We start from the raw sequence: 53,302 nt of genomic DNA on the forward strand, positions 1-53,302 counted from the left end.
CGGGGATTTGACGCAACGACCATTCGGGACATCGCGGATGCGGCGGGGGTCCGCATGGGCACGCTCTACCGGAGAATAGAGTCCAAGGATGCCATCTTCGCCGAGATCGTCGACAACTATGACCGCCAGCTCGACACGGTGCTGCGCGCCGCTCTGACGACACCGGCGGAGTCGGAAGCGGAGACCCTGGATGCGCTGGCCTTCGGCATCGTGCACGAGGCGCGCAGATTCCCGGACGAGACCCGCATGATGTCCCTGATCTGGAACCGCCAGCAGGAAGTACAGGCCCAGGTTCGCAGATACACCACCCATACCAATGAACGCCTGGCCCTGCTGACCGGTGTGTTGGAGAACGGCCAGGCGGCGGGGCGCATCCGTCCGGTGGCATCTGCGGAAGTGCTGGCCGGCTACGTACGCAGTGTCCTGTGGATAGGGTCGGGGCGACCGGGTCGGGCCAGCGGCCGTCGCATCCGCAGGTTCCTGCGGGAACACCTGCTCCGGGGAGCGCTCACGGAGCGCTGACGCCCCCCGGAACCAAGCGTTCCTTAAGCGTAAGGAGCCAGCTCGGCCTCGAAGGCTTCGGGCTGCAGGCGTGTCCGGACGAGACTGAGGAAGCGGCCTGCATCGGCTCCGTCTATGAGCCGATGGTCATACGTCAGCGGCAGCGAACAGACGGAGCGGATTTCGACTGACTCACCGCCGCCGGACCCTTCAACCACCCTCGGACGCTGGACGATCGCCCCCGTCCCGAGGATGGCCACCTCCGGATAATTGATGATCGGCGTGTCACTGAGCGAACCCGCGCTGCCGATGTTCGTCAGCGTGATGGTGCTCCCGGTGACCTCATCCGGACTGATGCCGCCTTCCCGAACCCGTGCAGCGAGTTCCGCTATGCCCAGCGCGGTCTCCCGCAGGGTCAGGGTGTGGGCGTCCCGGAGCACGGGGACGACCAGCCCGCGGGCAGTCTCTACCGCGATGCCAAGGTGAACGGCGTCGTGATAGGTGACGTGCGTGCCCGCTTCATCAAGGGAAGCGTTGAACTGCGGATAGGCCTGGGCCGCCTCCACAAGTGCCCTGGCGAAGAAGGGAAGATAGGAGAGAGAGACCCCTTCGGCGGCGGAAAACGGCGCTTTGGCTGCCTCCCGCAGCCGGCGGATGCCGGTGACGTCGGCCTCCTGGACGGCGGTCAGCTGCGCTGCCAGGCGCAGTGATTCGGTCATCCGGGACGCGATGGTCCTGCGCATGCGCGGAAGCCGGACCGTGGTCCCGGCCACCGGAGCGGCCGGTGACCCGGCAACCTGCTGTCCCATCTGCTACTCGATCTCCGCGACGAGGGTGCCAACCGGATAGCTGGCGCCCTCCGCCGCCTTGATCCGCAGGATCCCGTCGGTGGGGGATTCGATATCGCTGGAGGTCTTGTCGCTTTCGAGCAGGTAGAGGGGGTCACCCGCTTTGACCGCGGCCCCCTCCTCCACGAACCATTCGGCGATTTCGCCCTCCTGCATGGTGACTCCCAACTGGGGAATCCGTACTTCGGTTGTCATAGGGTTCCTTCTTCCGTAACCGGGACCAACGCGGCGGCGCAGCGTCAGTCGAAGAGGGGGGCGAGAGGCAGCGGATACCGGCTGGTAACCGCCAGCAGCAGCGATTGGTCGCCTTCCGCCGGGTAGGACATCAGCTGTTCCCGGGAACGTCGCACCCCAAGCAGTCGAAAGAGCTCCCAGTCGCTGGGCAGCTCAGCCCGGCACCCGATCTCCGGGCCGCCGAACAGCGCCTGAGAGGTGGGTGTCGTGAGGAGGAGGCCAGGCTCGCCAACCAGGCCCAGGTACCGGACCCAGGCGACCATGGCAGACAGCGCCTCCTCCAGTCCTGCCGCGTGGTCCTGGTACTCAGGGCCCAGCGCAGCCCGCACATCGTGCTCGTGCGTGACGACGTCCACCACCAGGGGCCCGGAGGGCCGGCCGGCGAACATGGCCGCCAGCGGATCAAGCAGTGCCTCCCATTCGGCCGTGATCCGGTCCACCGTGTGGTCGGCGCGGGCGGCCACCTCGCGGTCGATTGTGGCCTGGACGTCGTCACCCCATCCCAGCCGGTTTACGGAGATGTGGGCGACGCTGGTCAGGTGGGCCACGACATTCCGAACGGTCCAAGCCGGGCTGGCCGGGACGACGACGTCGGCCCCCTCCTCCCCCGCCTTGCGGGCCACGGCGATGAGCCGGGCTGCGCCGTCGAGGTAGGCCTGGAGCATGGCCTCGTCGGTGGGTGCCTTGTCGAGTACGGGGTCGGGAAGTTGAACGTTCATTTTGTGCCTTCCAATCCGGATCAATGGTCAGAACAGTGACCGGACGGCCTGTTCGATGCGGCCTGCATGCGGCAGGTACTCCGCCTCCAGGTTGCGGGCGTAGGGAACCGGGGTTTCGACGCCGGCCACGCGCCGCACCGGCCCGGCCAGCTCGCCGAAGAGCTCCTCGGCAATCGTCGATGCGAGCTCGGCGCCGTAGCCTCCGCGGCGGACGGCCTCGTGTACGATCACCGCCCGCTTGGTGCCCGCGACGGCGTTGAGCAGGCCGTCCCGGTCCAGCGGCACCAGCGTGCGCAGGTCGAGGACTTCGGCGTTGATGCCCTCTCCCGCCAGCTTCTCGGCCACGCCGAGGCAGTCATGCACCTGCCGGCCCCAGCTGACCAGGGTGACATCGGTCCCCTCCCGTGCGGTGCGCAGTTTCCCCAGCGGAACCCGGTAGTCACCCGGCGGGACATGCCCCTTCTGGGTGTAGTAGAGCATGAACATTTCAACGAACACGACCGGGTCGTCGTCGAAAATCGAGGACAGGAGCAGCCCCTTGGCGTCGGCCGCCGTGGAGGGAACCACCACCTTCAGCCCGGGCGTGTGGGTGAGCTGCGCCTCGAGCATGTCCGAGTGCTGGGCACCGAAGCCGCCGCCGGCACCGGTGGTGGTACGCACCACCAGGGGAACCTTGGTCTGGCCCCCCGACATGTAGCGCAGCTTGGCCGCATGATTGATCAGCTGGTCGGCGGCGACGGCCAGGAAGTTCATCAGCATGATCTCCGCCACGGGACGCATTCCGGTGATGGCGGCGCCGACGGCGGTTCCCATGATGGCCTGTTCCGAGATCGGCGTGGGACGCACACGGTCCAGGCCGAATTTGGTGGACAGGCCCTTGTGGATCTTGAAGCCTCCACCGGCCGGATCCTGGATGTCCTCCCCGAGCTCAAAGACCGTATCATCGATGGTCAATGCCACATCGAGTGCCTCGTTGATGGCCTGGACCATGCCGAGGATCCGTTCCTGCGGGGTGTCGTCTGCGGTGACGGTAGCGTCAGTTTGCGTGGTCATGTCAAGCCTCTCAGGCGAGGTCGGTGTAAAGCTCGGACAGGTCGGGCTGCGGGCTGGCTTCGGCGAATGCGAACGCGTCGTCGATCTCCGCCCGGTGCGCATTCTCCAGGGCCGCCAGTTCGTCCTCCGTGGCGATGCCCTCCGCCAGCAGGCGTGCCCGCAGGGCGGGGACGGGGTCCGCGGCCTCGGCCACGGCGAATTCGTCCCGCGGCATGTACTCCATGGGATCCTGCGGGGTGTGCCCGCGGAACCGGTAGGTCATGGCCTCGATGAGGGTCGGCCCGCCGCCGTTCCGTGCGGCGTCCACCGCCTGCCGGGCGGCTTCGTACATTTCCACCGGGTCATTGCCGTTGACGTGGTAGGAGCGCATGGAGTATCCGAGCGCACGGTCGGTGATGCGGCCGGCCGAGGTGCCCGCCGCGTAGGAGGTGTATTCGGCGTAGCGGTTGTTCTGGCAGAGGAAGACCACCGGGAGGTTCCAGACCGAGGCGAGGTTCATCGCCTCGTGGAAGGCTCCGATGTTGGTGGCGCCGTCGCCGAAGTTGACCACAGTCACCTGCCTGGTGCCGCGCAGCTGGGCGGAGAGGGCGACGCCGTTGGCGATCGGCAGGCCGGAGCCGACGACGCCGGTGGTGACGATCAGGCCCGAGTCCGGATGGGTGACGTGCATGGGCCCTCCCTTGCCCTTGCAGGTGCCGTCGGCCCGACCGTAGAACTCTGCCGTGAGTTCCCGCAGCGGCACGCCCTTGGCGATGTGGTCGTGAATGCCGCGGTAGATGGTCAGCACGTAGTCATCCTGCGCGAGGACCTGGGCCATGGCGGAGGGAATGATTTCCTGGCCCCGGGGCGAGTAGTACATTCCGGTCGCCTTGCCGGTCTTGAGCTTTGATACGTACGTGTCGTCGTACATCTTGATCTTCGCGGCAAGCGAATAAATCGCCAGGAGGATCGGGGGCTCGATCTCGGTGGCGGGATCCACCTCAAGGGTTGCAGTCATGTGGTCATACTCCTGTCGAGTTCTGCGCGGGGGCTTCTTTGCACCCGATAATCCGGAGTGCTTTGCACTTAAGTGGAACAAGTATTTGGTCTCTGGAACCTAGTTCAGGGCTGTAGGCGTGTCAAGCATCACACCGGGTGCCAGCCGCGGTGAGCGGCCCCCAGGGCGTTCACACGGCTATGCCGACGAGCTTCGTATCCAGATACTCGTCGATGCCCTCCTGTCCCCCCTCCCGTCCCAGGCCGCTGGCCCCGACACCCCCGAACGGGGCCGAAGCCGAGGTCGGGTTGATGTCGTTCACCCCGACCATGCCGACCCGCAGCTTCTCGGTCGCCCGGACCGCCGTGGACAGGTCGTTGGTGTACACGTACGCGGCGAGCCCGTATTCCGTGTCGTTGGCCTTGGCTAGCACTTCGTCTTCGGTATCGAAGGGCATAACCGCGGCGATCGGCCCGAAGGTCTCCTCATGGGCAATAAGCATTTCGGCGGTTACGTCCGCGAGGATCGTGGGCTCGAAGAAGGTCTTGCCGTTCAGCCCTTCAACCTGGACCCGCGTCCCGCCGGCGACGAGGCGTGCACCCTTGTCGAGGGCGTCGGAGACCTGCTGTTCCATCTTGAGGACTGCGCGCTCGTCGATCAGCGGCCCGACCGAGACACCCGGCGCATCGCCGGCTCCGACCTTCAGTGCGGCAACACGCTCCCCCAGTGTTTCGATGAACGCCTCGTAACGGGACCTGTGAACGTACATCCGGTTCGGGCTGATGCACGCCTGCCCGGCATTCAGGAACTTGACCAGAGCGGCCCCCTTCGCAGCCCTTACCGGGTCTGCATCCGGGAAGACAATAAACGGGGCATGTCCGCCCAGCTCGACCGAGACCCGCTTGAGGCCCTCCGTCGCCCGACCGGCCAGTTTCCTGCCTACGGCCGTGGATCCGGTGAAGGTGAGCTTCCGCACCAGGGGCGAGTCCAGCAGGACGTCGCCGATGTCGGCACCCCGCGTGCTGGTGACCATATTGACCACGCCGGCCGGCACGCCGGCCTCAAGCAGCAGCTCCAGCGTTGCGACGGCGCACAGCGGCGTCTGCTGCGCCGGTTTGAGGACCGAAGTGCAGCCGGCCGCCAGCGCAGGGCCAAGTTTCCTGGTCAGCATTGATATCGGATAGTTCCACGGCGTGATGGCGGCCACGATCCCCACCGGCTGGCGCATGGTCATGAACCGCTGATCGGCGCGTGCGGAAGGAATGGTAACTCCGCCTATGCGCTTGGCTTCCTCGGCGAACCACGCCAGGAAGTCCGCGGCGTAGGCCACCTCGTTCATAGAGGCCTTGAGCGGCTTGCCCTGTTCCCTGGTCATCAGGGCGGCAAGTTCCTTCTGCCGCGCCCGCATCAGGGAATCTGCGGCGGAGAGCACGGCTGAGCGCCGGTGCGCCGTGGTACCGGCCCAGGCGTCCGCGGCGGCATCAGCCGCAGCTATGGCCGCTGCGGCGTCGTCCGCTCCGCCGTCGGAGGCCCAGCCGATGATTTCCGCGGTCGCGGGGTCGCTTACAGGGAAGGCAGACCCACTGAGTGCTTCACGCCACTCACCGTCAATCAATATCGTCGCTGCGCTGTTCGCTGTCATCTGGAACCGGTCCTTTCGAAAGATGCGGGGGCATCGGCGTCATTCGCCGTGCCCTGGACAAGGCAAAGTGCGTCGACGGCGGCAAAGCCGTCGCCCGTCACCACGAGCGGGTTGATGTCGAGCGACTCAAGCCAGCCGCTGCCGGCGGCGGCAAGTTCGCCGGCGCGCACCAGGAGATCGGCGAGCGCCTCGAGGTTCCAGCCGGGCTTGCCGCGAAAACCGTGCATGACCTTCACGTCTTCGAACTCTGCGATGAGGCTGCGGGCTTCGGAGTGTGAAAAAGGCGCCATCCGGCCCCCGACCCGCTGGAGGACCTCGACCATGACCCCGCCGAGGCCGAAGACGACCATCGGCCCGAGCTCGCTGTTCTGGAGGCCGATGAACGCCTCGCCCTCGGCCCGGATCTGGGGCTGCACGGCAACGAGCCCGGGCAGGCCGTCGCGGCGGGCAATGTCCCGCATACGGGCCACGGCGGCTTCCAGATCCGCAGCTGCTACGCCCAGCTCGACCGCTCCGTGTTCCGTGCGGTGGCCGACGTCGGCCAGCTTCACCACGTAGGGGCCGGAGAAGTCCGGCACCGCCGGTTTGGCATCTTCCGCCACCAGCTGGTACGGGGCGATCGGAATGCCGTGGGAGCGAAGCAGCTCCATGCCCGCCGCGAACGGGAGCATATCGCCCTCCGGGGTGCTGACAGGCTGCGCGGCGGGTGCCGGAACGGGGACGATTCCGTCCCCGGCATCCTCCACCGCCGACCGGGCACGTGAGAACGCCGTCAATGTCTGGAGCCCGCGCAGGGTGGCGCGAATGCCGTGCCCGGCAGCGACGGCGCCGGACGCGGAAACGATGTCCATTGCCCAGCCGCCGAGCGGCCCCGAGCAGTTGGACAGCAGGAAGGGTTTGCCGTGCTTTTCGGCAGCGTCAGCGTACTTCCGCAGGAAAGGGACGGAGTGCTCGCTGGCGTCCTCATCAGCGAGCGGATGGGCATGCAGCACGGCGTCAACCTCATCTGAGGAGGCGTACCTGTCCAGGATCTCGTCCCAGTTGGCCATTCCCATCGGCGTCATATCGAGGGGATTCGGTACGTGCACGCCCGGGATCAATTCCTCCACCCATCCGCGGAGACCAGTCAGGGCCGGGACGGCCACCTGCTCGTCAAGGGCAAGGTCCATGGCCAAAGACGCATACCCGCCGGTGGAGGTGATGATCGCCAGCTTGTTGCCGGTTGGGTGGTACCGGCCGTCCAGCTGTTCAATCACCGCAAGCCGGTCAATCAGCTCCTCCGGATCCCGGGCGAGGCCGATCCCGAGCTGCCGGAAGGCGACGTCGTAGACCCAGGCGTCACCGGTCAGCGCACCGGTGTGGGACGCCGCCATCTCCCGGGTCCGCGAGCTGCGTGCCAGCTTCAGGGCGACGATCGGCTTGCCCGCCTGCAGGGCGCGCCGGGCCGCAGCGAAGAAGGCCGCTGGTCGGCGGATCTTCTCGATCACCAATCCGATGGCGGTGGTTCCCGGGTCGTCCACCAGGTAATCGACGTAGTCCGCCAGGTCGGTGACCGCTTCGTTGCCGGCCGAGATCACCAGATTGAGGCCAATCTGCGGACGCTCCCAGGCGGCCATGACCGCGCCGCTGAGGAGTGCCCCGCTCTGGGACACGACGGAAATGCCGCCCGTCCGGCGCTTGTGGTTCGCGGCGATGGTGAGGTTGAGGCCCCGGGACACATTGGAGTAGCCGAGCCCGTTGGGACCGACAACCGCCATGCCGGAACTACGTGCGGCCGCGGCAAGGCGCTGCTGCAGTGCGGTTCCGGTCTCATCGCCCATCTCCGCGTAGCCGCTGGAGACCAGGACGACGCCCCCGACGTCCAAGGCTGCCGCCTGCTCGACGACCTCCACGGCCACTGGAGCGCTCGTGACGCAGTAGACGGCGTCAATGGGACCCTCGATGTCGGCCAGGGAGCTGACCGTAGGCTGCCCCATCACTGTGGCGTGTTTGGGGTTGACGTAGCGCACAGCTGCATCGCTGCCGAGTGTCGGGGAAAAGGAGCTTACGAAAGGCGACCCGTCACGCAGTCCGACGACCGCTACGGTCCGCGGATCGAGGACGCGGCGCAGCGCCGCACTCTGGCCGCTCACCGTGCCCCACCGCTGCGGCCTGCGTCACGCGGACCCCCCGGCACATCCCAGGTGGTCCAGCGAAACAGTGCACCGTGGGTGGTGGCAGGGTCGGTCACCATGGTGCTCCCGTCCCGCTCCAGGATCCTGATGCCCTTGGTCTCGAAGTAGGCTGCCGTCGCATCAAGGTCCTGAACCCGGAATGCTGCGGCGTGGTGGATTTCGCCGTTTTTTTCGAGGTCGGCGGCAGCGAGGGTACCGTCCCGGTTTGGCGTCGAGAGCTGGACCACGGTGTCCCCCATCTGCACGTACGCGTCATCTGTGCCGGTCAGGGCGGAGGAGTCCTTGTGCAGCAGGCTTCCGCCCAGGACGCCGGAAAAGATCCCGGTCGCCTTCTCCAGGTCCTTCGTGAGGATTGTGGTGTAGGCGAGTCCGGGGGTCTGGACCGGATGGTTGCGGATCCACCACTCGGAGTCAAAGCCGCTTCCGTTGATCCGCGGGTCCCTGGCCCCGACCTGGCTGCCGTCGGGGTTGAAAAACTCCAGCTGGGCAATGGTGTCTTTTGGATGCGTCATGATGGCCGAGTTCGGACCGGGACGTTCCGCGGTGGGCCGGCCTCCTTCGACGAACACCCTGACCCCGGCGTCGGTGCAGCGCTGCCACAGGTCGCCGGCGTCGTCCGTGTACCAGGCAATTGAATGCCAGTGCGGTCCAAACCGGTTAAAGAAGCGTCCGAGCGGCATGCTGTCCCAGCCCTCGACGCGGAACGCCGGTGCCAGCGGCTCGATGACGGCATCGCCGAGCAGCACAAGGGAGGCATCCCGTTTCTCGCCGGGCATGTAATTGTGGTCCAGGAATCCCCGCTGCACCCCGAAGACGTCGTCGTACCACGCCTCCAGCGCGGGGAGGTCATCAGTCATGTGAATGATGTGGAAAATGCGGCCGATGGCCATGAAGCCATCCCCTTTCTGACGGCGGGAGCACCCGACGCGGAGTCGCCCCGATCCTCTCCGAAACAAATATTCGTTCCGCTATTGAAGAAACCTGCCCTGATCGGAGACAGTTGTCAAGCACCCCGGAAGGTCCGGGACTGTTTCGAACAGAGGAATCAGGTTCATGAGTTCACTGATCACAGCCGAGATGCAGGAGGCGGTCGGGACCCGTATGGGCAGCCAGGTTTCGTATCCGGTTTCCGCATCCGACATCCGGCGCTGGGCATTGGCCATCTACTGGCCCCGCCGGCCGCCGGCCCGGTTCCTTGCGGACGAGGACTCGGGGCTTGTCGCCCCCGAGGATATGAACCCGTTCGCCTGGGCCGCCCGGTCGACGGCAGCGCCCGAGCAGAACGAACCCGCCCAGGGCCACGACCCGGACCGGACCGAAAAAACCATCGGCATCACGGGTCCAGGGCTCCGAAGGCAGCTGAACGCCGGGGTAAAGATCACCTACGGCGTGCCCATGCGGGTCGGCGACACGATCACGTCGGTCCGAACCCTCGCGGGCTACGCCGAGCGGGAAGGAAAGCTGGGCAGGATGCTGTTCACCACGACCTCCGACCTCTGGACCAACCAGCACGGCGAACACGTAAAGCGCACCGAACTGACCCTGATCCGCTACTGAGCACCCGGAAAGAGGAGCCATGACCGCCAGCACACCCGAGGCCACCACCGTCGACCTCGCCGAAGGATCGACCCTGCCCGAATGGACCCGCGAAACCGGCCTGGAGACCTGGAACAGATTTGCCGCCGTCAACAATGAGTTTGTGTCCATCCACATGGACGATGAAGCCGGCCGCGCAGCCGGCATGCCGGGCGCCTTCGGCCAGGGAAACCTCCTGGTCTCCTACCTGCACGCGGCGGTGCGGGACTGGATCGGCGACCACGGGCGCATCCTGGAGCTCGCAGCACAGTTCCGCAAGCCCAACCTGAGGGGGAGAATCATTGTCGGCGGCGCCGTCACGGCAGTCAGCTCCGGCCACGACGGCCGGGAGGCCCAGCTGGAACTGTGGCTGAAGGATGCGGACGGCGCAGTGCTGACACCGGGAACGGCCCGGGTCCTTCTGCCCTGAGTATTGGCGTGCATTCCGGTGCACCGCTCGCCAAAAGACGGCCGGCAGAGTTGCTCTGCCGGCCGTCCCTGCTCCCGGCTTCAATCAGGAATCATGGCGAGCCGGGTCCAGCGTCGCTGGGCCCAGTGCGGCTCCCCGTCAACATAGATCCTTTTGACCTGCCCCGGACCGAACCCCCGGAACCCCGGCTCCACCGAGACCCAGCCCCCGGTCTCAAGCGGTTCGACCTCGAGCTGGAATCCATTCCTGTCGTCGTCTGTGGTCACTGTCACGACACGCATCGATCTCCTCGTCCTTTCCTTATGCTCTAGCCCTTCGAAGTGTTATGCCCCGGGGAGGCGCTCACCCTGGAACACCGACTGGCGGACGGTGACGTCGCCGGTGAACTCAATCTGGCAGGCGAGGCGGATACCCTCGGCGTCATTGCCGTAGGAGCGCTGGGCCACGCGCCTGATCACGCGTTCCTCTGCGAGGTTCGGAACGGCCGGCGCGACCTGGTCATGCCCCTCCAGGATCCGCACGTGGCAGCGGGAGCAGGTCCCCTGGCCGGCGCAGACCGTAGGCCAGTCGTAGCCCTCCCGGTAGGCCGCATCGAAGAGCGTCTCATTCTCGCGGACTTCGATCACCACCCCTGCCGGCACGACGGCGACCTGGGGGTAAGGGCTGCCCTGCCGTGCGGTCACCATCGACCGTGCCGGATCCCCTTCCACGCCAAACTCACACATACTTGGCGAGTTCGCGATCCAGCGCCTGGTGCCAGTTCACGATCAGCCGCTCGACGTCGACGCCCAGTCGGATGTGCTCCAGCTCGGAGGAACGCAGTCCGGTCTGCATGCGCTCGATATTGCTGGCATCCTGCTGAACGAACCACAGCTCATCCCACGTGGGGGCATCGTCAGCGCCGATCTGGGGCTTCTTCACCGGCGTTCCCGTCGGCGGGATCTCCAGCGCGAAGAAGTCATAGATGCACTTGTTGGGATCAGTCGGGTGGGGGCGGGAGCGGTAGACCAGCCCGCATCCCAGCATGGCGACGCCGGTGAAGTTGGGGAACATCGCCCAGTGTCCGGTGGTGTCCGGGTGCATCGGAGTGAGTTCCACCCCGCGGCGGGCCGCATCGATGTATGCACGATTGAAGAACTCGGCGAAGAATTCCCCCGCATCCGTCATCTCCAGCAGATCCTCCATGATGGCGATGTAGTGCGCGTTCGTCTGGGACTGGGATCCTTCCCACATCACCTTCGCGCTCATGTAGAACTTCACCGCCGGGGTCATCTTCTCGGGGTCTGTAAAAAGCCTGTCGTCCTGACCCGGCAGCTGCAGAATCCGCGGTGCCCGGGAATCGGTCCAGCCGTGGCCCTGGGGGTCGGTGCGGTAGTGAGCGTAGGCAAGGGCGTTGTAGTCCTCGTCCCGCAGGAAGCCGGCCATCTCGGGGTGCGCCTGCATCACGTGGTAGGCCTCGAAGAACGCCTCCTGGGCGACCTTCCAGTTGGCTTCGAATTCGATCTGATGCCACCAGGTGATGTGGGCCTTTTCGAAGCCGTTGCCGTCGAGCGGGCCGGCGATTCCGCGGATGGACTCTTCGAAGGGGGGCGCCTCGAGGTCCAGGTTGATCCAGACAAAGCCCCAGCGCAGTGCCACCTGGACCTCGGGCAGGTCAACGTCCTCCTGCTTGACGGTCCTGGGCTCGAAACCATCCTTGGCGTAGATGTAGGTGTTCTTGCCCTCAAGGTTCCAGCGCCATCCGTGGAAGGGGCAGACCACCTGATCGGCACGGAAGGTGCCCGACCCGCAGGCGATCGCCGTACCGCGGTGCCGGCAGGCGTTATGGAAGGCCTTGACGCTGCCATCCTTCTGCCGGATAAGCATGATCGACTGGTCGAGGATCTTGTATTCGGTGAAGTCTCCCGGCCGCGGAATTTCGGTCTCATGGCAGGCGTGCTGCCAGGCATGCTTCCAGAGATTCTTCTCAAGCTCGAAGAACTCCTGGCTGTGGTAGCGGGCGGCCGGAATCAGCAGCTCATCCACCACATGGTGGGGCACCTTGGACGTATCGACCGCCGGACTGGTGGCGGGTTCGTTTTGAACACTTGTCATTGCTGCGTCTCCCTGTCTCTTTCCCGGCGTGGCGCACCGGTTCGTAGCCTGGTTTCCTGCGGCCGCCGCCGGCCGGCAGCGTCGCCTTGACGTGAAGTGGAGGTGCGGCTCCCGAGGGGGCCGTTCCAGCACCGACCCTACGTGTGCCGGGCGTCACATGGAATAGTTTCGGGCCAAATATTTGTTCCGACCTGGATGCAAAAAAAGAGACCCTCACTCCGGCAGTTCGGGTTCGTCGCCCCACATCTTGGCGGGCGGCACTTCGTCCACATCCACGACTGTGACCGGGCGGGAATACTGCCGGTCCGGACCGTCGATGTCAAAGCTCCGGAAAACCAGGCGATCACCGACCAGCGTCCCGACATAGGTCCCGTCGGCCACCGCAAAAACACGGTCGCCGGCAATCCTTCCCACCACGGTGCCGGACGGAACCATGACGGTGTTGCCCTCGTTCAGCAGCGGCCGGCCGTTCTTGGTCCAAAGTTTTCGAATCAATTTCTCCCCCTCGTGAGTGATTGAAGTTTGAATTGTGCCCTCGGGCCGTGGACCGGTCAACAGGTTCATGGAAGCATCTGCCCCATGGACAGGGCCGCTGGCGAAGACGACCGGGCAACCTCGGATTACCCCCCGGGCGGCAGCGGCCTGCCCCCCGAGCCTGAGTGGTCAGACCCGCTGGCTGCCCTGGCCGTCCTGGGGCTGAGCGAGCCACGCCTTTCAGGGCGGATGGTCCGCAGCAGGTTCGGAACCTCCATGGATGTCACCCTGGAGTTCGGCGACGCCGTCGACAGCTCGGCCCTTCCGTTCGTCATGGTCAGGACATGTCCGTCCGTCCGACGCGCCGGATCCCGTGCCGCTCGGCTGGATCTGGCCCTGCTGACGGGCCAAAGGCGCCTGCGTCGCCTGCCCGAACACCCGGCCCCTCCCGAAGACATCCGGCCCTCCTCCCCCGTGCAGCACCGCACCCTGCTTGTCGCCGGCATCCCGGTCCCGGGTATCTACCGAAGCCTGGAGGGCCTCTGGGCCTTTGAAGCGCATCTGTCAGCCCAGGTCCTGCCTCCCGGCCCGAACTCCCCCGGGACCCTCGTGACCGTGGTCGCACGGGGAGTCGATCCGGCGCAGGTGCAGCTGGATCCCGTGAACGACCTGGAACCGTTCAGGGCTGCCGCCCACCGTGCCCGAACCACTGCCTCCGGCCTCAAGCCTGCATCCGCCGCGGACGCGTCCTACAAGGCGCTGGAGGAACTTGTCCTGGCCGCGCTCCGGGGCGGCCCCGACCCCGACCGGTACGACGAACTCAGCGAATGGATGATCGAGCTGCGGGGGTTTTGGTCCGCTGCGCACCGCGCCCAGATGCATTTCGCCGGCCAGGACGCAGCGGCTGCTGCCGCGGCCCTGAACCGTCTCACCGAGCAGATGCGCACGCTCTCCAGGGAAGTCCGGTGGTGGGACGACGATGGAAGCGATGCCGTGGCCGAGAGCATCCGGTATACCGTGTTCGGCAGCCCTGTTGCCAGCCGGGCCGCCCAGGAGCAGTGGGAGCGGGGAATCGCCGATCCCACTGCCCGCGAACGGTGGCTGCAGGCGTGGCACCACTGGCATTCCCTCCGCGGCCGCCCCCGTCGCCCGGCGGAGGTGCCCGGCCGCTGAGGCTGAAGGGCATCTCCGCCGCGAGGAAGCGGATACTCGGGACTGAACCGCCCGAGCTACTGGGCCGTGCTTCCGGCTGGCTGCTTTGCAGCAGCATGGGCGCCGGCCCGCCGGCCGCTGAAGAGGCAGTCGGCCAGGGCCAGGCCGCTGATGTAGCTGTTGGAACAGACGCCGACCGCGTTCCGCCCGGCAGCGTAAAGCCCCTGGATCAACGAACCGTCCTTGCGCTTCACAAGCCCGGTCTCGCCGTCGACCATGAGCCCCCCGAGGGTAAGGCCAGGCACCGGGAGCAGCGGAGAGGAATCGACGGAGATCTCATACGCGTAGAAGGGGCCCTTGCTGACCGGCATGCAGAGCTCCGGGTCCTTGTGTGCCGGGTCCCCCGTGCCGTCCGCGATCCCGCGGTTGTAAGCCTCCACCGTGCTCCGGAGGCCGGACGCGTCGACTCCCATTTTCGCGGCCAGCTCATCGAGGGTCCGGGCCTTCTGATGCCCGGTCGCAAAGATGTAGATTGCCTGTGCCTTTTGGAAGATCTGCGTCTGGCGCCAGAACTGCCCCCGCGCCTTTTTCCAGCTCGCGGAGTCGAAGACCGCCCACCCCTTCCCCCCGAACTCGCGCATCAGGACATTGCCGTGGGTGGCCCCGTACAGGTCTTCGTTGGCGATCCGCTTTCCATCCAGGCCGACGGTCACACCCTCAACAAAGCCGCTCGGCGGAGAGAGGAAGCGCCAGGCTGTCACGTTGCCCATCTTGCCGACGGCGCCTCCCGCGCTCATGCCAAGCCGGATTCCGGTACCGTCGTCGGCGGGTGTGCCGAGCGGGGATACCTTGGTGAACTCCGGCGCGTATTTCCGGACCCATTCCTTGTTGTAGATGAACCCGCCGGCGGAGAGGATGACAGCCCCGGCCCGGGCCTCCTTGGTCACGGCACCTTCCTCCCACAGCGCCTGGGTCTTGGCCGTGGCGCCCTTCACGAGCTTAGGGGCGAAATTGCCAAGCTTCCCGGTGCGCTTGGTCAGCGCTGCGTGCTGTTGGGCATTCGGATGGCCGCTGTCGAGGACGCGGTAGCGAACGCCGACAACAGCGCCGTCTTCGATGATGAGTTCATCAACCCTGGCCAGTGGAACAAATGTGACACCCTTGCGCGCGGCTGCGGAGGACAGGTGCCCCCACAGCACCTTGCCGGAAGCAAGCCCCTTGGCAAGGGTGCGGTGCCCACGGGGGGCGGGTTCAGCGTTGAGGACATAGGGATGGGCCTTCTCATTGCCGGAGTAGTACAGGTAGTAGTCATCCGTGGGATAGGAGGTCTTGTAGGGCGCAACGCTGGAGGCAAAGCGGGCCCCCTGCTTTTCAAGCCACTCGATGGTCCCGGGGCTTTGTTCGCAGAAGCGGCGGAGCGTGGCGTCGTCGACGGCGTCCCCCACCTCCTGCACCAAGTAGTTGTAGAGGTTCTCCACCGTGTCCCGGTAACCCGCCTCGAGCTGCTGCCTGGTGCCGCCGCCCGCATAGACGACGCCGCCGGAAAGTGCACTGGCGCCGCCTCCATGGCTGCGGTCCAGCACCAGGACCCTGGCGCCGTGATCCGCCGCCTCTATAGCCGCTGCGGCACCGGCGTCGCCGTATCCGACCACGATGACATCGAATTCCTGCTTCTGGGCCATCCGACCCTCCTTTTCTCACAACGTTGTGATGGAATTCACACTCGGAATATCGGCAGGGTATGCCGTAAATGACGAGGGGGCAACCAATGAGGGTTTGCGCATGAGCACACAACGTCGAGGAAGACCGCCGCTCGCCGACCCGGCGCAGCTGCGTGCCCAGGTAGTCCAGGTCCTGAACAGGGAAGGCTGGAAAACGTCAGCATGCGCGAAATCGCGGACCAGGTGGGCGTCAGCGTACGGACGCTGCACCGCTACTTCCCAACCAAGGCCGACATCGTATGGGGCGACGTCGACGACTCCTTCGACACGCTTCGAGCCGCTTTGGCCGCGGCATCCGACGACCTCTCGATCATTGAGACCGTCATCGAGGTTGTCGTCGAAGCCCTGGGCCCCCTGGACGAGAGGCCCGGATGGGAACGCGACAGAATTCGAATGATCGCGACCAATCCGGATCTGCAGGTGATCCACTCCCACAGCTTCCTCCGGTGGCGCCGGGAGCTGGCCGCTTTCATTGCGCGGCGCATGGGTGAGCCCGAGGGGAGTCTCGTTGCGGCAACCTCCGGCGCCGCAATGCAGGCAGTCATGATGCATTCGCTGGCGTGGTGGGCCACGCACCCCGACAGCTGCACACCGGCAGGCGCCATGACTGAGGCACTGCGGGGGCTGGCCCGAACGTCCTCGATGCATTAGGAGCGGAAAGCACGAAAGGCCACCCTGATCGGATCAGGATGGCCTTTCCCTGTGCGTGGGCGATACTGGGTTCGAACCAGTGACCTCTTCGGTGTGAACGAAGCGCGCTACCACTGCGCCAATCGCCCGTCTGCGCTGATACTTTCCAGCGCCGCGGTGCGTAGAAGACTCTAGCCCACATCCGCCCCAAGTTCCAAACCGACCCAAAACCTGTTCCGTTCGCGCACTCCTCGCGCGCGATCAACTCCTGCAGGATGATCTGCTTCCGGCCCGGGCCAAAGCGGGTGCCGCGCCGGCCCGGGGCGGCGCAGCGGCGCACCCCACGGCGGCGGGCGGCCCGCCGATTGGACGAACCGAAAATCCTCCTATAGAGTCTTTCTTCGTTGGAAAGCAGCGAGGACCACTCCCGGAGAGATGATCGGGGAGCGGGAATCTCTGCTGGAATCAACATGCGGACGTAGCTCAGCTGGCTAGAGCACCACCTTGCCAAGGTGGATGTCGCGGGTTCGAATCCCGTCGTCCGCTCGCAAGTCACTGTAGAGACCGGCTATCCCAAGCCGGTTGACCTATGCTTAGGCAGAGGTCACGGTGGGGTGGCCGAGAGGCGAGGCAGCGGCCTGCAAAGCCGTATACGCGGGTTCGAATCCCGTCCCCACCTCCACGGTGATACTTGCACAGCCCACATGGGCGCGATTGGCGCAGCGGTAGCGCGCTTCCCTGACACGGAAGAGGTCACTGGTTCGATCCCAGTATCGCGCACGAACAGTCTCGACTGTTTCTTTTTGCGGACGTAGCTCAGCTGGCTAGAGCACCACCTTGCCAAGGTGGATGTCGCGGGTTCGAATCCCGTCGTCCGCTCTCCTGATCCTGGGGTTCCGGTTGTGGATTCTCAGGTCCAGGCGCGATTGGCGCAGCGGTAGCGCGCTTCCCTGACACGGAAGAGGTCACTGGTTCGATCCCAGTATCGCGCACGAACAGTCTCGACTGTTTCATTGTGCGGACGTAGCTCAGCTGGCTAGAGCACCACCTTGCCAAGGTGGATGTCGCGGGTTCGAATCCCGTCGTCCGCTCCATGTCTCCGATGGGACCGGGATACCCCGGTCCCATCGGTGTTTAACGTCGCTTCGCCCCCCCTCCCCCTCCCCCCCTACGCGGGTGCACACCGTTCCCCGGCCGGCAGCGGGCCGTTTTCAGCTCTGGACTGAAGCCCTTGGCTGCCCCTCGGCACCGACCTACCATGGAAGCGAACGGGAAACGAACGGGTTTCCCCGGCGAAGGGAGGTGATCCGTGTCTATATTTGACGAGCTCAAGGGCAGGACCGGAGAGCTGAAGGACAAGGCGGCGGGGCTGGTCAGCCAGAACTCCGGCCGCATCAAGGACGGCATTGGTCACGCCGGCAGCTTCGTCGACCAGAAGACGGGCGGCAAGTACACCGACAAGATCGAGGGCGTCCGCCACAAGGCCTCCGGCATGGTCGACCGCGTTGAACGCGATCGCCGCGGAGACCAGGACGGCGGTCCTTCACAGACACCTCCGGCCAGATAGTCCCGGAGCCCGACAAAGAGGCCCCTGCCCCGCCATCGGCGGGTCAGGGGCCTTTGTCATGCCACCGGGCGCTAGGAGGCTTCTCCGGTCTGGCCTTCCCGGGCCAGGGCGGTCAGGCGGGAGACCGCGCGGAAGTACTTCTTCATGTAGCCGCCGGCCATCATGTCCTTGGTGAACAGGCTGTCGAACGGCACGCCGCTGGCCAGGATGGGCACGTCCTTGTCGTAGAGCCGGTCCGCGAGGACCACGAAACGCAGGGCCACGGACTGCTCGGTGATCGTCTCCACATTGCGCCACACCACGGCATCGATGCCGTCGATCAGCTGCCGGTAGCGGCTGGGGTGCACGTCCGCCAGATGCGCGACCAGCTCGGAGAATTCGTCCATCGCCACGGTGCGGCCGGAGAACTCCGCCTCCATGCGCTGCTCCAGCTCGTCGTCGGGCAGCGGGTCCGGTGACTGCGGCAGCCCGCGGTGCCGGTAGTCCTCGCCGTCGATGCGGATGACGTCGAACTGATCCGCCAGGACCTGGATCTCCCGTTGGAAGTCGACCGCGGCGAAGCGCCCCTCACCCAGGGAGCCGGGCAGCGTGTTGGAGGTCGCGGCCAGCTTGACCCCGGCGTCGGCCAGTTCCCGCATGAGCCGGGACATCAGCACGGTGTCCCCCGGGTCATCCAGCTCGAACTCGTCGATGCAGACCAGCTTGTAGGTGCTCAGCGCCTCCACCGTCTTGCGGAAGGACAGCGCACCCACGAGGTTCGTGTATTCCACGAAGGTGCCGAACGCCTTCTGACCGTCAACCGAGTGCCAGAGCGAGGCCAGCAGGTGCGTCTTGCCGACGCCGAAGCCGCCGTCCAGGTACAGGCCGGCCTTGGTCTCGGCCCGCTTTCCGCCGCCGAACAGCCGGCGCAGGCCGGAGGCCGCCGGGCGCCCTGCGGCCTCGCCGAAGCCGCGCATCGCCTCCACGGCCTGCGCCTGCGACGGCTGGGCGGGATCCGGACGGTAGCTGTCGAAGGAGACCTCACCGAAGCGCGGGGAAGGGTGGAACCCCTTCAGCAGTTCATCGACCGATACCTGGGGAGTCCGCTCTGCAAGGTGCTCCACTTGTGCCACAGCTAAATACCCGTCCATCCGTTAGCAGTAATCCTGTGCGGCCGGCCGGTTGTCCCCGGCACAAACGCCACCGGCCCACAATACGCCAACCAGCCCGCCCCGGCGCGTTCATGAAAAGGCGGCGGAGCGGGCCGGGCGGCACGGAGGCGCTAATCCCGCAGCGGAATGCCCCTGGCGTCCCGGCGGAATGACTCAGCCCCGCAAAGGATCATGATGCCCTCCACGAAACCCCAGATGGCGATGCCGAAGCTGGCCAGGCCCAGGGTCAGGATCCCGCCGACCAGGCTGCCCAGCAGCTGGACCAGGCCGATGTTGGTGTGGCCCAGGTAGAAGCGGTGGATGCCGAGCCCGCCGAGGAAGATGCCGAGCAGACCGGCGAGGATTTTGGACTTCTGTTCCCCGTAGGCGGGGTAATAGCCGCCGGCGTACGGGTTCGGCGGGACCTGCTGCCCGTAGGGGGCCTGCCCGTAGGGGTTCGGCGGCGCCTGCCAGCCCTGCCCTGCCTGCCCGTAGGCGCCCGGGGGCATCTGCTGTCCGTTTCCCCAGCCCGGCTGACCGTACGGATTCGGCGGAGCCTGCCGGTCGTATCCATGCTGCCCGGGGACCTCCCCGCCGTAGGGCCCGGGAGCGGCCTGCTGCCGTTCACCGTCCGCGGTGAAGGGGTCGGCGGTGAAGGAATCGTCCCCCGACGCCGGAGCCGGCGCGTCGAACGCGTACGGATCCCGGCCCTGGCCCCCTGGCCCTTGGGGAAGCCCCGCCTCCCGGCCGGGACCGTGCGGCTCGGCGTCCCCTGCTCCGGGCTGGCTGGTCGGCTTTTCGGATGACATGCGGTCCCCTCGGGTGTGGATCGGCGGAGCGCCCCGGCGGCTTGCCGGGCGCACGGCGAGTATATCGGGACGGCGGCCTGCGCTTAGGGGAAGTTTCCTGCGGCGGGCTTCGTTAGGCTTAGTAAAGATCCGTCCGCTTTATCACCCTGCAGGAAAGAGGCACCGCACCATGGCTGCAGCCGCAGATCCCCACCCCAAGTTCGCCGGCTACGCGCATCCGGACCGGCTGGTTTCCACCCAGTGGCTGGCCGACCATGCCGATGAAGCGGGCCTGGTGGTGCTGGAGTCCAACGAGGACATCCTCCTCTACGAAACCGGGCACATTCCCGGGGCGCTGAAGATCGACTGGCACACCGACCTCAACGATCCGCTGACCCGTGACTTCGTCGACGGCCCGGCCTTCGCGGAGCTGATGTCCCGGCTGGGCATCAGCCGCGACACCACCGTGGTCATCTACGGCGACAAGAGCAACTGGTGGGCGGCCTACGCCCTGTGGGTCTTTACCCTGTTCGGCCACGAGGACGTCCGGCTGCTGGACGGCGGCCGGGACAAGTGGATCGCCGAGGGCCGGGAACTGAGCACGGAGCGGCCCGCCCCGGCCCGCTCCGACTACCCCGTCGTCGAGCGGAACGACGCCGCGGTCCGCGCGTTCCTGCCCGACGTCCTCGACCATCTGGGCAAGGGCCCGCTGGTGGACGTGCGCTCCCCCGCTGAGTACACCGGCGAACGCACCCATATGCCGGACTACATGGATGAGGGCGCAATGAAGGGCGGCCACATCCCCACCGCGGTTTCCGTACCCTGGGGCAAGGCCGCCGCCGAGGACGGCACCTTCCGCCCGCGTGAGGAACTGGAGGCGCTCTACCGCCAGGAAGCCGGACTGCAGGAGGGCGACGACGTCGTGGCCTACTGCCGCATCGGCGAGCGTTCCAGCCATACCTGGTTTGTGCTGAAGCACCTGCTGGGCTTCGAGAACGTCCGGAACTACGACGGCTCCTGGACCGAGTGGGGCAACGCTGTGCGCGTGCCGATCGCGTCCGGAAGCGAGCCGGGCCAGGCACCGGAACGCCGCTGAGGCGGGCTGATCCGCAGCATTGACGACAAGAGCAAAGGCGAAGCATTGAGTACCACCGACACCTCCGGCAGCACCCTTCCGGCACAGCTGGCCGACATCATCGAGGACTTCCAGGCGATGAGCGAGCAGGAACGGCTGGAACTGCTGCTTGAGTTCTCCCGTTCGTTGCCTGATCCGCCCGCGGCCGTGGCGGACCGCCCGGAGCTGATGGAGCAGGTGGTGGAGTGCCAGTCGCCGGTGTTCCTCAGCCTGGACGTGGCCGATGACCCCGAGCAGACGGTGCAGCTGTACTTCTCCGCCCCGCCGGAGGCACCGACCACCCGCGGGTTCGCCGGGGTGCTGCATGAGGGCCTCAACGGCCTGCCCGCGGCGCAGATCCTCGCCGTACCCGCCGATGTGCCGGACCGCCTCGGCCTGACCCGGGCCATCACCCCGCTCCGGATGCGCGGAATGGCCGCCATGCTGGGGCGGATCAAGCGCCGGCTGGCGCAGGATCCGCGGGTGGCGGCGGAGGGCTGAGCCGGTGGCCCGGAAACAGCAGGGCAGCGCGACGCCGGCCACCCGGGCCCTCGACGCGGCGGGGGTCCCCTACAGCACGTCTTCCTACGGCCACGACGCCTCCGCCGCCTCCTACGGCCTGGAGGCCGCGGAGAAGCTGGGGCTGCCGCCGGAACAGGTCTACAAGACGCTGATGGTCTCCGTCGACGGCCAGCTGGCCGTGGCGATGATCCCGGTCGCTGCCACCCTGGACCTGAAACGGTTCGCGGCCCTGATGGGCGGCCGGCGCGCCGCCATGGCCGCCGCCGCGGACGCCGAGCGGCGCACCGGCTATGTGGTGGGCGGGATCTCTCCTCTCGGGCAGAAGCACGCGTCTCCGGCCGGCCTGCATGCCGCCGCCCTGGAGCTGGAGAGCATCAACGTCTCCGGCGGCCGGCGGGGTTTCGAGATTACCCTGGCGCCTGCCGACCTGATCAGGCTGACCGGCGCCCGGACCGGGGACATCGCCGTCGAGCGCTGACCGGCGGCGCCGTTCCGGGCCAGGGAACCTGGTTTGGCCGGTCCGGGACTGCCGCGTATGAGACGCCCGTCCCGGCCGGATCACCGGTCGGGACGGCGCGATTCACGACGTCGGGGACGGCGCCGGCTGTTCCGCTCCGCTGCGGCGCCCTGCCCGCCCCATCGCGGACAGCCCGCCGGCCAGGCACAGTCCGGCCGCCAGCCCGGCCAGCAGGACCGGCGGCAACTGGTCCCGGGCCACGCCGAAGCCCGCGGAACCGAGCGCCTGCCCCACCGCCAGCGCAATGAAGAGGATGGAGGTGCCCGCTCCCGGATTGTTCCGGCGGACCTGGCGGGCCCACAGGATCAGCACCGCGGACAGGCCCATGTAGCCGGCGCCGAACACCGCCATCGCCGCGTAGGCGGCCCAGGCGTTCCCGGCGGACACGGCCACCGCCAGGGCCGCGTTGGCTGCGGCCAGCGCGGCGGCGCAGATGAGCCAGCCGGCGCGGCGTCCGGTCCGTCGGACGAGCGTGCCCGCCAGGGCGCCGAGGAAACCGCCGGCGCCCAGTGCTATCCAGAGCCAGCCGGTCCGCTCGGCAGTCACCGCGCCCGCCTCGGTGACCACCAGGGGGCCGAAAGTCCAGATCAGCGCCGAGCCGATGCCACCGACGACGGCGGCGATCCCCGGCTGCACCAGTGCCTTCCATCCCTCCGGGGAGGAGGACGGCGCGCCGTGCCCGGAGGCCGGGTTCGGCCTGCGGGCCAGGTCCGCGTGGCGTACCGGATACCAGGCGGCAGCGGTGGTGGCCGCGCAGACCAGCGCCATCACCGCCCAGGCCGGGCCGATAGAGGCCGCGGCGAAGGCGGTCAGCCCCGCGCCGATGACCCCCACCGCCGTGCCGGCGTTCACCACCGACTGCGCCGTGGCCGAAGCTGCGGGGGCCACAACCGCGTCGATGATCGGGACCAGCGCCGGTGAGGCGAACCCGCCGCCCATGCCGCCCACCAGGACCGCGATCACGAAGGTGACCGGGTCCGCGGCCAGCGCCACGCCCACGCACCCGGCGGTGGCCGTCAGCCCGGCCAGCAGCAGGCCGGTGCGCGGATGCCGGTCCACCAGCCGGGCGGCCACGGCGGCGGCGACGCAGTAGGCGGAGAACTGTGCCGCGGCGGCCCATCCCAGTACCCCGGCGAGCTGCGGCCGCTCCGAGGCCAGCAGCGGCGCGAACAGGCCGACGCCGAAGCGGGCCATGCCGTAGGTGGCGGCGATCAACGCCATACCGGCCAGCGCGGGGGCCAGGCCGCTGCCGGCCCGCAGATGGGACACCTTCATGCGGCACCTCCTCAGTTAAACGATCGTTTCACTGTAACGGTCGTTACACTAGTGCCATGGCCAATCCGCAGCAAACCCGCAGCCGCCTGCTCGACGCCGCCGAGCAGCTCTTCTTCCAGGAGGGCATCGCCGTTACCGGCGTGGACCGGGTGGCCGCCCTGGCCGGGACCAGCGTGGTCACGCTCTACAAGCACTTCGGGTCGAAGGAGAACCTGCTCCGGGACGTCCTGGCCCGTCGGCTGGCTGCCTGGACGAAGCATTGGGACGCGGCGCTGGCCCGCGCGGCCTCGCCGCAGGAACGCCTGCTGGCGGTGTTCGACGCGGTGGAGAGCTTCCGCGCCGAAGCCGGGGCAACCCAGTGGTGCTGCTTCCTGGCGACCGCGTCGGAACGGCCTCCCGCCGCCCCCGGCGCGCAGGACCCGGTGGCCGAGCTGCTGCTCGAGGACACCCGGATGGTCAGCGACCGTCTCGTCGAGCTCGCCAGGCAGGCGCAGAATCCGGACCCGGAGGCTCTCGCATCAGCCCTGCTGCTGCTCTACAACGGGGTGCTGAGCAGCCTGCTGCGCGGCACCCCGTCGAATCCGGCCCGCCTGGCCCGGGCGACGGCCCAGCCGCTCATCGCGGCCTGAGGCCGGCGGCGCGTCTCAGGCGCGGTGCTCAGCGGGGTGCCTGGTCCGGCCGAGGGTCTGCTCCAGCCAGGCCAGCACGGTCCGCTCCCACCGCTGCGGGTCCACGTTGTACTCCTTGGTGTGCCGGGCGCGGGTGAACCGTTCCAGCGTGACCACCTCCGGGTTTTTCCGCGCCAGCTCGGCGGACGGGCCGACTGGAACGAAGTCGTCGTCCTCGCTGTGCAGGATCAGGGTGGGGGTGCGCACCTCTTCGGCCCGGGCCGTCCAGTCCATGCTCTTGAGGTCCAGCGGCGCCGCCAGCCCGGTGAGGGTGCGCCCGGCCTGGTTGGAGATCAGCCACTGTCCCAGCCGCCCGGCCTGCACCGGGACCTTGTTGAGGCGGGCCTGGTAGGCCAGCACGTCGACCCAGTTGACCACCGGCCCGTCCAGCACCATCGCTCGGACATACCGGCCCAGCGCGGACCGGTCCGCCGCCTGCAGGCAGATGGCTCCGCCCATGGACCAGCCAAAGAGCACGACGTCGCGTGCGCCGTGCTCGAGGGCGTAGCGGATCGCTGCCTCGACATCCCGCCATTCGGTCAGGCCGAGCCCGTACCGCCCGTCGGCGGCACCGGGGGCCTCGCCGTCGTTGCGGTAGGAGATGAGCAGGCTGGTCAGCCCGGCTGCCTGTGCCGAGCCCACCGCACGGATGCACTCAGCCCGGGTGGCGCCGCGGCCGTGCACCATCACCGCCCAGGTTCCGGTTCCGGGCCCGTCGGCACTGTCGGCCGGCACCAGCCACGCCGGCGCCTCGCCGCCCTCCACAGGAATCAGGACGTCCTGCTGCCCGAATCCGGCGGACGCGGGGGTGGGATGGATGGAGCCGCTCCACCAGCCGCGCACGGCCTTGGCCAGGTCGCCGCTGTAGACCTCCTCGACGTCGCGCTGGACGGTGCCTTCGCGCGGCACGTAGGAGCGGATCGCCCCGATCCGGGCATGTCCGGATCCGCCGTCGAAGTAGAGGCTGTAGGTGCCGTCCACCGTGGTGTCCGCGTTGGCCGGCAGGATCACCTGGCGCCCGTGCGCCGCGGAGGTGGTAACGGCCAGGATCTCCAGGTTCTCGTCGCGGACATGCCGCGGGGTGACTACCTGGCGCGCGAAGTAGACCCCCAGGCCACTGGCTGCGGCCAGGACCGCCGTAGAGGCTGCCACTCCGACGCCGGCGCCGAAGGCGGTCCAGCGCATCCAGGGGGCGGTCTTCGTGAGGGCGCCGTCCTCGGCCTGCAGGCCGCCGGCGGAAGCAGTGTTAACCATGCTCCATTTGTACCCTCGATCGGCCGTCGGTTCCCATTTCGGCATGCCGGACGGCCGGCACCGGGGAACCGGCCGGACCGGAGGGCTGCCGGGTGCCGCCCTCAGGGCCCTTGGTAGGGGGCGGTATTAGGCTGTGCGCATGAGCGGAACGATCCTTGTGCTGACCGAAGAGGCCCTGAACTCCGTGGACGTCGCCAACCTGGCGTCCCTGGCCGAGGTGGAACCGGCCACCTTCGAACTCCTGGTGCCCGCCGAAACCGGCGGCAACCTGCTGGTGGAGTTCCTCGACAGGCTGAGCCTGCTGGAATTCGCCGAGGCCTTCCGGAACCTTGCCGGCGACCGTCCCGGGCCCGCGGAGCAGCAGCGCGAGGCAGGCCTGGACCTGGCTGCCAGCCTGCGCCTGCTGCACGAGGCCGGGCTGGACGCCCGCGGTGCCGTGGTGGACGGCGACCCGGTGACCGCCGTCGTCGACGCCGCCCGCCGCACCGCAGCCAGGCAGGCGGTGGTGATTACGACGCCGCACGCGGTGGAGGACACCCTGCGCACCGACTGGGCGAACGAGGCCCAGGAACGGCTGCAGATTCCGGTGCTTCACCTGTATTCCGGATCGGGATTTATTGGCGACGCTTAAGCGTTGTCGCTGTCATGACCACACCCGAGACCTCCCCCCAGGACACCGCCGGCGCCACCGGTGCCGTGCGGAAGACCGATGAGCAGTGGCGGGCCGAACTCAGCCCGCAGGAATACCAGGTGCTCCGGCAGGCCGGCACCGAGCGGCCCTACACGGGCGAATACTGGGACACCAAGACCGCCGGCGTCTATCAGTGCCGGGCCTGCGGCGCCGACCTCTTCACCAGCACGGAGAAGTTCGATTCGCACTGCGGGTGGCCTTCCTTCTTCGCGCCCCTCGCCGAGGACCGTGTTCGCTACCTGCACGACCGGTCGATGGGCATGGACCGTATCGAGGTCCGCTGCGCCGCCTGCGACTCGCACCTCGGCCACGTCTTCGAGGGCGAGGGCTTCCCTACGCCCACCGACCAGCGCTACTGCATCAACTCCGTATCGCTGAAGCTCGTTCCGCGCGGCGACGCCTCCGACGCCCCGGCCTGAACTTCCTGCCCGAGCCCCGGCGGCCTTCCGGCTGCCGGGGCTCCGCTGTGCCACGGGGAATCGGACGCGGACCGCTGCCGCAGCCGGACGGGCGCGTGGCCGGGCCCGGCGTCGGCCGGAATGGTCAGGACCCATTGTGTGCCCCGAGGCGCGAAACGTACGCTCGATGAGTTACTGATCTGCACCGCCGGGGCCCTGCTCCAAGCGGCCCGGCGGCCTTTCAAGGGAGCCGTCATGGGCACCGAGCAGTATCACGAACCGCCGGAGGAGCTGCCGGCAGAAACCAGGACCTTCGCCAGGATGTGTGCCTCGCTGGCCGAGGAGGCCGAGGCGATCGGCTGGTACGTGCAGCGGATGGCTGTGGAGCCGGACGCGGAATCCCGGGCCATCATGCATGACTCCCTGGGCGAGGAATACAAGCACTTCTGCATGGAGCTGGAGTTCCTGCTCCGGCGCACCCCGTTGTGGCGCGACATCGCCCGGGGCATCCTGCTGGTGGACGGCGACATCGTCCGCAACGGCGAAGCCGCCGAAGCCCGGGCGACGGGCGACTGACCCGATGGCCAGGCGCAGCCTGCTGGACCGCTTCCGGCCCGTCGGCGCCCCGGGGCCGGCAGGGCCCGCCGCCGTTCCCGCCGAGGACCGCCCGGGGCCGGAGGCGGAGCTCGGGCCGGTGTTCGCCGCCCTGCAGCCGGACGTCGACGCCGCTGCGGGGCGGATCGAGGAGGCACGCCGCGCCGCCGGGCAGCACCTTGCGGCCGCCCGCACCCAGGCGGCCGGGATCATCGAAGACTCCCGCCAGGCCGCTGCGGCAGCCCGGGCCGCGGCCGCAGCGGAAGCGGCCGACGCCGTCGAGGCGGCGGACACGCGGCGGCTTGCCGAGGCGCGCCGCCGGGCCGAACAGCTGCGGAACCGGGGCCGCACCCGGCTCGGGCCCACCGCCGCCGCGCTCCTGGATCGGATGGTGGCGCAGATGCAGGCAGGAATGCCGCAGGACGAACCGGCCGGGGACGGAAGAACGTGAATTCGGACTGGGTGGCCGCCACCGTTCGGGCCCGCTCCATGGCCCGGCGCCGTGCCGGCAGCGGGCTGATCGGCCGGGTGGCCCGATCCGGCAGCCTCACCGCGGCGCTGGACCTGCTCCGGGACACCGGATACGCTGCCCGGCTGGCATCCGCCGACACCCTGCTTGCCGCCCAGCGTGCCACCCGGGACGCGGTGCTCTGGGAAGTACGGGTGCTGGCAGGCTGGGTGCCGCCGGGCGGCACGGCGCTGCTGCGCGCCGTCGCGTCCGCCTACGAAGCGGACAACATCGTTCAGCTGGCCCGGCGGCTGGCCGCCCCGCCTTCCGTGCCGGCCGGCCGGACCGCCCTGAACGGGCAGGACGAAGCGGCGCCGTTCGAGCTCGGGAGCCTCGCCACCGCCTGGTCCCGGATCTCAGTGGCGGATTCGCCCGCCGAGCTGGCCGACCTGCTGCGCCGCTCGCCCTGGGGCGACCCGGACTCGGACCTGCCCGCGGTGCTCACCGCGGTTCGCCTGCGCCGCCTCGGCGCGGCGGCCCCGGAAGCCGCCGACAGCACCGCCCGGGCCGCTGCCCTGCTCGCCGCCCGGGTGCGGCTGACGGGCGGCACCCCGCCGGCCGCCCGCCTGGTGTCCCTGCTGCGGCCGCTCCTCGGCATCGACTGGACCGAGGCGCGGAGCCTGCCCGAGCTGCGCGAGGCCCTGCCCGCACGGCTGCAGCCGCTGCTCGCGGACCTGTCCAGCCCTGCGGACCTGTGGCGGGCCGAGTCCACCCTGCCGGTAGTGGAGGAGGCGGAGGGTTTTCGCCTGCTGCGCTCCGGGGTGCCCGGCCCGGAGGTGGTGTTCGGCGCCGTGCAGGTACTGACGGCCGACGCGTGGCGTCTGCGGGCCGCGCTGGCGGCCGCCGCGGGCGAGTCCGGACCCAGCGAGGTGCTCAATGCCGTGGCGTGAGGAGCTCTCCCCGGTGCGCATGGAGCGCGTATCGCTGGTCTGCCCGCTGGAACGTCGGCGCGAGGCGCTCACCGAGGTCGCCCGGCACGGGACCCTGGAACTGGACCTGCCCTACGAGCCCGGCACCGACGCCGGGGAGCTGGACCGGGCGGAGGCGGCCGCCGTCGTGCACGGCCCGGTCGCCGCGTGGGCGGGCTGGTCCCCCGCCCACGATGTGCCGGCCCTCGCCGGTGCGCTGGCACCACGCGGCGCCGGCCTGGTTCCGCTGAAGAAGCCGCGGGGGGTGGACCCGCCGACCCTGCTGGCCGGCGGTGCCTCGAAGCAGGCCTCTCCCCGGCCCTCGCGGCTGCTCGTGGACACCTACACCACGGTTCCCTACGGCGGAGTGGACCCGGCGATGCTGGCTGCCCTGGCCTACGTGATCATGTTCGGAATGATGTTCGGCGACGCCGGGCAGGGCCTGCTGCTGGTGGCGGCGGGCCTGATGCTGCGCAGCGGGCGGGTGGCCCGGCTGCGCCGCTGGCGGGGCGCCTGGCTGTTCGTCACCGGAGCGGGCCTGGCCGCCGTCGTGTTCGGGGTGCTGTACGGCGAGTTCTTCGGCCCCACCGGCGTGCTGCCGGTGCTCTGGCTCGATCCGCTCGAGGAGCCCATACCGCTGCTCATCGCCGCCGTGCTCTTCGGCGCCGTACTGCTGGCCGGCGCCTACGCCCTCGGCACGATCAACCGGGTCCGTGAGGGCGGATGGGGTTACGCGCTCTACGCCCGCTCCGGGCTGGCCGGGTCCGCGCTGTTCCTGGCCGTGGGCCTCCTGGCCTGGGGCCTCGTCGCCGGCGCGGGGCCCCTGGTCCTCGCCGCGGCGATCCTGGGCGTGCTGGCCCTGGGCTTCATCTTCGTCGGTCTCTTCACCGAATCCGGCGGCGGAGCAGGCGGCGGCCTGCAGGCGTCTGTGGAGCTGGTGGACACCGTGGTGCAGCTCGGCTCCAATCTGGTCTCCTTCGCCCGGCTGGCCGCCTTCGGGCTCACCCATGCCGCACTGATGGGCGTCGTGTGGGACGGCACCACCGCGCTCTGGGCCCCTGACTGGCGGGCCGTAGCCGCGGTGCTGGTGTTCCTTGTCGGCAATGCCGTCACCTTTGCCCTCGAGGGCCTGGTGGCGGGCATCCAGGCGCTGCGCCTGGAGTACTACGAACTGTTCTCCCGCGTCTTCCAGGCCGAGGGGCGGCGCTTCCGGCCCTGGGCGCCGGACCTGGACGGCGCCCCAGGCCCGGACGCCCCCGCCGTCGCCGGCGCCGGCGCCCCCGCCCCCGCGGGCGCTCCGGCCGGCGCCCCCGCCGTCGCCGCGGAAACCGCCACCGGGGATCCCCGGTCCAGTGAAAGGCACCAGCCGTGAATCCCTGGCTTACCGCACTTCCCGCCGCCCTGCTCCTGGGCGCCCTGTTCGTCGCGAGCGCGGCGATGCTCCGGCGGCACCGCAGCGCCGGGCTCCGGCTGCTTGTCGGCACCAACGCGGCGCTCATGCTTGGCGCCCTGGTGCTGCTCGCGACAGCACTGACCGCATCCGAAGCCGCCGCCGACCCGGTGGCCGCCCAGAGTGCGGCGGACACGGCGTTGCCCATGCAGACCGAGTCCGACGGCGGCCGCGGCGCCGCCCTGATCGCGGCGGCCATCGCCGTCGCCGGGTCCTCCATCGGCGCCGCCATCGCCGTGGCCTACACGGGCTCCGCCGCTCTGGCGGCGATGAGCGAACGGCCCGAAATCTTCGGGCGCGCCATGGTGGTGCTCGGGCTGGCCGAGGGCATCGCCATTTACGGGCTGATCATCTCCATCATCCTGATCGGCCAGGCATGAGCGGGCGCGGGCAGGACGGCCGGGTGGCCGCCATCGGCGAGGACTACCGGATCGCCGGCTACGCGCTGGCCGGGGTGCAGCTTCATCCGGCCGCAGATGCCGCAGCCGCCCGGCGGGCCTGGGCCGGGCTGGAGGCCGACGTCGTGCTGGTGCTCCTGACGCGGGCCGCTGCGGCCGCGCTCGCGGATGACGCCGCGGCCGGCCCGTCCGTCCCGCTGACGGCGGTCCTGCCGTGACGGGGCTGCCCCGGGAAGCCGGTCCGGCCCTGGACCCGGTGCGTGCGGCGCTCGCGGATGACGCCGGCGCCCAGGCCCGGCGGATCACCATCGCGGCAGGGGAAGAGGCCGGGCGCATTCTCGACGGCGCCCGGCGCCGGGCCGGGGAGACGGTGCGGCAGGCCCGGGAGGAAGGAGCCGAGGCCGGGCGCGCGGACGCCGCCCTGCGTTCGGCGCGGGCCCGGCGGGAGGCCGGCGCCCTGGTGCTCACCGAACAGGAGCGCCTGCGCTCCGCCCTTCAGGAGGAACTGCGCGCCCAGGCCGCGGCCCTGCGCAGCGACCCGCGCTATCCCCCGCTGCTCCAGGCGCTTCGGCGCCGTGCCGTGGCCCTGCTGGGTCCGGAGGCTGAGATCAGCGAGGCTCCCGAGGGCGGGCTGCACGCCCGCGCCGGGACCCGCACCCTGGACCTGTCCCTGCCGGCGCTGGTGCGCCAGGAACTGGCAGCCGATCCCGTGGAGGTGAGCCGGCTGTGGGCGGCATGAGTCAGGACCAGACGGGCCGCGTGACCCGGATCAACGGCCCGCTGGTGGAGGTGCAGGGACTGCCGGGGCTGTCCATGCTGGAGGTGCTTGCCCTGGGCAAGGAGCGGATCGCCGCCCAGGCCGTCTCCATCAGCGGCAGCCGCGCGACCCTCCAGGCCTACGAATACACCGGCGGACTGCGCGCCGGCGATGTCGCCGAGCCCACCGGACGCCAGCTGTCCGCGCTGCTGGGCCCGGGGCTCCTCGGCCGGGTCTTCGACGGGCTGCTGCGTCCGCTCTCCACCGCCCCGCTGTGGCTTTCGGCGGACCGGCAGTCCGCCACCGATGACCCTGCCGTGCTGGACGAGCGCTGGCTGTTCCGGCCCACCGCCCGGCTGGGCGACGACGTCGGGCCCGGTGACGTGCTCGGCGTGGTGGCCGGCGCCGGGGCCGTCGAGTTCCGGGTCCTGGTGCCGCCGCATCTGAGCGGTACGGTGCACTGGCTGGCTGAGGGCAGCGTGCGGGCCGCCGATCCCGCCGCCCGGGTCGGAGACACGGACATCCCGCTGGCCCAGCCGTGGCCCGTGCACCGGCCGCGTCCGTTCCGGGAGCGGCTGGCCGGAGCGGTGCCGCTGCACACGGGCCAGCGCGTGCTGGACCTGCTGTTCCCGCTGCCGCGCGGCTCCGCGGCAGCCGTGCCCGGCGGCTTCGGCACCGGCAAGACCCTGCTGCTGCAGCAGATCGCCAAGTACTCCGATGCCGACGTCATCATCTACGTGGGCTGCGGCGAGCGCGGCAACGAGATGTCCGACGTCCTGGACGGGCTTTCCCGGCTGGAGGACGAACGTACGGGCGGCAGGCTGATCGACCGGACGGTGATTATCGCGAACACGTCCAACATGCCGATGATGGCCCGCGAAGTGTGCATCGACACCGGGGTCACCGTTGCCGAGTTCTTCCGCGACATGGGTCACGACGCCGTGGTGATCGCTGACTCCACCTCCCGGTGGGCCGAGGCGCTGCGCGAGTTCGCCAACCGGAACGGAGACCTGCCCGCCGAGGAGGGCTACCCGGCGAACCTCGCCAGCGAGCTGGCGTCGTTCTACGAGCGGGCCGGGCGGGTCCGCACGCTGGGCGGGACGACGGCGTCGGTCACTGTGATCGGCGCCGTCTCGCCCCCGGGCGGGGACATGAGTGAACCGGTCACTACCGACACGCAGCGGTTCGTCCGCTCGCTGTGGCTGCTGGACCGGGAGCTGGCCTATTCACGGCACTATCCCGCCGTCAGTTGGCGGGGCTCCTTCGCGCGCGACGCCGAGGAGCTGGGACGCTGGCACGCGGACCAGGGCGACCCCGGTTGGACGGGGCGCCGGGCCCGGGCCCAGCTGCTGCTGGCCGACGCGGACCGGGTGGCTGCGCTGGCGGAGATCATCGGCGCCGGGTCCCTGCCCGGCCATGAACAGATGGTGCTGCTCGGCGCCCGGCTGCTGCGGGACGGGGTGCTGGTGCAGAATGCGCTGAGCCGCAACGACGGCTACTGCTCCGCCGCCAAGGGGGCGGCGCTGCTGCAGGCCGTGCTGGACACGGTGCAGGCCTGCCAGGACCTGGTCGGACGCGGGGTGCCGCCGTCGCGCATCGAGGAAGTGGACTTCACCCCGCTGCTGCGGCTGCGCGAGGACACTGGCCCCGAGGACGCCGACGGCGCGGCCCGGGGCGGAGCGGACTTCCTCCGGACCCTGCAGGAGCTGGCATGAGCAGCGCCGCCGGACGGCCCGGACCGGACCCGCGCGGCCGCGAAAGCGCCGGTCCCGCCGGCGCGGATCCCGCGCTGGCGGCCGCGCGGCGCCTCGTGGGCTATACCGACGTCCGGGAACTGCGCGGCCCGCTGCTGGTGATGGGCGGGGTGGAGGGCGTGGGCTGGGACGAGTTCGCCGTCGTCGAGGTCGACGGCGCCCCGGACCGCCATGCGCTGGTGCTGGAGGTCGCCGGCTCCGACGCGGTGCTGCAGGTGCTGGAGGGCACCGGCGGGCTGGCGCCGGGCGGGCTGCAGGTCCGTTTCGAGGGCCGGCCGCTGCATGTGGCGGTGGGCACCGGCTGGCTGGGGCGGGTCTGCAACGGCCGCGGCGAGCCGCTGGACGGCGGGCCGCCGGTGGCCGCGGAGGATGCGGCGCCGGTGAGCGGCTGGCCGCTCAACCCGGTGTACCGGGAGCCGCCGCGGGATCCGGTGCTGACCGGCGTGTCGGTGATCGACGCGCTGACCACCCTGGTGCGCGGGCAGAAGCTGCCGATCTTCTCGGTGGCCGGGCTGCCGCATCTGGACCTGGCCACCCAGCTGGCGGCGCAGGCCACCACCGCCGGCCGGCCGTTCCGGGTGGTGTTCGCGGCCATGGGGATGACGCACTCCGATATCGCCTACATCCGGGACCGGTTGGAGGAGCGGTCCGCCGCCGGGGAACTGGTTCTGCTGCTGAACGCCGCGGACGATCCGGTGATCGAACGGATCCTCACGCCCCGCATCGCCCTGACCATCGCCGAGTACCTGGCATATGAGAATGGCGACGACGTCCTCGTCGTGATGAGCGACATGACCAGCTACGCCGAAGCCGTCCGTGAGGTGTCTGCCGCCCGCCGCGAAATCCCCGCCCGGCGCGGTTATCCGGGCAACCTCTACAGCGACCTTGCCACCCTGTACGAGCGGTGCGGGCGGGTGCGTGGACGTGAGGGATCGGTGACGATCGTCCCGGTGCTGACCATGCCCGGCGGGGACATGACCCACCCGGTGCCGGACCTCACCGGCTACATCACCGAGGGCCAGGTCGTCCTGTCGCCGGACCTGGATGCCCGCGGCATCTATCCCCCGGTGGACGTGCTTTCCTCGCTGTCGCGGCTGATGCGCAGCGGTGCCGGTGCCGGGCGGACCCGGGAGGACCACCTCGACGTATCAGCGCAGATCCTCTCAGCCATGGCGCGCGCCCGGCAGGCCGCCGAACTCGCCGAACTGGTCGGCACCGCCGCGCTCAGCGACACCGACCGGGCGTACATCGAGTTCCGTACCGCCGTCGAGCAGGAGCTGTTCAACCAGGGCCGCAGCGAGGCGCGCACCCTGGACCAGACGTTCGACCTGGCCTGGCGGGCCCTTTCCGTGCTGCCCAGGCGGGAACTGATCATGCTCAGCCCGGAGCTGATCGACCGGTACCTGCCGGCGCCCGACGCCGACGGCGTGGCGGAGGGCGGCGTCGACGTCCCAGGAGCCGGGAACCCGGAGGACGACGGCGGCGCCCCCGGGCGGGCGGCATGAGCCCGGCCGCCGGGCGGGCCGGGCGGGCCGAGGCGGAGCGCCGGCTGGAGACGGCACGGCGGGGCGCGGAGCTGCTCGAGCGCAAGCAGCGGATCCTGGAGCACACGGTCTCCCTGCTGCGGGGCCGCGCCGCACAGGCGCAGCAGGCCTGGGAGGAAACCGCCCGTGGCGCCGCGGTGTGGCTGCAGCGGTCCGCGGCGCTGGACGGCATGGAGCGTATCCGGGAAGCCGCGCCGCCGGCCTCGGCCCGGGTCCACGTTCAGCTGGCCGTTGCCATGGGGATCGAGTATCCGGAATCCGCCGGCTGCGAGCTTCCTGCCTTCGCTGTCCAGGCGGGCTCCTCCGCGCTGGTCTTCGCCGCCCAGTCCCACGGCGAGGCGCTGCGGACCGCCGCGGCGTTCGCAGCGGCACGGCGGTCCCTGGAGCTCGTCGAAGCGGATCTGGAGGGAACCCGCGCGCGGCAGCGGGCCGTGGAGAACCGGTGGATTCCGCGGCTGGAGCGCTCACTGGAGCAGATCGTGCGGCGCATTGAGGAGCAGGAGATGGAGGAAACCCTGCGGCTGCGCTGGGCCGCGGACCGATCCTGAGCCGGCCCCGCCGGCCAACGGAGCGGACCGGCGGTGTCGGGTGCCGTCAGGGGCTGAAGGCGGCCGCCCGGACCGGGGAGCCGTCGACCCCGTCCAGCCGCAGCGGCAGCACGGAGACCAGCGGATCGGGCCAGGTGACCTTGGCGAGGTTGGCGAGGTTTTCGATGATCGCCCCGCCGGCCCCCAGGAACACGTCGTGGAAAGGCAGCGCGGACGCGCCGTCGGGCGGGGCGGGAGCCGGGTTCGACGGATCCGGCGTCGGATCCGGGTTCAGGGTGTCGAAGCCGACCACCTGCACCCCGGCGGCGACCAGGATCCGGGCGATGTCGGCATCGAACACCGGATGGGCCAGATAGCGCCCGGTGCCGAACCACAGGGAGAACCCGGTCTCGAAGAGCACGATGGTCCCCGGCGCCAGCTCCGTCAGCTGGTCCGCAACCTGGGACCAGCCGACGAGCGAGTGCGGCGCCGCCTCGGGAAGCCGCACGATCCGGGCCGGCCCGATCAGCCGGTCCAGCGGCAGCTCATCGATGGCCGCACCGCCGTCAACGGTGTGCCGGGGCGCGTCGAGGTGGGTGCCGCTGTGGCTGCCCAGATGCAGCTCGGCAACCTCGAAGCCGTCCGCCGAGACCGTTGCCGCCTGCTGCACACGGACCTGCGGGTCTCCCGGAAAGACCTGCATGCCGGTGCGGACCGGGTGGCTGAGGTCAACGACCCGCATGTGTCGCCGCTTCCGGTTCCTTACCTGCGCTGTCACCCTCACACAGGTGCCGTGATGCCGGCCGGCCGCGCACGACCTTCCCGGCCGCGGCGCACCAGCCCAGGTACAGGACGAAGGTGAGGGCGAACGTTGGAATGGTGGCGCCCACGGGGCTGGGCAGGACGTAGGTCAGCAGCAGGGAGGCCGCCGCGCCGACGAGCCAGGCCAGCAGTGCGGCCGGGTTGATGCCGCCGCGGTACCAGTAGCGGCCGCCGCGGCCGAGCAGGATGTCCCTGGTGTAGGAGCCCTTGCTGACCAGGTAGTAGTCGGCGATCATCACCGCGAAGACGGGAATGAAGAGCGCCCCGATCACGGTCAGGAAGGAGGTGAAGCTGTCCAGCAGGCCCAGCCAGGTGGACCCGAGGATGGACACCGCGCCGAGCACGAGGGCGGTCGGCAGGAAGCGGACCCGCCGGGAGGGCACCATGTTCACCACGGACGAGACCATGCCGTAGACCACCATGGTGTTCGTGGCCATTACGGACAGGAAGATCACCACGGCCAGCGGCGCGCCGAAGACCCCCACGATCAGGGCCGGGTCGAAGCCGACCGCTTCGCCGCCGTCGAGCACCACGTAGCCGATGGCGGTGGCGCCCAGGGCCATGGCGAGGACGGTGGAGAGGGTGTAACCCACCGCCGAGCCGACGGTGCCGGCCGCCTGGCTGCGGGCCAGGCGGTTGAACTCCGCCGAGAGCACGGTCCAGGAAATGGCGGTGGAGATGACGATGTCGAGCACGATGACGCCGGTCAGCCCGGCGTCGGGATCAACCGGGATGGCGGCGAAGTCCGCCGCCGGGAACTCGGTGAAGGCCACGGTGAAGATCCAGCCCATGATGGCCAGGATCACCAGGGCCAGCCACGGCTCGACGCGGGCGATGCCCTTGTGCCCGAAGATGGCCAGCGCCACCACGAGCAGCTGGCACAGCACCGAGAACAGGATGGGGCTGGAGAACCCGGTGGCGCGTTCGACCAGGAAGTTGACGGTGACGCCGGCGAGCATGGCCTGGACCCAGCTCCATCCCATCAGGATGACGACGTTGGCCGCCACGGCCAGGAACGAGCCGCGCAGGCCGAAGGCGCCCTTGGTCAGGGACATGGTCGGCAGGCCGGTGCGGGTGCCCATGTTGCCCACCAGCACCAGCACGGCGCCGCCGATCACCGTGCCGAGGACGATCATGCCAAGGGCGAGGGGCCAGCTGACACCCGGAACGAACAGGGTGCCGGTCAGCAGCGTGGTGACCACCAGGTTGGCGGCCAGCCAGATCATGCCGATGCGGCCGGTGCCGAGGGTGCCGCGGAGCGGACCGTAGCCTTCGGAATCTTCATCCAGGCGGCGGGAGAGCCGCGACCAGGCGGAGGGTTGGGTAGACATGGGGCCTCGAATCTAGGCGTCGGCGCCGGCGGACGGCCGGGCGGAAGCGGGCAGGGCGGAGAGGTGCTCGTGGACGGCGAGCAGGCGGCCGTCACGGCGGGCAAACACGATGGTTTCGCGTTCGCTGGTGGTCTCCGGGGTAGCGGCGGGGCCGGCCGTGGTGCACACCGTGTGGCTGAACACCGCGGCTTCGCCCAGGACCTGGACCAGGATGTCGCTGCTCCGGCACGCGGTGACGGACCACCCGTCGGCGAGCCAGGAGTTCCACAGCGCTTCGTATTCGGCCCGGCTTTCCAGCCGACGGTCTTCGGTGTGGAACACGAACGTCGCATCGGGGGCGAAGGCCGCGAAATACTCATCGGTGCGGGTGGCGCCGAAGGCCTCAACGAGGGCCGCGGCCGCGGCAAGGACTTCGTCTTCGGTCAGGGGTGCGGGGCTGGAAGGCATGGCCGGCTTTCGGACGGGGCGCCGCGTGCCTGCGCCGGTGACGGCCATCGGCTGAGGTAAACACGCGATGCATATTTGAAAACTGTCACCTCAGTTTTGGGTGGCCCGCGTCACCTGTCAAACATCGCCGGAATATGACGCGGGCGACGATCATCGCTCAGCGGTTCATGATCCCGGGCCGCGGCCGTGCGGCCTTAACGCGTCAGGGCCGGGGGTGCGGCGTGCGCTCCGCCCCCCCCGGCCCTGCGATGTGGACCTCCCGGTCAATCCGATTCGGCCTTTACAGCCGGAAGCCCTCGTCGAGGCGCTCGATGATGGTGACGTTCGCCTGCCCGCCGCCCTCGCACATGGTCTGCAGGCCGTAGCGGCCGCCGGTGCGCTCGAGCTCGTGCAGCAGGGTGGTCATGATCCGCGCACCGGTGGCGCCGATGGGGTGGCCGAGGGAGATGCCGCCGCCGTTGACGTTGACCTTGGCCATGTCGGCACCGACCTCCCGCTGCCAGGCCAGGACCACGGAGGCGAAGGCTTCGTTGATCTCCAGCAGGTCGATCTCGTCCAGGCTCATCCCGGTGCGCTTGAGCGCGTGTCGGGTCGCCTCGATGGGGGCACTGAGCATCATGATGGGGTCGTCGCCGCGGGCCGTGATGGAGTGGATCCGCGCCCGGGGCTTCAGCCCGTACCGGCGCACCGCTGCCTCCGAAGCGAGCAGCAGCACCGCCGCGGCGTCGGAGATCTGGGACGACGTCGCGGCCGTCAGCGAGCCGCCTTCCGCCAGGGGTGCCAGGGTCGCGATCTTCGCGCGGTCCGGGTCCCGCGGGCCCTCATCCGCGGTGACGCCGTTCATCGGCAGGATCTCCCGCTCGAACCGGCCCTCGGCCTGCGCGGCGATGGCCCTGACATGGGACTCGACGGCGAACTCCTCCATCTCCTCCCGGGTCAGCCCCCACTGGCGCACCATCATCTCGGCGCCGATGAACTGGGACACCTGCTGGTCCCCGTAGCGCTTTTCCCAGCCCACCGAACCGGCAAACGGGTTGGGAAAACCCAGTTCCCGGGCGGCCGTGTTCGCGAAGGACAGCGGCACCGAGGACATGCTCTGCACGCCGCCTGCAATGACCAGGTCACTGGTGCCGCTCATGACCGCCTGCGCGGCATAGGAGATCGCCTGCTGGCCGGACCCGCACTGGCGCTCGACCGTGGTGCCGGGAACACGTTCCGAGAGCCCGGCGGCCAGCCAGGAGGTACGGGCGATGTCCATGGCCTGGGGCCCGACCTGGTCAATGGCACCCAGGATCACCTCGTCGTATTCCTCGGAGTCGATGCCCGCCCGGCGGACCGTCTCGGCAATGACGTGCGCGGCAAGGTCCGCAGGGTGGATGCCGCTCAATCCGCCCTTCCGCTTGCCGACGGGGGTACGAACGGCGTCGATGATGAACGCTTCAGGCATTGCTGTGAACCTTTCGTTGAGCCGGCCGCCCGGAGGGCTGCCGGAGTATCCCGGTGCGTCCCGGCGGATGCGAGGTAATCGGCCTCCACCCTAGGCCCCTGAAGCGGGTTGTGTCCCGGACCACACCACTGGATGGGACAGTTGTTTTCGGGGGACGCCCGTGGGGCCTGCCCTGGACCTCCAGCGTGTACACAACCGCTAGACTGGAAAGGCTGTGTCCGCACAGCCTTTCGCTGCGCTTCCGCAGCGCCCTCCACCTCAGCCGTCACCGGAAAGCAGCCTCGTGTCCCAGGCCTCCACCACCTCCAGCTCAGCCCCCGCCGCAGCGCAGATCCGCAGGGAAGCATCGCGGCGGCGCACCTTCGCGGTCATCTCGCACCCCGATGCCGGCAAGTCCACACTGACCGAAGCCCTGGCCCTGCATGCCCGCGTGATCGGCACCGCCGGAGCGACCAACGGCAAGGACAACCGCCGCGAAACGGTCTCCGACTGGATGCAGATGGAGAAAGACCGCGGCATCTCGATCAGCTCCGCCGCCCTGCAGTTCGCCTACCGGGACACCGTGATCAACCTGCTGGACACCCCGGGACACGCCGACTTCTCCGAGGACACCTACCGTGTGCTGGCCGCGGTGGACTGCGCTGTCATGCTGATCGACGCGGCCAAGGGCCTGGAAACCCAGACCATGAAGCTTTTCGAGGTCTGCCGGGCACGGAACCTGCCCATCATCACGGTCATCAACAAGTGGGACCGGCCGGGCCTGGATCCGCTGGCACTGATGGACGAGATCAACGAGCGCACCGGCCTGACCCCGATGCCGCTGACCTGGGCCGTGGGTTTCTCGGGCGATTTCCGCGGGGTCTGGGACCTGCGCGGCGACGAGTTTGTCCGTTTCACCCGGCAGAACTCCGGCGCCTCGCTCGCCCTGGAGGAGCACCTGGACCTCGACACCGCCGCCGAGCAGGAGGGCGAGGCGTGGTCCACCGCCCAGGACGAAGTGGAGCTGGTGACCGATTCCGGCGCCGGGTTTGACCGCGACCTCTTCCTGGCCGCCAAGGGCACGCCCATCCTCTTCTCCTCCGCCGCCCTGAACTTCGGCGTCAAGCAGATCCTCGACACCCTGGTCGACATCGCTCCCCCGGCCACCGACCGGGAGGATAAGGACGGCGACCGGCGGCCCGTCGAGGCCCCGTTCTCCGGCTTCGTGTTCAAGGTCCAGGCGGGCATGAACAAGGCCCACCGCGACCACGTCGCGTTCATCCGCGTCTGCTCCGGCGTCTTTGAACGCGGCATGGTCGTCACCCACGCCAACACCGGGAAGACCTTCGCCACCAAGTACGCCCAGCACCTGTTCGGGCGCGAACGGGAAGTGATCGATGAGGCTTGGCCGGGCGACGTCGTCGGACTGGTGAACGCCTCCGCCCTGCGGGTTGGCGACAGCCTGTATCTGGAGGAACCGGTGCAGTACCCGCCGATTCCGCTGTTCAGCCCCGAGCACTTCCGGGTGGCACGGTCCAAGGACCCCAGCCGCTACAAGCAGTTCCGCCGCGGGATCGACCAGCTGGAGCACGAGGGCATCATCCAGGTGCTGCGCTCGGACCGGCGCGGCGACCAGGCCCCGGTGCTGGCCGCCGTCGGCCCCATGCAGTTCGAAGTGGTCGAGGACCGCATGACCCAGGACTTCAACGCGCCCATGCGCTATGAGCAGCTGCCCTACTCGCTCGCCCGGCTCACCACGCCCGACGCCGCCGAGGTGCTCTCCAACGTGCACGGCGCCGAGGTGCTGCAGCGCTCCGACGGCGAGTTCCTGGCCCTGTTCAACGACGTCTGGGCGCTGCGCCGCGTGGAGAAGAACCACTCGTCCGTGCAGCTGACCCCGATCGGCACCGCGGCGCCGACCAGCACCGCCTACTAGCTCCGCTCGGGACAACCCGGGGGCGGGCAATGGACTCGACGCTGCTGCACATCGGACCCGCGGCGTGGGTGCTGCTGACGGTGCTGCTGGCCTCGGCTGCAGGCATCACGGCAGCGGTGTTGGGCCGGTCTCCCTGGCGGGTCCTGCTCGCCGGCGCCCGGGCCCTGGCGCAGCTGGCCCTGGTTGCGCTGGTCATCGCCGCCCTGGCGTCGTCTCCGCCGGCCGCGGCCGGCTTCGTGTTCCTGATGTTCCTTGTCGCCTCCTTCACCGCCGGCCGCCGGGTGAATCCGGGACGCCGCGGACTGCTGATGGCGGTGCCGATTGCCGCCGGCGTCGTTCCCGTCCTGGGCCTCATGCTGGGCGTGGGCGTACTGCCGGTGTCCGCCCTGGCGCTCGTCGCCGTCACGGGGCAGCTCATCGGCGGAGCGATGACCGCCTCGGTCCTGGCCGGCCGCCGCGTGCTCGCGGACCTGGCCGACAGGCACGGCGAGGTCGAGGCTGCCCTGGCCCTCGGCTTCGCGCCCGTCGAGGCCCGCCTGCTGATCGCCCGGCCCGTGGCCGGAGAAGCGCTGCTCCCGGCCCTCGACCAGACCCGCACGGTCGGGATGGTGACCCTGCCCGGAGCATTCGTCGGACTCATCCTGGGCGGGGCCTCGCCGCTCGACGCGGCGTTGGTGCAGCTGCTCGTGCTGATCGCCCTGCTGGCCGTGGAGGCCGTGGCCGTTTCGGTGGTGCTGCACGGCTGCGCCCGCGCCTGGTGGCCTGCCCGCCCGACTGCGCGCTGAACGCCGTCCTCGGTCAGGAAGCCCTCACGACAACTTGCCGCCCCCGAGCAGATCGACCGCTTTGCGGAGCCGGCGCTGCCTTACCGCTTCGCTGGGTGCGGTGATGATCGGATGCAGGACGGCGTATCGGTTCTGTCCGGTCAATGCGGCAAACGCGGCCCCCGCCGCCGGTGCCGCCGCAAGCGCTGCGGCCAGGTCCGCCGGAACCTGCGCCCCGGCCTGCCCGGGATAAGCCCGCGCCCAGCGGCCGTCCGCCTTGGCCCGCGCGATCTCCGCCTGCCCGCGCGGCCGCATCCGCCCCTGCTCGATCAGCCGCGCCACCAGGCCCAGGTTCCGCTGCGACCACATCGACCGTGCCCGGCGCGGAGTGAACCGCTGCCGGAAGGTCGCGGCGTCATGCCCCTGCCGCTGGCCGTCGATCCATCCGCTGCAGAGGGCCTCATCCAGGGCTTCGGCGTAGCTCAGGGAGGTGGGCTCCACGGTGCCCTTCTTGGCCAGCAGGAGCCACACGCCGTCGGATGTCGCCTCGTGCTCGTCCAGCCACGCACGCCATGCCGGCGCATCCGCCAGCACCAGCACCTCCACGCTCCCGGCCGTTCCCATGGTGCCCTCCCCTGCCTCGCCCATGCCTGACGGCAAGCGTAGATGCGCCCGCCGGCCGGCGCTCCCGCGTCCCGGACAGGATCCGTCCGCAGTGCCCTCGGGTACGGAGCCCGAGCTGCAGTCCTGTTGGGCGTCACCGCGTTCGCAGCGCACCTATGCATACGACTTCCTAACGGGTCGGACCTTTTTGCATAAGCAACCGTTCTCCATTGCTAGCGTCGTGGCCATCACAGCAGCGGCGCCTCCTGTCGCTGCAGCGCCTCACACCGGGAGCCTGCTCCCCCGTCTCGGAAGGGCCAGCGCCATGTCCTCCACCGCCGTCCGACCGTCCGCCGCAGGGACCGCCGCAGCACCCAGCGGGACGTCCTCCTCCCCGGAAACCACCGAAGCGTGGCGGCGGCTCAAAGAGGCCGCCACGGCCCTGCAGCCGCTGCAGAACCGTGACGGCTCGGTGGAACCGGAACACCGGCAGGAGGCCGCGGACCTCGTCGCCCTGATCACCGCCGCCATCCGGGACCTCGCCCCGTTCTTCCCGCACGACGCCGACTACCTGGACCTGGCGGTCGCCGACTTCCAGCGCTGGGTGGACTCCGGACTCGGCGAGCCGGACTTCCTGGACTCCCTGATGGCGTTCCAGCCGCAGCAGCAGCGCACCCACGGCCTGCGCCATCTGGTCGTCTTCCCCATGTACACGCAGAACGGCAGCTCCAACCGCCTCGTCGAAGCCGTGCTCGTGGAGGTCCTCTGGCCGGAGTTCGTCGCCGGGCTGGAGGCCGGGGAGTACTCGAACAAGCTCTTCGTGCCGATCCGGTTCCTGGACTTCACCCCGGGCTACGACACCAACTCGGCCGTGCTGTTCCCCGAGACGGTCGCCGTCCGCTCCACCCCCGCCTTCACCTGGGGCGCCATCTTCGCCGACCGAGAGGCGGCCCGGTTCCGCCGCGTGCTCCGCGCCGCCGCCGAGATCACCAGTTTGGAGCTGCCCGACGACGCCGCGCAGCTGCTGGACGACCAGCAGCTGACCGAGGAGACCTTCGTGATGTGGGACCTCATCCACGACCGCACGCACATGCGCGGAGACCTGCCCTTCGATCCGTTCATGATCAAGCAGCGCATGCCCTACTTCCTGTACTCCCTGGAGGAGCTGCGCTGCGACCTGACCGCCTTCCGCGAAGCGGTCTGCGTCGAGGCTGACGAGGACGCCTCCCCCGAGGCCCGCCGGCACGCCGCCCTGGTCCAGTACGCAGTGATCTTCGACCGGATCTTCCGCTTCGCCATCACCGGGTCCCGGGTACGCAACTACGACGGGCTGGGCGGCCAGCTCCTCTTCGCCTGGATGCACCAGAACCACGTCCTGCACTGGACCGACGGCAGGCTCAGCATCGACTGGGACGAGGCCGCCCCCGTGGTTGTGCGCCTGGGCGCCGCCATCGAGGAGCTCTACTGGCGCTCCATCGACCGGCCCAAGGTCGCCCACTGGCTCGCCGCCTATGATCTGGTCTCCGCCACGCTGACGCCCAACCCGGCCTCCACCTGGGCGAAGGGCCCGGACGCGCTGCCGCTGGACGGGCCGCCGCGGGCGCTGACCGACCTGGTGATGGATGACGAGTTTCCGCTGTCCATGTTCTACGAGGCGCTGGCCAAAAAGATGGCTCCGGTGATCGAGTCCACCTGCGGAATCACCGGCAGCAGCCCGGCATGAGCACCGGCGGCGGGGCGCAGGGCGCCGTCGTCCTGGTGGCGGGGGCGGGCAGCCCCAGCGGCGTGGCCGTCTGCACTGCGCTGACGGCCGCGGGGGCCCGGGTCATCGCCGCGGGCAGCAGCGGGCCGAGGCTGGAGGCGGCCCTCGGACACCTTGCGGACATCGACCTGCGCACCTGCGACCTGGCCGACGCCGGCGAGGTCCGTTCCCTGGCCTCGGACCTGCAGGAGGCCTACGGCGGGGTGGACGGCCTGATCCACCTGGTCGGCGGCTGGCGCGGCGGCAACGGCATCGGCGGGCAGAGCGACGAGGACTGGGACTTCCTGGAGCGCAACATCCTGCGCACCCTGCGCAACGTCAGCCGCAGCTTCTACGGCCAGCTGGCCACCTCCGGGCGCGGCCGGCTGGCCATCGTCTCCTCCACGGCGGTGGACTCCCCCACGGCCGGCGGCGCCGGATACGCGGCTGCCAAGGCGGCCGCCGACGCCTGGGTCCGTGCACTCGCCCACGGCTTCCAGAAGGACCAGCCGGGCCGGAATGCCCATCCGGTGCCGCTGCACTCAGCCGCCGTGGTCTTCGTGGTCAAGGCCCTCGTGGATGAGGGGATGCGCCGGGAAAATCCTGAACGGGCCTACCCCGGCTACACCGACGTCGACCGGCTGGCCGCGGCCGCCGTCGACCTTTTCGAGCAGCCCGCCGACCGGCTGAACGGCCGGCGGATCAGCCTCATCCCCGCCGGCTGACCCGCGCGTCCCGATCCGGGGGCGGCAAGAGAGATACTGGAACCGTGACTGACTACGCACCCCTGCATGACATCGCCCTGCGCGCCTTCGCCTCGGACAACTACTCCGGGGTCCACCCGGAGGTCATGGCGGCACTCAGCGCCGCCAACCTCGGCCACCAGGTGGCCTACGGCGAAGACGCCTACACCGAACGGCTGCACCAGGTGATCGCCGAACGCTTCGGCCCCCGCGCCCGCCCGTTCCCGGTCTTCAACGGCACCGGCGCCAACGTGGTGGGACTGCAGTCGCTGCTGCCCCGCTGGGGCGCGGTGATCTGCCCGACGACGGCGCACATCAACGTGGACGAGAACGCCGCCCCGGAGCGGGTGGGCGGCATGAAGCTGCTGACCGTCGAGACCCCGGACGGCAAGCTCACGCCCGAGCTGATCGACAAGGAGGCGTGGGGCTGGGGCGACCAGCACCGCGCCCAGCCCCTGGCGGTGTCCATCACCCAGTCCACCGAGCTGGGCACCCTCTACACGGTGGAGGAGATCCGGGCGATCGCCGAGCATGCCCACGCCCGCGGCATGAAGCTGCACATGGACGGCGCGAGGCTGTCCAACGCCGCCGTCGCCCTGGGCGTGAGCCTGCAGGAGATGACCACCGACGCCGGCGTGGACATCCTGAGCCTGGGCGGGACCAAGAACGGGATGATGTTCGGCGAATGCATCGTGGTGCTCAATCCCGAGGCGTCCACCGGCCTGGAGTACCTGCGGAAGCTGAACATGCAGCTGGCGTCGAAGATGCGCTTCGTGTCCGCCCAGCTGATCTGCCTCTACGAAGGGGATCTGTGGCACCGCTCCGCGGCCCACGCCAACGCCATGGCCCGCCGGCTCGCGGACGCCGTGGGGCGGATCGACGGGGTGCGGATCACGCAGCCGACGCAGTCGAACGCGGTGTTCGCCGCGCTCCCGGCCGGCGTCGCGGACCGGCTGCGCGGCGTGTTCCGGTTCTACGACTGGGACCAGGCCACGGGCGAGGTGCGCTGGATGTGCACCTTCGACACCAGCGAAGAGGACGTCGACGCCTTCGCGGAGGCCATTGCCCGGGAGGTCGCCGTAGCCGGACTCGCCGTGGGCGGCCGGCAATAGCGGCCCGTTCCTGTCGGCCGTTGCGGGGCCAGGCGTAAGCTGGATCACGTAACGAATGGGACACGGCGGCGAGCCTGCCCACCCGCCGTGCCCGGCCGGCCGTAATCTGCGGGGGTGAGTGCAATTGGTGACCTCTCCCAGGTGCCCCCGGATTTCCTGACCGCGCTGGGCGATCTGCGCCGCGCCGAGTGCAGGCCCGAGCTGCTGCTCGAAGAGATCCCGGCCCCCACACGCCTGGCCCCGTTCGCCGTGTCCCTGGGCGCCGAGGTCCGGGCCCCGGGCCCGGGCGGCGGACGGCGCCGGCTGGGCCTGCCGGATCCGGGCAGCGAGCCCGAACTGGCCACCGGACGCTTTATCCTGCTCCACGACCCGCAGGGGTCGCCGGTGTGGAACGGAACGTTCCGGGTGGTCACCTACATCCGGGCCGAGCTGGAGCCCGACATGGGCAACGACGAACTTCTCGGCCCGGTCGCCTGGACCTGGCTGGTGGAGGCCTTGGAGCAGCACGGCGCCGCCTACACCTCGGCCGGCGGCACCGCCACCCGCATCCTCTCCGAGAGCTTCGGCACGCTGTCCGGGCGCGGCGGGGCGATCGACATCGAGCTGCGGGCGTCCTGGACGCCGTCCGGCCCGGCCGTCCGCGCCCACCTGGAGGCCTGGTCGGACATGGTGTGCTCGTTCGCTGGCCTGCCGCCGCTGCCCGAGGGCGTTACCCCGCTGCCGCGCCGCCGCCCGTAGCTCCCGACGCCGCCCGCCGCGCCGGACCCGATCCGGCGGCCTGACGCAGCCAAGGCGCCGTCGACGGCGCGGATGGCCTCCTCTCGATAGACTGGAATCCTTATGACCGCCCAAACCCCCGCCGCCGCTGCCCGCACCCCCGATACGGATGCCGACGCCGGCCCCCCGGAGCAGCCCCTGCCCCTGCTTGAGGCCCCGCGGGACGGGGTTCCCCTGATCATCGACACGCCGCAGGGACTGGAACGCGCCGCGGCCGCGCTGGCGGCGGGCACCGGCCCCGCCGGCGTGGACGCCGAACGTGCCTCCGGCTTCCGCTACGGCCAGCGGGCCTTCCTGGTCCAGATCCGCCGCGAAGGCGCCGGCACCTGGCTGATCGACCCGGAGCCTTTCTCTGATCTGCGCATCATCGACGAGGCGCTGCGCGGAACCGAGTGGATCCTGCACGCCGCCAACCAGGACCTGCCCTGCCTGGCCGCACTGGGCATGCGGCCGGACCGGCTGTTCGACACCGAGCTGGCCGCCCGGCTGGCCGGGCTGCCGCGCGTGGGCCTGGCCGCCGTCATCGAGCAGCTGCTCGGCTTCACCCTGGCCAAGGAACACTCGGCGGCGGACTGGTCCACCAGGCCCCTGCCGGAACCGTGGCTGCGCTACGCCGCCCTCGACGTCGAAGTCCTGACGGATCTGCGGGTGGAGCTGATCCGTCTGCTCCAGGACGCGGGCAAGCTCGGTTTTGCCGAGGAGGAGTTTGAGGCGGTACGGCTCGCGGCCCCGACGCCGCCGCGCACGGATCCGTGGCGGCGCACCTCCGGGCTGCATCAGCTCAAGGACCGCCGCCAGCTGGCCGCCGTCCGTGAACTGTGGCTGGAGCGGGAGCAGCTGGCAGAGCGGCGCGACACCGCCCCCGGCCGGCTGATTCCGGATTCGGCCATCATCGCCGCCGCCCGCGCCATGCCGTCCACGGTGCCGCAGCTGCTGAACACCCCCGGCTTCCACGGGCGGGCCGCGCAGCGCGAGGCACCGCGGTGGCTGCGCTGCATTTCCGCAGCCCGGTCCGCGGAGGATCTGCCGCCGCTGCATGTGCCCACGAACGCACCGCCGCCGCCGCGGACCTGGGCCCGCACCGATCCCGAGGCTGCGGCCCGGCTGCAGACGGCCAAGACCCGGCTCGCTGCGACGGCGGCCCAGCTCGACCTGCCGGTGGAGAACCTGCTGACCCCGGATTACCTGCGCCGCGTGGCCTGGCGGCCGCCGACGCCGATCGATCTGGAGTCCATCAGCCAGGCCCTGCGGGACCTGGGTGCGCGTGAGTGGCAGATCCGGCATACAGCGGCCGTGATCACCGTGGCGTTCCTGGACCCCGATCCCCTGCCCGAGAAGGACGGCGGCACGGATTCGAGGGCCTGAGCCGCGGCGGTCCCGGCCCGTGGGGCCGGTGGAGCTGCCCGCTCGGCTCCGACGCTAGGCTGGTAGGGCAGGGTGAACGGCGGCGGAAAGGCAGCAGATGAGCGCGGATCAGGCCCGGAGCCGTTCCCGGCTGCACCGGTTCAGTCCGGCGGCCTCGGCTGCGGGGCGCTACGCCGTCGCCGTCGTCGCCGTCGCAGCTGCCGTCCACCTGGTCAAACCCCTGCAGATGCTGCTGTCGGCCGGTCTGATGCCGATGGAACGGCAGGCGGTCTCGGCGCTGTCCGCTGCGCTTGTTCCCACGTTGGCCCTGGCGTACTGGGCGCTCCTGCTGCGCTGGGAGCGCCGCCACGACACCCGCGGCTACGCCGGGCCGGCCATGTTCCTGCTGGCCCTTGCGCTGGCATTCGCCGTGCTTACCCTCGGCGGCACCGCGTTCAGCTACTTCTATCCCGTGTTCCTCTTCCTGGTGGGGCTGAGCACCGGGCAGCTGATGCTGTCCTCGGTGGCCATGCTGGCGGCCTTCGCCGCTGTCCAGGAACGGTTCCTGCTGGTGCCCTGGCTGCCGCCGACCCTGGTGTTCTGGGTGCTGGCCGTGGCGTGCGTGGGCGCCTGGCTGCGCCTGCGCTCTCCGCCGCCTCCACCGGGCTCCGCCGACTGACTCCGGCCGTCCCGCCGCTCAGCGTCGGCGCAGCCAGCGCCAGCGCCGACGCCGGGCCGCCGCCGCTGCCGCTTCCTCGGCCTCCCGTGCCTGCCGGGCAGCGTCGGCGCGCACCTGGCGCCGTTCCTGCCAGCGCCGCACCTCCTGCTCGACGTCGCGCAGCTTGGTGGTCACGGGCGGTCCGCCCTGAAGCTGCCGCCGGGCGTCGATGACCCGGGCGTTGAAATCCTCGACCACCGCCCGCACCTGGGCCTCGGTGTACCTCCGGTCGAGGGTCTCGTCCAGTTCGGCGTCCTCGGTGCGCAGCAGCAGGGCACGTGGGCCGAGGCCGGTGAGGTTTTCGCGCTGGATCAGTCCTTTCAGCCACCAGTCCGGATCCGGATCGCCGACCGTCTGCGGCAGCGGTTTGCCGGCGTACTTCAAGTTGTCGAAGGCTCCCTGCGCCATCGCGTCACGGACCAGGTAATCCGCCCGGGCGGCGGGGTCCACCCGCCGCTTCTCCTCCTCCTGCGTGTCCCGGCCGTACTCCGCGTCACCGCTGGCGCGCAGGCCGGCGATCCGTTCCAGCCGCCGACGCCGATCCTCGGCTTCCCGCCCCATGGTCAGCACCATCCTTCCGTCAGGTGTGAGAACAGCTGCACTCCGACCAGTATTTCGGCCGCCGGGAGCACCGGCAACACCGGCCGCTGAGGAGCCGAGGGCCCGGTCAGCGCAGCGCCGGCGGTTCAGGCAATCGGCGGCCAGACGAGGTCGAAACGCTCGAAGACAATCTCGTCCTCCACGCTCCAGGCCGTACCGCGGGCCGCGGCAGTACGCTCCCAGAAGCTCCGGTGGGCCTGCTGCCAGGCCGCGAGCGAGCCGTCATCCTCCCCCTCGTCCCGGGCGAAACCGGCGTCGGCGTCCGCGAAGGTGCCCAGCCTCAGTTCCACCGTCCGCAGCACTGCGCGCGGCCGCCCCCGCCCGTCGCAGGCAATCCAGTGTGCCCCGATGCGCGGAAGCTGTGCTCCCTCCTGCAGATACTCGGCGACCAGTGAGGACGTCGCGCGCTTCCTGCCGGTCAGGACCAGCTCCAGCAGTGCGTCGGCCATCTCCGGTCCATCGCCGAACATCTCCACTTCGTACTCGGGATCGGCGGCTGCCTGCTCCGGCCAAGCCTCCGCATACTCGTCCCACAGGACCGCTGCGGCTTCAAAATCCGGGCCCCCGGCCATCTCATCGCTCATGGCCGCCAGTCTGCCACGGGCAGCGTGGTGCGTGCCCCTCCCCCGCGTCCGCCGCGTCCCCAATCCTCAGTGAACTTGCCGTTGGGTGCGCCGAACCGAAAGGATGGAGGCTGACGGCACGAGGAGCGGGACGGCAATGCAGACGCAATCTGACCAGGAGATCTGGGATCGGCGGTATTCCGGCCGTCCCGTCTGGAGCGGCGAGCCGAATCCGACACTGGTCGACGCCGCCGAATCCCTGGAGCCGGGCCGGGCCCTGGACCTTGGCTGCGGTGAGGGAGCGGACGCGATCTGGCTGGCTGGCCGCGGCTGGGAGGTCACCGGCGTCGATGTCTCCCCTGTCGCGCTGCGCCGCGCCGCGATCCAGGCCTACGAGGCAGGCGGCCGGCTCGCCGGCCGGACCCGGTGGCTGCACCGCAACGTGGCCACCTGGCTGCCGACGGCTGGCGCTTTCGACCTGGTCGCCATGCATTTCCTGCACCTGCCGGCGGAGCGTTTCCGGCCGTTGCTTCGCCGGGCGGCTGCCGCCGTGGCACCCGGCGGTGTCCTGCTGGTCGTCGCGCACCACCCGGATGATGTCCTGGCCGGAGTGCCCCGGCCCGATCCGGGCCTGCTGCCCGCCCCCGGGGACCTGCGGGCATCGCTCGATCCCGCGCTGTGGCAGGTTCTGGCCTGTGAGGCCAGGCCGCGGCAGGTCCCTGGCCCGGACGGCGAACTCGTTACCGTGCAGGACTCAGTCCTGCACGCGTCCCGCCGGCCTTCCTGACCGGTCCCCGCCCCATCTCGCACGGCGGCTGCGGCCTCCGATGGGAAGACGTCTGCGGATACCCCTTCAGGTAACCGACCGCTCAGTATACTGTGGGCCAGGTAACAGCGCCCGCCTGCTCGCGGCGCGCCCGGAGGCGCCCTCCGGTCGGCGGCCGACGGTACGGCTGCCCTGTTGCGGCCTAAGTTACTCACGAGTAACATCGAGGCGGACCTTGTGCCGTATTTCATATCTCTCAAAGAGGAGTTGGACGTGAGCCCACAGAGCCGGAACCGGCAGATCAGGGACGTTGTATTCGTGGACGGCGTGCGCACACCCTTCGGCAAGGCCGGTGAAAAGGGCATGTATCACGGCATGCGCGCCGATGACCTGGTGGTCAAGTGCATCCGCGAACTGCTCCGCCGCAACCCGCAGCTGCCCAAGGACCGCATCGATGAAGTGGCCATCGCCGCCACTACCCAGACCGGTGACCAGGGCCTGACCATCGGCCGCACCGCGGCCCTGCTGGCCGGCCTGCCGCAGACGGTTCCGGGCTTCGCCATCGACCGCATGTGCGCCGGCGCGATGACGGCCGTCACCACGACCGCCGCGGGCATCGGCGTCGGCGCCTACGACGTCGTGATCGCCGGCGGCGTCGAGCACATGGGCAACCACCCGATGGGCCAGGGGGCGGATCCGAACCCGCGCTTCATGACCGAGCGCATCGTGGATCCTGCGGCCCTGAACATGGGCAACACCGCCGAGAACCTGCACGACCGGTACCCGCACATCACCAAGGAGCGCACCGACGCCTACGCGGCCGCCTCGCAGGAGAAGCTGGCCAAGGCGTACGCCGGCAACCACATCCAGCCGGACCTGGTGCCGGTGGCCGTGAAGAAGCCGGGCCAGGGCTGGGCCCTGGCCGTTCAGGATGAGCCGCCGCGGCCGGGCACCACGGTGGAGGACCTGGCGCAGCTGCGCACCCCGTTCCGTGCGCACGGCCGGGTCACCGCCGGCAACGCGGCCGGCCTGAACGACGGCGCGACGACGGCGCTGCTGGCCTCCGCCGACGCCGCCGAGGAGCTGGGCCTGCCGGTGAAGATGCGCATGGTCGCCTCGGCGTTTGCCGGCGTCGAGCCCGAGGTCATGGGCTTCGGCCCGGTGCCCTCCACCGAGAAGGCGCTGCGCCTGGCCGGTCTGGAGATCTCCGACATCGGCCTGTTCGAAATCAACGAGGCCTTCGCCATCCAGGTCCTGGCCTTCCTGGACCACTTCGGCATCGCCGACGACGACCCGCGGGTGAACCGCTGGGGCGGGGCGATCGCCGTCGGACACCCGCTGGCCTCTTCCGGCGTGCGCCTGATGACCCAGCTGGCCCGGCAGTTCGAGGAGGATCCCTCGGTGCGGTACGGCATGACCACCATGTGCATCGGCCTGGGCATGGGCGGCACCGTCATCTGGGAAAACCCCAACCACCCCGACTACAACACCGATCCGGAGGCCTAGGACCCATGACTTCTTCCGAATTCACCCGCCTGGCGGAAATGTTCCCCAACGAGGTCGTCACCCACTCCTACGTCCAGGACGTGGAACTGCCCGGCGGCGCCGGCACCTTCGCGCTGATCACCCTGGACAACGACGCCGATCACCGGCGCCCGACCACCCTCGGCCCGAACACCCTCATCGAGCTGGGCAACGTGCTGGACACCCTGCGCGGCCGCGCCGACGCCGGCGAGATCGTGGGCGTGGGCGTGACCGGCAAGCCGCATTACCTGGTCGCCGGGGCCGATCTGTCCTCCACCAAGTCCCTCGTCGGGGAGGCCGACGGCCGGGCCATGGCGGGCCTGGGCCACGAGGTCTATGAGAAGCTCGGCACCCTGGGCGTGCCCAGCTTCGCCTTCATCAACGGCGTCGCCCTGGGCGGCGGCCTGGAGATCGCGCTGCAGTCCGACTACCGCACCGTCTCCACCGGAGCCGGCGCCCTGTCGCTGCCCGAGGCGTTCATCGGTCTCGTTCCCGGCTGGGGCGGGGTCTACCTGCTGCCGCGCCTGATCGGACCGGCCAACGCGGTGAAGGTGATGATCGAGAACCCCCTGAGCAACAACCGCACGCTCAGCGGCCCGGCCGCCTACAAGCTCGGCATCGCCGACGCACTGTTTGAGCCGGCGGACTTCGTGGAGCAGTCCCTGGCCTGGGCGGCCCGCGTGATCACCGGCCAGGAGACCGTGAACCGGCCCAACGCCGTCGCCGATCCGGCCGCCGTCTCCGACGAGTGGGACGCCGCCGTCGCCGCCGGGCGCGCCTTCGTGGAAAAGCGCACCTCCAATGCCGCACCGGCGCCCGCCAAGGTCCTGGACCTGATGGAGGCCGGTAAGAACTGGACCGAGGAGCAGTCCCGCGAGGCTGAGTGCGACGCGCTGGCTGAGCTGATGCAGACTCCGCAGTTCTCCGACACGGTTTACGCCTTCCTGGACCTGGTGCAGAAGCGCGGCAAGAAGCCCGCCGGCGCCCCGGATCCCAAGCTCGCCCGCCCGGTGACCAAGGTCGGCGTCGTCGGTGCGGGCCTGATGGCCAGTCAGCTGGCGCTGCTGTTCGCGAAGCAGCTGAAGGTGCCGGTCGTCATGACCGACATCGATCAGGCGCGGGTGGACAAGGGCGTGGGCTACGTGCACGCCGAGGTGGACAAGCTGGCCGCCAAGGGCCGGATGTCCGCCGACGCCGCGAACCGCACCAAGGCGCTGGTCACCGGCTCGGTGTCCAAGGACGTGTTCGCGGACGCGGACTTCGTCATCGAGGCGGTGTTCGAGGAGATGAGCGTCAAGAAGCAGGTGTTCGCCGAGGTGGAGGCCGTGGTCTCCCCCGAGTGCATCCTGGCGACCAACACGTCCTCGCTGTCCGTGACTGAAATGGCCGCGGATCTGCAGCACCCGGAGCGGGTGGTGGGCTTCCACTTCTTCAACCCGGTGGCCGTGATGCCGCTGCTGGAGATCGTGCGTGCGCCGAAGACCGACGACGCCGTCCT

Annotated in this window: 57 protein-coding genes and 7 tRNA genes (2 of these 64 only partly in view); 39 read left to right on the forward strand and 25 right to left on the reverse strand. The window is 69.8% G+C overall.

All coding sequences use genetic code 11. From position 1 onward, the window contains the following. A protein-coding gene (locus AC5RUW_RS06855) for a TetR/AcrR family transcriptional regulator (RefSeq protein ID WP_494159987.1) crosses the window boundary here: on the forward strand, positions 1-522 show its 3' end. 753 nt of this gene lie to the left of the window's left edge; 522 of the gene's 1,275 nt are visible here — the last part of the coding sequence; its start codon lies off the left edge, out of view; its stop codon occupies positions 520-522. Between the two features lie 23 nt (positions 523-545). Here AC5RUW_RS06855 and AC5RUW_RS06860 read toward each other — a convergent pair whose 3' ends face one another. The 8 genes from AC5RUW_RS06860 to AC5RUW_RS06895 form a co-directional block, all read right to left on the reverse strand. After that, the gene (locus AC5RUW_RS06860; protein WP_494159988.1) at positions 546-1,310 is read right to left on the reverse strand and encodes a 2-oxo acid dehydrogenase subunit E2; all 765 of its coding nucleotides are present in this window, start codon (positions 1,308-1,310) and stop codon (positions 546-548) included. Positions 1,311-1,313: 3 nt separating this feature from the next. Continuing rightward, complete coding sequence (locus AC5RUW_RS06865; RefSeq protein ID WP_494159989.1) at positions 1,314-1,544, reverse strand: lipoyl domain-containing protein; 231 nt, start codon at positions 1,542-1,544, stop codon at positions 1,314-1,316. Positions 1,545-1,588: 44 nt separating this feature from the next. Next, positions 1,589-2,302, reverse strand: coding sequence for a maleylpyruvate isomerase N-terminal domain-containing protein (locus AC5RUW_RS06870; protein WP_494159990.1), 714 nt, complete (start codon positions 2,300-2,302; stop codon positions 1,589-1,591). Positions 2,303-2,329: 27 nt separating this feature from the next. Next, a complete protein-coding gene (locus tag AC5RUW_RS06875; RefSeq protein WP_494159991.1) occupies positions 2,330-3,355 on the reverse strand; it encodes an alpha-ketoacid dehydrogenase subunit beta in 1,026 nt (341 codons plus the stop codon). A 10-nt stretch (positions 3,356-3,365) separates the two neighbouring features. After that, positions 3,366-4,352 (reverse strand): thiamine pyrophosphate-dependent dehydrogenase E1 component subunit alpha, encoded by a 987-nt coding sequence (locus AC5RUW_RS06880; RefSeq protein ID WP_494159992.1) that lies wholly within the window; start codon positions 4,350-4,352, stop codon positions 3,366-3,368. A 169-nt stretch (positions 4,353-4,521) separates the two neighbouring features. Then, positions 4,522-5,973, reverse strand: a complete 1,452-nt coding sequence (locus tag AC5RUW_RS06885; RefSeq protein WP_494159993.1) for an NAD-dependent succinate-semialdehyde dehydrogenase — start codon at positions 5,971-5,973, stop codon at positions 4,522-4,524. Then, positions 5,970-8,105 carry an acetate--CoA ligase family protein gene (locus tag AC5RUW_RS06890; protein WP_494159994.1) on the reverse strand — a complete coding sequence of 712 codons (2,136 nt, stop codon included), beginning with the start codon at positions 8,103-8,105 and terminating at the stop codon, positions 5,970-5,972. Before AC5RUW_RS06890 ends, AC5RUW_RS06885 begins: the two co-directional genes overlap by 4 nt. Continuing rightward, positions 8,102-9,004: a VOC family protein gene (locus AC5RUW_RS06895; protein ID WP_494159995.1), complete on the reverse strand. Its 903-nt coding sequence runs from the start codon at positions 9,002-9,004 to the stop codon at positions 8,102-8,104. Before AC5RUW_RS06895 ends, AC5RUW_RS06890 begins: the two co-directional genes overlap by 4 nt. A gap of 196 nt (positions 9,005-9,200) precedes the next feature. On the opposite strand from AC5RUW_RS06895, the gene AC5RUW_RS06900 reads away from it, so the two are divergent. Both AC5RUW_RS06900 and AC5RUW_RS06905 read left to right on the forward strand, forming a co-directional pair. Next, a complete protein-coding gene (locus tag AC5RUW_RS06900; protein WP_494159996.1) occupies positions 9,201-9,704 on the forward strand; it encodes an FAS1-like dehydratase domain-containing protein in 504 nt (167 codons plus the stop codon). 19 nt (positions 9,705-9,723) lie between these two features. After that, positions 9,724-10,152, forward strand: a complete 429-nt coding sequence (locus AC5RUW_RS06905) for a hotdog family protein (protein WP_494159997.1) — start codon at positions 9,724-9,726, stop codon at positions 10,150-10,152. Positions 10,153-10,232: 80 nt separating this feature from the next. Here the strand turns inward: AC5RUW_RS06905 and AC5RUW_RS06910 are convergent, their stop codons facing one another. From AC5RUW_RS06910 to AC5RUW_RS06925, 4 genes are all read right to left on the reverse strand, one after another. Further along, positions 10,233-10,433: a hypothetical protein gene (locus AC5RUW_RS06910; protein ID WP_494159998.1), complete on the reverse strand. Its 201-nt coding sequence runs from the start codon at positions 10,431-10,433 to the stop codon at positions 10,233-10,235. 42 nt (positions 10,434-10,475) lie between these two features. After that, complete coding sequence (locus AC5RUW_RS06915; protein ID WP_494159999.1) at positions 10,476-10,838, reverse strand: 2Fe-2S iron-sulfur cluster-binding protein; 363 nt, start codon at positions 10,836-10,838, stop codon at positions 10,476-10,478. Between the two features lie 31 nt (positions 10,839-10,869). Further along, positions 10,870-12,246, reverse strand: a complete 1,377-nt coding sequence (locus AC5RUW_RS06920; RefSeq protein WP_494160000.1) for an aromatic ring-hydroxylating oxygenase subunit alpha — start codon at positions 12,244-12,246, stop codon at positions 10,870-10,872. A gap of 213 nt (positions 12,247-12,459) precedes the next feature. Continuing rightward, positions 12,460-12,810: a hypothetical protein gene (locus AC5RUW_RS06925; protein WP_494160001.1), complete on the reverse strand. Its 351-nt coding sequence runs from the start codon at positions 12,808-12,810 to the stop codon at positions 12,460-12,462. Between the two features lie 15 nt (positions 12,811-12,825). Between AC5RUW_RS06925 and AC5RUW_RS06930 the strand changes: the two genes are divergently transcribed. Further along, positions 12,826-13,893 carry a hypothetical protein gene (locus AC5RUW_RS06930; RefSeq protein ID WP_494160002.1) on the forward strand — a complete coding sequence of 356 codons (1,068 nt, stop codon included), beginning with the start codon at positions 12,826-12,828 and terminating at the stop codon, positions 13,891-13,893. A gap of 56 nt (positions 13,894-13,949) precedes the next feature. On the opposite strand, the gene AC5RUW_RS06935 is transcribed toward AC5RUW_RS06930, so the two are convergent. Further along, positions 13,950-15,554 (reverse strand): FAD-binding protein, encoded by a 1,605-nt coding sequence (locus AC5RUW_RS06935; RefSeq protein ID WP_494160003.1) that lies wholly within the window; start codon positions 15,552-15,554, stop codon positions 13,950-13,952. Positions 15,555-15,755: 201 nt separating this feature from the next. Here AC5RUW_RS06935 and AC5RUW_RS06940 point away from each other — a divergent pair, with 201 nt between their 5' ends. Further along, positions 15,756-16,244, forward strand: a complete 489-nt coding sequence (locus AC5RUW_RS06940) for an acyl-CoA-like ligand-binding transcription factor (RefSeq protein WP_494160004.1) — start codon at positions 15,756-15,758, stop codon at positions 16,242-16,244. 56 nt (positions 16,245-16,300) lie between these two features. Here the strand turns inward: AC5RUW_RS06940 and AC5RUW_RS06945 are convergent. Further along, positions 16,301-16,372, reverse strand: a tRNA-Val gene (locus tag AC5RUW_RS06945). A 323-nt stretch (positions 16,373-16,695) separates the two neighbouring features. Here AC5RUW_RS06945 and AC5RUW_RS06950 point away from each other — a divergent pair. The 7 genes from AC5RUW_RS06950 to AC5RUW_RS06980 all read left to right on the forward strand — a co-directional run bounded on the left by AC5RUW_RS06950 (position 16,696) and on the right by AC5RUW_RS06980 (position 17,790). Then, a tRNA-Gly gene (locus AC5RUW_RS06950) sits at positions 16,696-16,769 on the forward strand. Positions 16,770-16,831: 62 nt separating this feature from the next. Then, positions 16,832-16,905 (forward strand) — tRNA-Cys (locus tag AC5RUW_RS06955). Between the two features lie 26 nt (positions 16,906-16,931). After that, positions 16,932-17,003: transfer RNA gene (locus AC5RUW_RS06960), tRNA-Val, on the forward strand. 25 nt (positions 17,004-17,028) lie between these two features. After that, positions 17,029-17,102: transfer RNA gene (locus tag AC5RUW_RS06965), tRNA-Gly, on the forward strand. 41 nt (positions 17,103-17,143) lie between these two features. Then, positions 17,144-17,215, forward strand: a tRNA-Val gene (locus tag AC5RUW_RS06970). Positions 17,216-17,240: 25 nt separating this feature from the next. Further along, positions 17,241-17,317: transfer RNA gene (locus AC5RUW_RS06975), tRNA-Gly, on the forward strand. Positions 17,318-17,532: 215 nt separating this feature from the next. Then, entirely contained in the window at positions 17,533-17,790 is a 258-nt protein-coding gene (locus AC5RUW_RS06980; protein ID WP_494160005.1) for an antitoxin, read from the forward strand. 71 nt (positions 17,791-17,861) lie between these two features. On the opposite strand, the gene zapE is transcribed toward AC5RUW_RS06980, so the two are convergent. Both zapE and AC5RUW_RS06990 read right to left on the reverse strand, forming a co-directional pair. Then, positions 17,862-18,902 (reverse strand): cell division protein ZapE, encoded by a 1,041-nt coding sequence (zapE, locus tag AC5RUW_RS06985; protein WP_494160006.1) that lies wholly within the window; start codon positions 18,900-18,902, stop codon positions 17,862-17,864. Between the two features lie 149 nt (positions 18,903-19,051). Next, the gene (locus AC5RUW_RS06990; protein ID WP_494160007.1) at positions 19,052-19,729 is read right to left on the reverse strand and encodes a TM2 domain-containing protein; all 678 of its coding nucleotides are present in this window, start codon (positions 19,727-19,729) and stop codon (positions 19,052-19,054) included. A gap of 169 nt (positions 19,730-19,898) precedes the next feature. Between AC5RUW_RS06990 and AC5RUW_RS06995 the strand changes: the two genes are divergently transcribed. The 3 genes from AC5RUW_RS06995 to ybaK are packed head-to-tail and all read left to right on the forward strand — an operon-like array spanning position 19,899 to position 21,822. Next, the gene (locus AC5RUW_RS06995) at positions 19,899-20,804 is read left to right on the forward strand and encodes a sulfurtransferase (RefSeq protein ID WP_494160008.1); all 906 of its coding nucleotides are present in this window, start codon (positions 19,899-19,901) and stop codon (positions 20,802-20,804) included. A gap of 45 nt (positions 20,805-20,849) precedes the next feature. Then, positions 20,850-21,323 (forward strand): SufE family protein, encoded by a 474-nt coding sequence (locus AC5RUW_RS07000; protein WP_494006845.1) that lies wholly within the window; start codon positions 20,850-20,852, stop codon positions 21,321-21,323. 4 nt (positions 21,324-21,327) lie between these two features. Beyond that, a complete protein-coding gene (ybaK, locus tag AC5RUW_RS07005; protein ID WP_494160009.1) occupies positions 21,328-21,822 on the forward strand; it encodes a Cys-tRNA(Pro) deacylase in 495 nt (164 codons plus the stop codon). 102 nt (positions 21,823-21,924) lie between these two features. On the opposite strand, the gene AC5RUW_RS07010 is transcribed toward ybaK, so the two are convergent. Then, on the reverse strand, positions 21,925-23,136 hold the full coding sequence (locus AC5RUW_RS07010) for an MFS transporter (protein ID WP_494160010.1): 1,212 nt from the start codon (positions 23,134-23,136) through the stop codon (positions 21,925-21,927). Positions 23,137-23,192: 56 nt separating this feature from the next. On the opposite strand from AC5RUW_RS07010, the gene AC5RUW_RS07015 reads away from it, so the two are divergent. After that, the gene (locus AC5RUW_RS07015; protein WP_494160011.1) at positions 23,193-23,765 is read left to right on the forward strand and encodes a TetR/AcrR family transcriptional regulator; all 573 of its coding nucleotides are present in this window, start codon (positions 23,193-23,195) and stop codon (positions 23,763-23,765) included. 15 nt (positions 23,766-23,780) lie between these two features. Here AC5RUW_RS07015 and AC5RUW_RS07020 read toward each other — a convergent pair whose 3' ends face one another. Further along, positions 23,781-25,058 (reverse strand): alpha/beta hydrolase family protein, encoded by a 1,278-nt coding sequence (locus tag AC5RUW_RS07020; protein WP_494160012.1) that lies wholly within the window; start codon positions 25,056-25,058, stop codon positions 23,781-23,783. A 139-nt stretch (positions 25,059-25,197) separates the two neighbouring features. On the opposite strand from AC5RUW_RS07020, the gene AC5RUW_RS07025 reads away from it, so the two are divergent. The 12 genes from AC5RUW_RS07025 to AC5RUW_RS07080 all read left to right on the forward strand — a co-directional run bounded on the left by AC5RUW_RS07025 (position 25,198) and on the right by AC5RUW_RS07080 (position 34,608). Next, positions 25,198-25,689, forward strand: a complete 492-nt coding sequence (locus AC5RUW_RS07025) for a hypothetical protein (protein WP_494160013.1) — start codon at positions 25,198-25,200, stop codon at positions 25,687-25,689. A 14-nt stretch (positions 25,690-25,703) separates the two neighbouring features. Beyond that, positions 25,704-26,168 carry a peptide-methionine (R)-S-oxide reductase MsrB gene (msrB, locus tag AC5RUW_RS07030; RefSeq protein ID WP_494160014.1) on the forward strand — a complete coding sequence of 155 codons (465 nt, stop codon included), beginning with the start codon at positions 25,704-25,706 and terminating at the stop codon, positions 26,166-26,168. A gap of 234 nt (positions 26,169-26,402) precedes the next feature. Beyond that, the gene (locus AC5RUW_RS07035) at positions 26,403-26,723 is read left to right on the forward strand and encodes a ferritin family protein (RefSeq protein WP_494160015.1); all 321 of its coding nucleotides are present in this window, start codon (positions 26,403-26,405) and stop codon (positions 26,721-26,723) included. A 4-nt stretch (positions 26,724-26,727) separates the two neighbouring features. Next, positions 26,728-27,192, forward strand: coding sequence for a hypothetical protein (locus tag AC5RUW_RS07040; RefSeq protein ID WP_494160016.1), 465 nt, complete (start codon positions 26,728-26,730; stop codon positions 27,190-27,192). Further along, positions 27,189-28,139: a hypothetical protein gene (locus tag AC5RUW_RS07045; protein ID WP_494160017.1), complete on the forward strand. Its 951-nt coding sequence runs from the start codon at positions 27,189-27,191 to the stop codon at positions 28,137-28,139. Before AC5RUW_RS07040 ends, AC5RUW_RS07045 begins: the two co-directional genes overlap by 4 nt. Next, the gene (locus tag AC5RUW_RS07050) at positions 28,126-29,529 is read left to right on the forward strand and encodes a V-type ATPase 116kDa subunit family protein (RefSeq protein ID WP_494160018.1); all 1,404 of its coding nucleotides are present in this window, start codon (positions 28,126-28,128) and stop codon (positions 29,527-29,529) included. The genes AC5RUW_RS07045 and AC5RUW_RS07050 overlap by 14 nt, the downstream gene beginning before the upstream one ends. Beyond that, complete coding sequence (locus AC5RUW_RS07055; protein WP_494160019.1) at positions 29,526-29,987, forward strand: ATP synthase subunit C; 462 nt, start codon at positions 29,526-29,528, stop codon at positions 29,985-29,987. The genes AC5RUW_RS07050 and AC5RUW_RS07055 overlap by 4 nt, the downstream gene beginning before the upstream one ends. Further along, entirely contained in the window at positions 29,984-30,223 is a 240-nt protein-coding gene (locus tag AC5RUW_RS07060; protein ID WP_494160020.1) for a hypothetical protein, read from the forward strand. The genes AC5RUW_RS07055 and AC5RUW_RS07060 overlap by 4 nt, the downstream gene beginning before the upstream one ends. Continuing rightward, the gene (locus AC5RUW_RS07065) at positions 30,220-30,744 is read left to right on the forward strand and encodes a hypothetical protein (protein WP_494160021.1); all 525 of its coding nucleotides are present in this window, start codon (positions 30,220-30,222) and stop codon (positions 30,742-30,744) included. Before AC5RUW_RS07060 ends, AC5RUW_RS07065 begins: the two co-directional genes overlap by 4 nt. Continuing rightward, positions 30,741-32,477: a V-type ATP synthase subunit A gene (locus AC5RUW_RS07070; protein ID WP_494160022.1), complete on the forward strand. Its 1,737-nt coding sequence runs from the start codon at positions 30,741-30,743 to the stop codon at positions 32,475-32,477. Before AC5RUW_RS07065 ends, AC5RUW_RS07070 begins: the two co-directional genes overlap by 4 nt. Then, positions 32,474-34,021 carry a V-type ATP synthase subunit B gene (locus AC5RUW_RS07075; RefSeq protein ID WP_494160023.1) on the forward strand — a complete coding sequence of 516 codons (1,548 nt, stop codon included), beginning with the start codon at positions 32,474-32,476 and terminating at the stop codon, positions 34,019-34,021. The genes AC5RUW_RS07070 and AC5RUW_RS07075 overlap by 4 nt, the downstream gene beginning before the upstream one ends. Continuing rightward, positions 34,018-34,608, forward strand: coding sequence for a V-type ATP synthase subunit D (locus AC5RUW_RS07080; protein ID WP_494160024.1), 591 nt, complete (start codon positions 34,018-34,020; stop codon positions 34,606-34,608). Before AC5RUW_RS07075 ends, AC5RUW_RS07080 begins: the two co-directional genes overlap by 4 nt. 46 nt (positions 34,609-34,654) lie before the next feature. Here the strand turns inward: AC5RUW_RS07080 and AC5RUW_RS07085 are convergent, their stop codons facing one another. The 4 genes from AC5RUW_RS07085 to AC5RUW_RS07100 form a co-directional block, all read right to left on the reverse strand. Next, entirely contained in the window at positions 34,655-35,329 is a 675-nt protein-coding gene (locus AC5RUW_RS07085) for a cyclase family protein (RefSeq protein ID WP_494160025.1), read from the reverse strand. Further along, entirely contained in the window at positions 35,316-36,740 is a 1,425-nt protein-coding gene (locus tag AC5RUW_RS07090) for a purine-cytosine permease family protein (RefSeq protein ID WP_494160026.1), read from the reverse strand. The genes AC5RUW_RS07085 and AC5RUW_RS07090 overlap by 14 nt, the downstream gene beginning before the upstream one ends. A 12-nt stretch (positions 36,741-36,752) precedes the next feature. Continuing rightward, positions 36,753-37,187 carry a YybH family protein gene (locus tag AC5RUW_RS07095; protein ID WP_494160027.1) on the reverse strand — a complete coding sequence of 145 codons (435 nt, stop codon included), beginning with the start codon at positions 37,185-37,187 and terminating at the stop codon, positions 36,753-36,755. Positions 37,188-37,467: 280 nt separating this feature from the next. Continuing rightward, complete coding sequence (locus AC5RUW_RS07100) at positions 37,468-38,634, reverse strand: acetyl-CoA C-acetyltransferase (RefSeq protein WP_494160028.1); 1,167 nt, start codon at positions 38,632-38,634, stop codon at positions 37,468-37,470. A 283-nt stretch (positions 38,635-38,917) separates the two neighbouring features. On the opposite strand from AC5RUW_RS07100, the gene AC5RUW_RS07105 reads away from it, so the two are divergent. Continuing rightward, positions 38,918-40,549, forward strand: coding sequence for a peptide chain release factor 3 (locus AC5RUW_RS07105; RefSeq protein WP_494160029.1), 1,632 nt, complete (start codon positions 38,918-38,920; stop codon positions 40,547-40,549). A 29-nt stretch (positions 40,550-40,578) separates the two neighbouring features. Continuing rightward, positions 40,579-41,334 carry an ABC transporter permease gene (locus AC5RUW_RS07110; RefSeq protein WP_494160030.1) on the forward strand — a complete coding sequence of 252 codons (756 nt, stop codon included), beginning with the start codon at positions 40,579-40,581 and terminating at the stop codon, positions 41,332-41,334. Positions 41,335-41,358: 24 nt separating this feature from the next. Here the strand turns inward: AC5RUW_RS07110 and AC5RUW_RS07115 are convergent, their stop codons facing one another. After that, positions 41,359-41,961, reverse strand: coding sequence for a YdeI/OmpD-associated family protein (locus AC5RUW_RS07115; protein WP_494160031.1), 603 nt, complete (start codon positions 41,959-41,961; stop codon positions 41,359-41,361). Between the two features lie 280 nt (positions 41,962-42,241). Here AC5RUW_RS07115 and AC5RUW_RS07120 point away from each other — a divergent pair, with 280 nt between their 5' ends. The 6 genes from AC5RUW_RS07120 to AC5RUW_RS07145 all read left to right on the forward strand — a co-directional run bounded on the left by AC5RUW_RS07120 (position 42,242) and on the right by AC5RUW_RS07145 (position 48,312). Beyond that, positions 42,242-43,639, forward strand: coding sequence for a DUF6421 family protein (locus tag AC5RUW_RS07120; protein ID WP_494160032.1), 1,398 nt, complete (start codon positions 42,242-42,244; stop codon positions 43,637-43,639). Beyond that, positions 43,636-44,382, forward strand: coding sequence for an SDR family NAD(P)-dependent oxidoreductase (locus tag AC5RUW_RS07125; RefSeq protein ID WP_494160033.1), 747 nt, complete (start codon positions 43,636-43,638; stop codon positions 44,380-44,382). Before AC5RUW_RS07120 ends, AC5RUW_RS07125 begins: the two co-directional genes overlap by 4 nt. Positions 44,383-44,426: 44 nt before the next feature. Then, positions 44,427-45,512 (forward strand): threonine aldolase family protein, encoded by a 1,086-nt coding sequence (locus AC5RUW_RS07130; protein ID WP_494160034.1) that lies wholly within the window; start codon positions 44,427-44,429, stop codon positions 45,510-45,512. A gap of 123 nt (positions 45,513-45,635) precedes the next feature. Continuing rightward, positions 45,636-46,250: a DUF3000 domain-containing protein gene (locus tag AC5RUW_RS07135; RefSeq protein ID WP_494160209.1), complete on the forward strand. Its 615-nt coding sequence runs from the start codon at positions 45,636-45,638 to the stop codon at positions 46,248-46,250. Between the two features lie 102 nt (positions 46,251-46,352). Beyond that, complete coding sequence (locus AC5RUW_RS07140; RefSeq protein ID WP_494160035.1) at positions 46,353-47,654, forward strand: HRDC domain-containing protein; 1,302 nt, start codon at positions 46,353-46,355, stop codon at positions 47,652-47,654. A 97-nt stretch (positions 47,655-47,751) separates the two neighbouring features. Further along, the gene (locus AC5RUW_RS07145) at positions 47,752-48,312 is read left to right on the forward strand and encodes a hypothetical protein (RefSeq protein WP_494160036.1); all 561 of its coding nucleotides are present in this window, start codon (positions 47,752-47,754) and stop codon (positions 48,310-48,312) included. 18 nt (positions 48,313-48,330) lie between these two features. On the opposite strand, the gene AC5RUW_RS07150 is transcribed toward AC5RUW_RS07145, so the two are convergent. Together AC5RUW_RS07150 and AC5RUW_RS07155 are read right to left on the reverse strand one after the other, a co-directional pair. After that, positions 48,331-48,912, reverse strand: coding sequence for a DnaJ family domain-containing protein (locus AC5RUW_RS07150; protein WP_494160037.1), 582 nt, complete (start codon positions 48,910-48,912; stop codon positions 48,331-48,333). Positions 48,913-49,037: 125 nt separating this feature from the next. After that, complete coding sequence (locus tag AC5RUW_RS07155; protein WP_494160038.1) at positions 49,038-49,535, reverse strand: ASCH domain-containing protein; 498 nt, start codon at positions 49,533-49,535, stop codon at positions 49,038-49,040. Between the two features lie 136 nt (positions 49,536-49,671). On the opposite strand from AC5RUW_RS07155, the gene AC5RUW_RS07160 reads away from it, so the two are divergent. From AC5RUW_RS07160 to AC5RUW_RS07170, 3 genes are all read left to right on the forward strand, one after another. Further along, entirely contained in the window at positions 49,672-50,301 is a 630-nt protein-coding gene (locus AC5RUW_RS07160; protein ID WP_494160039.1) for a class I SAM-dependent methyltransferase, read from the forward strand. A 252-nt stretch (positions 50,302-50,553) separates the two neighbouring features. Continuing rightward, positions 50,554-51,786, forward strand: a complete 1,233-nt coding sequence (locus AC5RUW_RS07165) for a thiolase family protein (protein ID WP_494160040.1) — start codon at positions 50,554-50,556, stop codon at positions 51,784-51,786. A 5-nt stretch (positions 51,787-51,791) separates the two neighbouring features. Further along, positions 51,792-53,302 carry the 5' portion of a 3-hydroxyacyl-CoA dehydrogenase NAD-binding domain-containing protein gene (locus AC5RUW_RS07170; protein WP_494160041.1) on the forward strand. The gene runs 628 nt beyond the window's last position, so 1,511 of the gene's 2,139 nt are visible here — the first part of the coding sequence; its start codon is at positions 51,792-51,794; the stop codon falls past the right edge of the window.

The sequence above is a fragment of the Arthrobacter sp. Y3222053 genome, from assembly GCF_059092805.1.

What these genes read in the sequence shown, in the direction of transcription:
- AC5RUW_RS06930 (WP_494160002.1), top strand. Translation starts at nt 12,826, where the DNA reads ATGGACAGGGCCGCTGGCGAAGACGACCGGGCAACCTCGGATTACCCC.
- AC5RUW_RS07050 (WP_494160018.1), top strand. Translation starts at nt 28,126, where the DNA reads ATGCCGTGGCGTGAGGAGCTCTCCCCGGTGCGCATGGAGCGCGTATCG.
- AC5RUW_RS07010 (WP_494160010.1), bottom strand. Translation starts at nt 23,136, where the DNA reads ATGAAGGTGTCCCATCTGCGGGCCGGCAGCGGCCTGGCCCCCGCGCTG.
- AC5RUW_RS07070 (WP_494160022.1), top strand. Translation starts at nt 30,741, where the DNA reads ATGAGTCAGGACCAGACGGGCCGCGTGACCCGGATCAACGGCCCGCTG.
- AC5RUW_RS07075 (WP_494160023.1), top strand. Translation starts at nt 32,474, where the DNA reads ATGAGCAGCGCCGCCGGACGGCCCGGACCGGACCCGCGCGGCCGCGAA.
- AC5RUW_RS06875 (WP_494159991.1), bottom strand. Translation starts at nt 3,355, where the DNA reads ATGACCACGCAAACTGACGCTACCGTCACCGCAGACGACACCCCGCAG.
- msrB (WP_494160014.1), top strand. Translation starts at nt 25,704, where the DNA reads ATGACCACACCCGAGACCTCCCCCCAGGACACCGCCGGCGCCACCGGT.
- AC5RUW_RS06925 (WP_494160001.1), bottom strand. Translation starts at nt 12,810, where the DNA reads ATGAACCTGTTGACCGGTCCACGGCCCGAGGGCACAATTCAAACTTCA.
- AC5RUW_RS07155 (WP_494160038.1), bottom strand. Translation starts at nt 49,535, where the DNA reads ATGAGCGATGAGATGGCCGGGGGCCCGGATTTTGAAGCCGCAGCGGTC.
- AC5RUW_RS06910 (WP_494159998.1), bottom strand. Translation starts at nt 10,433, where the DNA reads ATGCGTGTCGTGACAGTGACCACAGACGACGACAGGAATGGATTCCAG.
- AC5RUW_RS06865 (WP_494159989.1), bottom strand. Translation starts at nt 1,544, where the DNA reads ATGACAACCGAAGTACGGATTCCCCAGTTGGGAGTCACCATGCAGGAG.
- AC5RUW_RS07035 (WP_494160015.1), top strand. Translation starts at nt 26,403, where the DNA reads ATGGGCACCGAGCAGTATCACGAACCGCCGGAGGAGCTGCCGGCAGAA.
- AC5RUW_RS06895 (WP_494159995.1), bottom strand. Translation starts at nt 9,004, where the DNA reads ATGACTGATGACCTCCCCGCGCTGGAGGCGTGGTACGACGACGTCTTC.
- AC5RUW_RS06995 (WP_494160008.1), top strand. Translation starts at nt 19,899, where the DNA reads ATGGCTGCAGCCGCAGATCCCCACCCCAAGTTCGCCGGCTACGCGCAT.
- AC5RUW_RS06990 (WP_494160007.1), bottom strand. Translation starts at nt 19,729, where the DNA reads ATGTCATCCGAAAAGCCGACCAGCCAGCCCGGAGCAGGGGACGCCGAG.
- AC5RUW_RS07125 (WP_494160033.1), top strand. Translation starts at nt 43,636, where the DNA reads ATGAGCACCGGCGGCGGGGCGCAGGGCGCCGTCGTCCTGGTGGCGGGG.
- AC5RUW_RS07020 (WP_494160012.1), bottom strand. Translation starts at nt 25,058, where the DNA reads ATGGTTAACACTGCTTCCGCCGGCGGCCTGCAGGCCGAGGACGGCGCC.
- AC5RUW_RS07100 (WP_494160028.1), bottom strand. Translation starts at nt 38,634, where the DNA reads ATGCCTGAAGCGTTCATCATCGACGCCGTTCGTACCCCCGTCGGCAAG.
- AC5RUW_RS07080 (WP_494160024.1), top strand. Translation starts at nt 34,018, where the DNA reads ATGAGCCCGGCCGCCGGGCGGGCCGGGCGGGCCGAGGCGGAGCGCCGG.
- AC5RUW_RS07160 (WP_494160039.1), top strand. Translation starts at nt 49,672, where the DNA reads ATGCAGACGCAATCTGACCAGGAGATCTGGGATCGGCGGTATTCCGGC.
- AC5RUW_RS07115 (WP_494160031.1), bottom strand. Translation starts at nt 41,961, where the DNA reads ATGGGCGAGGCAGGGGAGGGCACCATGGGAACGGCCGGGAGCGTGGAG.
- AC5RUW_RS07120 (WP_494160032.1), top strand. Translation starts at nt 42,242, where the DNA reads ATGTCCTCCACCGCCGTCCGACCGTCCGCCGCAGGGACCGCCGCAGCA.
- AC5RUW_RS07145 (WP_494160036.1), top strand. Translation starts at nt 47,752, where the DNA reads ATGAGCGCGGATCAGGCCCGGAGCCGTTCCCGGCTGCACCGGTTCAGT.
- AC5RUW_RS07025 (WP_494160013.1), top strand. Translation starts at nt 25,198, where the DNA reads ATGAGCGGAACGATCCTTGTGCTGACCGAAGAGGCCCTGAACTCCGTG.
- AC5RUW_RS06870 (WP_494159990.1), bottom strand. Translation starts at nt 2,302, where the DNA reads ATGAACGTTCAACTTCCCGACCCCGTACTCGACAAGGCACCCACCGAC.
- AC5RUW_RS06860 (WP_494159988.1), bottom strand. Translation starts at nt 1,310, where the DNA reads ATGGGACAGCAGGTTGCCGGGTCACCGGCCGCTCCGGTGGCCGGGACC.
- AC5RUW_RS07090 (WP_494160026.1), bottom strand. Translation starts at nt 36,740, where the DNA reads ATGTCTACCCAACCCTCCGCCTGGTCGCGGCTCTCCCGCCGCCTGGAT.
- AC5RUW_RS06905 (WP_494159997.1), top strand. Translation starts at nt 9,724, where the DNA reads ATGACCGCCAGCACACCCGAGGCCACCACCGTCGACCTCGCCGAAGGA.
- AC5RUW_RS07015 (WP_494160011.1), top strand. Translation starts at nt 23,193, where the DNA reads ATGGCCAATCCGCAGCAAACCCGCAGCCGCCTGCTCGACGCCGCCGAG.
- AC5RUW_RS07150 (WP_494160037.1), bottom strand. Translation starts at nt 48,912, where the DNA reads ATGGGGCGGGAAGCCGAGGATCGGCGTCGGCGGCTGGAACGGATCGCC.
- AC5RUW_RS06880 (WP_494159992.1), bottom strand. Translation starts at nt 4,352, where the DNA reads ATGACTGCAACCCTTGAGGTGGATCCCGCCACCGAGATCGAGCCCCCG.
- AC5RUW_RS07110 (WP_494160030.1), top strand. Translation starts at nt 40,579, where the DNA reads ATGGACTCGACGCTGCTGCACATCGGACCCGCGGCGTGGGTGCTGCTG.
- AC5RUW_RS07085 (WP_494160025.1), bottom strand. Translation starts at nt 35,329, where the DNA reads ATGCGGGTCGTTGACCTCAGCCACCCGGTCCGCACCGGCATGCAGGTC.
- AC5RUW_RS07040 (WP_494160016.1), top strand. Translation starts at nt 26,728, where the DNA reads ATGGCCAGGCGCAGCCTGCTGGACCGCTTCCGGCCCGTCGGCGCCCCG.
- AC5RUW_RS06935 (WP_494160003.1), bottom strand. Translation starts at nt 15,554, where the DNA reads ATGGCCCAGAAGCAGGAATTCGATGTCATCGTGGTCGGATACGGCGAC.
- AC5RUW_RS07060 (WP_494160020.1), top strand. Translation starts at nt 29,984, where the DNA reads ATGAGCGGGCGCGGGCAGGACGGCCGGGTGGCCGCCATCGGCGAGGAC.
- AC5RUW_RS07095 (WP_494160027.1), bottom strand. Translation starts at nt 37,187, where the DNA reads ATGCCTTCCAGCCCCGCACCCCTGACCGAAGACGAAGTCCTTGCCGCG.
- AC5RUW_RS06940 (WP_494160004.1), top strand. Translation starts at nt 15,756, where the DNA reads ATGCGCGAAATCGCGGACCAGGTGGGCGTCAGCGTACGGACGCTGCAC.
- AC5RUW_RS06900 (WP_494159996.1), top strand. Translation starts at nt 9,201, where the DNA reads ATGAGTTCACTGATCACAGCCGAGATGCAGGAGGCGGTCGGGACCCGT.
- AC5RUW_RS06885 (WP_494159993.1), bottom strand. Translation starts at nt 5,973, where the DNA reads ATGACAGCGAACAGCGCAGCGACGATATTGATTGACGGTGAGTGGCGT.
- AC5RUW_RS07140 (WP_494160035.1), top strand. Translation starts at nt 46,353, where the DNA reads ATGACCGCCCAAACCCCCGCCGCCGCTGCCCGCACCCCCGATACGGAT.
- AC5RUW_RS06920 (WP_494160000.1), bottom strand. Translation starts at nt 12,246, where the DNA reads ATGACAAGTGTTCAAAACGAACCCGCCACCAGTCCGGCGGTCGATACG.
- AC5RUW_RS06915 (WP_494159999.1), bottom strand. Translation starts at nt 10,838, where the DNA reads ATGGTGACCGCACGGCAGGGCAGCCCTTACCCCCAGGTCGCCGTCGTG.